This window comes from Sphingosinicella rhizophila, assembly GCF_032378825.1.
Lineage (GTDB): Bacteria > Pseudomonadota > Alphaproteobacteria > Sphingomonadales > Sphingomonadaceae > Allosphingosinicella > Allosphingosinicella rhizophila.
In genome coordinates this window covers 1-57,671 of sequence record NZ_JAVUPU010000001.1, presented here as the reverse complement: position 1 = coordinate 57,671, position 57,671 = coordinate 1, and the positions used below count along the sequence as shown (strand labels likewise).

Below are 57,671 nucleotides of genomic sequence, written 5' to 3'. Positions count from 1 at the left end.
GCACATAGACGATATCCAGCTCCGGATTCCCTTGCCCGAACCGCGCAAAATGCTCCGGGGATGGTGACCAGGTTCCGATCGCCATGTCGGCGCCGACCGCCTTCGAATGATATTCGAACGCTTCGCTGTTGCGCAGCGGCCACGGCGAACCTGTAGTCTTGAAATCGGCGATAGTCATAGCGCGTGCAATCCCTCCGTTGAACCGCGGCATCGTCATCGCAGCCGTCAAGCCGATTCCCGACGCCAGGAATTTTCGTCGACCAAAGGTCCGTTGTCCCATTTGCTCGTGACCCTAGAAATTCGAACTGAGCGAAAGGATGAGGCTGCGCGGCCGGATGAGATAGGCTTGCGATGGCATGTTCGGCGTATAGCTGATGACCCCCCGCTCATTGAAGATATTCTCGGCGCGCAACTGCAATTGATAGCGGCGGTAAGTCAGGCCCGCGCGCAGATCGACGGTGGTGATGCCCGGAAGCTTTATGTTCGGAGAGCTGATGCTGCCGGGAAAGGAGGTGTATTTGGACCCCTGCAGGCGGATCGTGGCACCCACTTGTGCCTGGAGATCCTCGCCGAGCGGAATCAGCTGATCGGCGGTCGCGGACGCGGTCCAGCGCGGAGTCTGAGGAATGGGATCTCCGTCGGCAGCACCGATCACGGCGGTGACACCCGGGTCGACCTCGGTGATGCGCGCATCCGTATGGCCGACATTGGCACCGATGCTGAGCAAGGGCGTTGGCCGCGCATCGACCTGCAACTCGAAACCTCGCACTCGGGCCTTGCCGGCATTGGCGAGCAGCTGCTGCTGTTGAACGATCGTATAGAGCTGGATGTCTCGCCAATCGATGTGGAAGACGGAAGCCTGGATGCTCAATTTCCGATTCAAAAGATCGGCCTTGATGCCGGCCTCGTAATTCCAGACGGTATCGGGGTCGATCTGGGTTTGTGCACCGGGGGGCAGGATCACGGCCGGCTGCGGCCCGCCAGGCCGGAAGCTGCTCGCCGCGCGCAGGAATGTGCTGAGCGTGCTGGTCGGCCGCCAGCGCAACGTCGCCAGATAGGTCAGATGATCATTGCTGCCATCAAACTCCACGGGCGGTGGTGCCCCGCCAAAGAAGGCGTCATAATAGATGCCGCCATAGGCGAGGGTGAAATCCTCCTTATAGTCTGCGTAGCGCAGACCCCCTGTGACATCGAGATCGTCGGTCAAATAGAAAGTCAAATTGCCGAAGGCGGAAATCTCTTCGTAGCGGTCTTTGACCGGGGCGCGGAGGATGAAGCCCAGCGGGCCCGGCAGCTGTGTGTTGGTCGCCATGTCGCGCGCGACGACGTCGGTCGGGATCGTCGCACGCTCCTTGGTGTAGAAACCGCCGGCGATGAATTCGACCGGGCCGAGCCGATTGGACACGAACCGCAGTTCCGCGGTCGTCTTCTTCTGCGGGATGGTGGACGAAACCGCGACGCCGGTGCCTGGTGGGTAGACATAACCGAACAGCCCGAAGGTCGGGAAGAATGGCGCATAGGTCGAGGTCACATCCGTATCGATGTGCAGGCTGCTTTCGAGATAGGCGCCGGTGGCGATCACCTCCCCTATTCCCACATCATATTTGCCGGTGACCGAGGCGAGCCGGTAGCGGATGTTGGTCGGAGCGTCGAAGAAATTGCTGTATTTGCGCGTGCCGTAGAGCGGCGTCAGTGTGCCTGGAACCTGGTCCTCGAGGGCAAGGCCGTCCGTGTCGATATTCTGGATCATCCCGACCACATCGATGGTCAGCCGGTCGGTCGGCGTCCATCCGATCGCGAGGCGTGCGCCCTTGGACACGCTGTCGTTGACGTTCTTCGTACCGGTGCCGAGATTGTCGACATAGCCTGGCGACCGGCGGTAAAAGCCAGTCGCACGCACCGCGAGCCGGTCGGTCACCAGCGGGATGTTGAGGCTGACATTCGCCATATAGCCCGTGCCGCCGCCATCGACCTGAGTCAGCTCTGCCCGCGCACTTCCCGAAAAGGCGGTCGGATCCGGCCGTTTCGAAATCAAGCGGACGACGCCGCCGAGGCTGGATGCACCGTAGAGTGTGCCCTGCGGACCCTTCAACACCTCGATCCGGTCGATGTCGGCGAGTTCGGGTTCCGGAGCGATGAAGGATCCACCACCATTGGCCGAACTCGCGGTGAAGGGCACGTCGTCGAGATAATAAACTGTGGTCGCGGATTGCTGGAGAGATCCGCTGGTCAGGCCTCGGATGAAGACCTTACCATAGCCCGGAGTGCCGGTGTCCTGCACGGTCAAACCCGGCGTCAGGGTGGCATAATCGCGGACCGACTGAACGCCCAGAGTGTCGAGCCGGTCGCCATCATGGACGGTGATCGCCGACGGCACGTCCCGCAACTTCTCGACACGCTTGCTCGCCGTCACCACGATTTCGCCGGAGGAGGAATCATCCGGCTCGATCAGGCTCGCGAGTGCTTGCGGAGCGGCTTCCACCAGCCTGGAAGGCGCGACTTCGGGCGCGCTAGCGCTTTCGGCCAAAGGGAGCACCGTATAGGTTTGCGCCCCCGTCGCGCGGGCGGCGAGACCGGTCCCTTTCAAAAGCTGCGTCAGTGCCTGATCGACGTTCATCTGGCCGCGAACGGCGTTGGTACGCTTGCCGCGCGTATATTTTCGGGCAGCGAAGACCTGGACATTGGCCTGTCTCGCCAAGGCCGGCACTGCGGTGGATGCCGATTGGGCAGGAATGTCGAAAGCCCGCTCCTGCGCCAGAGCGGGCGATGCGGCCGCCATGCAGGTGATCGCGCTGGTCGCGAGAAGCATATTGCCCCGGCTGAAACTCGAATTCATGTCATCCCCCCATCATCCCCTGCGCTTTTGCGCCGATGACTCCAAGGAGACCCGGGCCAATCATTTTCCTTTTCGATTGAGCATTTTTTCGATGTCGCGCCTCTCCTGCGTAAAATGAAAAGGAGAATGATCCGCTCATGTCTCTATATGCTTAGTGACGCATGGCGCGCGCGCAAAAGCGAAGGACAGACGTCGCCGAATGAAAGGATTCTCGACCGGCGCCGCCGGACAGCGAAGTGGGTGGCCGAAGCGGTCATGCCCCACGAACGCTTCGTGCGCGCATGGCTGCGGCGCACCCGCATTCCGCATGAGGATGTCGATGAAGTGATCCAGGATTGTTACTGTCGCTTCGCGATGCTGGACGAGGTCCGGCATATCGAACGGCCCGATGCCTATTTCTTCACCATGGCGCGCAATCTTCTCGGCCGCCGCATGAAGCGGGCCAAGATCGTCCCGATCGAGGCGTTGAGCGAGATCGAGGTTGCCGGCCTGATCGACGAGACCCCCTCGCCCGAACGCCACGTCGCGGCAAGGATGGAGATGAGCAGCCTTCGTGCCTTCGTTGCTTCGCTTCCGGAGCGCCGCCGCCGCATCGTTGAAATGCGCAAGTTCGAGGAATTGCCGCAACGGGAGATCGCGCAGCGCCTCGGGCTGACCGAGAGCATCGTCGAGAACGAATTGTACCAAGGCATGGTCGCGGTCCAGCGGGCCTGGCGCGACTATCGGAGCGAGACGGAACGTCACAGCAACGAAGGACGACGGGCGTGACGGAGCCCAGCATGACCCTGTCACGCGCTGAACTGGACGCGCAGGCGTGGCGCTGGGTCGTCCGCATGGATGCAGAGGATTGGACCTCCGCCGAAGAGGCGGAACTCCAGATCTGGCTCGCTGCCGATCCGAAGCGCCTTGGCGCGCTACTGGAAGCTGAAGCCATGTGGATGGCGCTGGATGGTGCCGACGCAGTGGTCGAGAGCGGCGAGGCACCCGTCCCTCCCCCCAACAGCCGCGGGCCCTGGTTCAGCCGCCGGACCATGCTTGCGGGTGGCGGCGCTGCACTTGCCGCATCCTTTGCCGGTGGCTTGCTGCTCGTTCGCGGCCGTGAGGTCTACGCCACCGGCGTCGGAGAAATCCGCAGGGTGCCGCTGGCGGACGGTTCCACGGCGGCGATCAATACCGCCAGCCGGATCGACATCGAACTGGCCGATACCAGGCGTTCGGTACGGCTCGAACAAGGCGAGGCTTGGTTCCAGGTGGCCAAGGACAGCAACCGGCCCTTCGTCGTCGAGGCGGGACGGATCCGCGCGCAGGCGGTCGGCACCGCCTTTGCCGTGCGCCGGCATAACAATGGCGCCGACATCCTCGTCACCGAAGGCATGGTCGAAGCCTGGGCGGAGGGGGCCGACGGCAACAGGACACGACTGACCGCCGGCCAGCGCGCCTTCGTTGCCGACAATGCGGCGATCACCAGCGCGCCGGCCGAACTCGCGTCGGTCGACCGAACCCTCGCCTGGCGCAGCGGCCGCGTCGATTTCGTCAACGATCCGATCGCGGAGGCAGCGGCGGAGTTCAACCGCTACAATCGCCGCAAGCTCGTCATCCTCGATCCGGCCATCGGCAAGGAGCGGTTCGACGGCGTCTTCCGCACCGACGATCCTGGCGGTTTCGCGGTGGCGGTGCGGGACAGCCTAAGCGTGCCGATCGACCTGTCACGCTCGGAGGAGATCAGGATTGGGAAGCCTTAGCCGCGGCTGATGGGTTATCCTCCGGTGGAAGCCATCCCTTGCTTCGATAATCTGGCCATCGCCTATTCTTAAGATCAGCCCTCGGGGCCTGCAGCGCCATCCGTTGATGCCCCCGTCGCGCGATCGAGCTTATCCGCCCAAACTGCCTGGATGCCTTCTCCGATGATGTCTGGAATTGCAGAGAAATGATCTTTGCCCGGGAAGATGCGCACCTTCAGTTTCAGCGACGGATATGACGTACGAGAGGAACCCACTACTAATCCCTCATGTCAGCTGGCGGGAGCATTGATCTGTGGCTGTGTCGCGCGGAGCGGCCAACAGGATCGGAACGTCGCCCGCTTGTAGCAAATTGTCGAGCATCGGACTAGCTTCGTCCAGGCGTTTGGGATTCAACGGATAATGACGCACTAACCGATCGGCGGACGCTCGCGCCACACGTCGAGCTTTTCCTCTAAAACACGCGCCACCGCTAGCATCTTGCCCTCCTCGAACAAGCGACCGTGCATCGACACGTTGGAGGTGATACGATGCTTGGGTCCAGCCGGATTGGCGGGCACAGCCCCAAGATCGCGCGTCGCGAGCTCGGCAAAACCCGACCTGAATGTGATGCCGGGATGTCCCGTGAAGTTCGCGACCATCAATAGATCGAAGCTGCCATAGGTTGGCGTGAACAGGAGATCGACCCGATCGAACATCTCGTCCATCATCTGCATGACTTGGCGCCGGAACCGTTCGATCTGGTAATAATCGACGGCCGAGAGGAAACGCGACTGCCGCCAGGAATCCGCCCAGGGTGCGATAAGCTGCGCGTCTTTCCCGCTCAGTGTTAATTCTTCGAAGATAGCCGCCGATTCCACGTAGAGACTTTCCAGCAATGCGTAATAAGGCAGCTTGGGAAGCTCGACTTCGACCATCTCGACGCCGGACGCCTGCATTGCGGCCAGACCATTGAGATGGCCACGGCTGGTGGATATCATCCCCGTCAAATCAGTCGTCCCTGCCACATCGCTGCCGAACCCGACTTGGTCGAACCATTTCGGTGAATAGCCAACCTTGATCTTGCTGAGATCGATCTCGGAATCATATTCGAACCCGAAGTCGATAGAGCCAATCGATGTCGGATCGGGTCCATTGATCACCGACAGCACGATTGCTGCATCCTCGATGCGACGGCACAAGGGTCCGATCCGCTCCAGCGAAGGCGTTAATGGCATGCAGCCGTGGACTGGAACGCGCCCGAAGGTGGGGCGGAGGCCGGTGACGCCGCATCGGTCGGCTGGATTGAGAATAGATCCCAGACTGTCGGTGCCGATTGCGAAACTGCACAGGCCTGCGGCGACGCTCGATCCCGAACCTGCGCTGGATCCGCCGGAAGGCTCCTCCAGATTCCAGGGGTTGCGCACCATGCCGCCGAACCAGGTTGCGCCATTCGCCAGTTCCGCCGTTGCGACCTTGCCAAGCAAGACTGCGCCGCTCTCCCGCAGCTCTGTCGCAATCGTAGCATCCTCGGTCGGCACCCTATCCCGATAAAGCGAGGAACCATAAGTGCTGAGAATCCCCGCCGTGTCGACGACGTCCTTGAGCGCATAAGGAATACCGTGCAGCGGCCCGCGCGATTGTCCCGCGGCAAGCTCGGCATCACGTTGCTTCGCCTGCGCGTGGGCGATGCTGTCGGTCACCGTGATGAAGGCATGGAGCTTCGGGTCGATCCGGCGAATGCGATCCAAATAGATGTCAGTCAGACGCGCGCTCGTGAGCTGGCGTGTCCGTAACCAATGCGCCTGCTGAGTCACGGAAGCATAAGCAATGTCGATATCCGCCTTCGGCAATGGCGGAATTTTCTCGTCGTGCAAACGAAGGCGATTTTGTTGCGGCTTATAGCTCCGCCCCGGCATGCGAGGGTCGAAACGCGAGGCAGGTTGCAGATCCAGCGCCTTCGGCAGGCCCCGAACAGCTTTAACCGCCTGCACCTGTCCTGCGATGGACACGGCGATGCGGCCTAACGCATCTTTCGGAAAATCCACCGCGTGCAGCTTTTCCGCTTCGCCGAGTGTCTTCGCGTCGATATCTGTGGCGTTGGAGGCGCGAATGGCTCCGTCCTTTCCCGCTGCCAATGAAACGGCCGGCGCCAATCCCGTGCCTGCCGCAGCAAGCCCTAGAGCAAGAACCTCTCGACGTTCCAACACTTATTCCCTTCTGGTTATCTGACCCCAACAGGCGGATCAGTGGCAATTCCCCCGCGTTGGCACCGTTCAGCCACTCAAAACTCAGTGGAGAGCGACAGGGTAAACGTCCGCGGGCGGATCAATATGGCTTGGGTCGCGACCAGTTGCCCCGGCACAACCTTACCCGTGGTCACGCTGGTGAAGCCGTTGCTGTCGAAGATATTCTCCGCTCGCAACTGCACCATATAGCCGTCAAACCGCACCCCGGCGCGAAGATCGAGGGTCGTGATCGACGGAATCTGCACGTTCGGGTTTAGCGCCGAACCGGGGAAGGAACTGGGCTTGTCGGATTCGTGACGGAGCGTCGCACCGACTGTGCCGTAGATCCCGTCGGAAAGAGCGAAGATTTGGTCAGCATAGGCGGCAGCGGTCCATTCCGGTGTGAGCGGCAGCTTGTCGCCGTTCGCGGCGCCGAGATAAGCGGCCGGGCCGGGATCGATCCGGGTGACGCGCGCATTGGTGTAGCCGAGACTGGCACCCATCGTCAGGTTGCGGTTCGGCTTGGCGGCAAGCTCGAGCTCGAAGCCGTCGACCCTCGCGTCGCCGCCATTGCCCTGCAGGACAAACCCGCCGGCGAGCGAGTTGAGCTGAATGTCGGACCAGTCGATCCGGTATATGGAGGCGGAGAAATCGACCTTGCCCGGGACCAGCGCGCCTTTGATGCCGGCCTCGTAGCTCCATACAGTGTCGGGGTTGATGCTGGTCTGGGCGCCGGGCGGCAGCACCGGATTGGTCTGCGGCCCACCGGGCCGGTAGCCGCTGGCGACACGGAAGAAGGTGCTGAGATTATCGGTCGGCCGCCAGCGCAATGTGCCGAGATAGGTCGTTGCCGAATCTGTAAACGTATAGAGGTTGGTAACTCCAGCCGGATTTGTCGCGAGCAAGCCCGAGTTGAAGTTCAGCACGTCCTCTGTGTTGCGGGCGTAGCGGAGGCCACCGGTGACATCGAGATCGTCGGTGATGTAGAAGGTGACATTGCCGAAGCCGGCGATCTCCTCATAGTCGGACGTTGTCAAAGTGGTGATGAAATTGCCGAGAGGGTCGGAGATCGGCACGCCGGTGGCGATGTCGATGGCGTCGATGTCGATCGGATAGGCGCTCTTCTCGTTGGTGTAAAAAGCACCAAGGACGAATTCGAAACGACCCATCCGCTCGGAGACCAGACGGGATTCGGCAGTGAATTTCTTCGTGCCGGGGCCGCCTGGTGCAACCAGGCCGGTGCCGGGGGGATAGCCGAAGAGCGGCAGGAAGATGCCATAGGCTTCGGTATAGTCGGTATTGAAGGTCAGCTTCGTCTTGGCATAGCTCAATGTCGAGATCAGCGACATCGGCCCAAAATCATAATCCACGGTGGCAGTGGCCAGCCGGTAGCGGATCAGGGTCTTGGAATCGATGAACTGGCTGTACTGACGCTTGCCGTAGAGCGGGATCAACGTGTCGGTAACATTGTCCTGCTGGGCGAGACCGTTGGAGTCGATATCCTGATAGATACCGATCAGGTCGATGGCGAGATTTTCGGTCGGCGTCCAACGGAAGGCGAGCCGGGCGCCGACGCTGTCGCCGTCGTTCACATCGTTGGTGCCGGTACCGACATTGTCGGCCCAGCCCGGCAGCCTCCGATAATAAGCAGTAACGCGGGCGGCCAGCTTGTCTTGCACTAGGGGGAGATTGACCGAACCGCGGACGGCGAAGCCCTCGTTACCGTGACTGACGGTCGTCGCCTCGACCCGCAAATTGCCCGAGAAATCGTTGGGTTCCGGACGCTTGGAAACGATGCGGATCAGACCGCCGAGACTGGAGGCGCCGTAAAGCGTGCCCTGGGGTCCTTTAAGCACTTCGATCCGGTCGATATCGGCAAGCTCAGGTTCCGGCTTCACGAGACCGCCGACGCCGAGGAATCCACTCGAACTGAACGGCGCATCGTCAATGTAGAATGCAGTCGTGTTGGTGATCTGCTGCGGCCCGGTGTTGAGTCCGCGGAGGATGACCGTGCCAAAGCCGGGCGCACCGCTGTCGCGCTGGCTGAGGCCGGGCACGAGGCTTGCATAATCGCGGAACGACGTCACACCCTGGTTTTCGAGTGTCTCGCCGGTGATGGCGGTGATCGCGGCGGGAACGTCCCGCAGCCGCTCCTCTCTGCGCGACGCGGTGACGACGATTTCCTGCGAGGCCGTTTCGCTCGCCTCCTCCGCAATCACCTGGGAAGAGGCTTGCTCGGGTGGGTCCATGGCCACTTGGATAGCCCCTGCGGCGGCCGTCTGAATGAGCTGCGCGCGCGCAGTCTGCCGTGCCGGCAGGATCGACCAGGCCGCCGGCGCCGTCTGGCGTGCGATGAGCCCGGTCCCGCGGAGAAGCTCCTGCAATGCCTGCTCGATGTTCATCTGCCCTTTGACGGCGCGGGTCCGCTTGCCACGGGCGGCATTGCCGGAAATGAGGATCTGGGCGTCGGCCTGCCGCGCCAAAGCGGTGACGCCGCTTGCGGCATCCAGCGCGGGAACGTTGAACACCCGCATTTGCGCTGCTGCAGGCTGCGCGAAGCCGATCGTGGTGACCGCGGCTCCGGCAAGCAATGCGCGACGGATATCCCAGATATTATGCATGATCCGATCCCCCCTCTCAGTTCCGCTCGACGGCGGGCTCATCGCATTGACCAGCGGCGGGAATTTTTCCGTATATATTCGGTCAAAAGTTTCTTTTCGAAGCGATGACAATGCGCTCCGGACCGCGCTGGGTGATCTCGGCGCCGGTGATCGCCTCGACCGTGGCCGCGAAGCCTTCGGGATCGTCAGTGCGGAACATGCCGTGCAGCGGCTCGCGCGCCAGCTCCGGATCGGCGACGACGATCTTGCGCGCATTGTAGCGGTTGATCTCGGCAACAGCCGCGGCGAGGCTTTCGCCGGCGAGATCGATGCGGCCGCTTCGCCAGGCCAGCGCCCGGTCGATCTCGGGCGCGGCATGGCTCTCCTTGCTGATCGCGGCATTGTCGGCGACGAAGGCGCGCTCGCCAGCGGCGATGCGGACACGATGCCCCTCGGCACCTTCCACCCAGCTTTCGACCACGCCGTCGGTCACCAGCACGTCGGCCCCATCGTTGCGGCGGCGTACGGAGAAGGCGGTGCCGACGGCGCGGACGCGGACCCGGCCGGCTTCCACCGTGAAGGGCCTGCGGGCATCCTTGGCCACCTGTAGCCAGGCTTCGCCGCGCGCCAGCTCGACCACGCGGGCGCTTTTCTCAAGCCTGACCGCAAGCTCCGTGTCGGAGTTGATCGATGCCACGGATCCGTCGGCCAGGGGCACGCGGCTGATCTCGCCGATCCTGGTCTCATAGCGTTCGCCGGGCGAGAGAGCGAAAAGGCCAAGAGCGACGGAAGCGGCAAGCAGCCCGCCTCCGCCGGCCAACAGCCCGCGCCGCGAAACCCGGCCCGATGAAGCTTCTTGCGGCGCGGCCTCCTCCGCTTCCCCGGCTTGGCCAACCAGGGCCCATGCGGCTTCCGCCCGAAGGAAGGCCCCGCGGCGGCGGCTGTCGTCGCCGATCCACTGTTCGATCTCCGCTTCCAGCGCAGGCGTCCGTCCTTCATTCTCGACGCGGATGGCGAAGCGCGCGGCTTCCGCCTCGATGTCGCGAGCCGTCAGGGTCATGACCGCCCTCCCCTGCCCGGCCGGCGCGCTTCATAATCTGCGGAGACCCGATCCCCCTGCGCGCGGAGGCCGTCCATGATCAGCCTGAGGCCACGCACGCTTTCATTTTCGACGATGGTTTCCGGCACGCCCATCATTTCGGCGACCTCACGCTGCGAGCGCCCGTCGATCCGACGCAGCTCGACGATCCGGCGACAGCGGTGGGGCAAGGCTGCGATGAGCGCCCGGACACGGCCCAGCTCGCGGCGGTCGCCCGCCATACGCTCAGGGCTCGGCGCCTGATCCGCGCCTGCCATCGCCTCGATCTCTGAAATGGCGTCGATCCTCACCACCCGGGCGCGCGCCCATCGATTGGCGAGGATATTGCGCACGGTCGTGAGGAAGAAGGCGCCGGGATTTTCGACATGCTTGAACGCGTCCAAAGCGGATAAACGGCAATATCCCTCCTGAATAAGGTCATCAATGTCCTCCGCGGGCAGCATCCGGGCAGAGAGCCAGGCACGCACGACGGGTTCGTGGGGCATGACCTTGCCGGCCACCCACGCCACCAGTTCACGACGACGCCAGGATTGCTCCGTCTCCATAACTCCCAAGCGGGCACGATGCCCGTCGCTTCACAATGACAGGCGAAGCCAGACTTTCCGTATAGCGAGTCGGCGAAAAGTCGAAATATTCAGCGGTCCCGTAATCTCAGACTCGGGGTGCACGTCATCGAGGCAAGCTGGCCCGGGGGCAGGTTCGCCATCAATTCTCCCCATCTACCCGCTGCGCGCTTCCGGCAGCCATGACTTCGCGGACGGCATTCACCACATGGGCTGCGTGCTGCTTGTTCATGACGATGCTCATATGATCGGCTTGGGGCAGAATGATCTGGCGGCCGCGCGTGGATAGAGAGGCCGTCCGCTTCTGCAATGCGTTCTTCGTTTCGATGATCTCGACCTCCTTCTGGAGCTCGGGATCGCCTTGCGAGAAGTGGGTGGCGGCCGCGCTGAGCACGATCAGTGGCAAGTCGCCAAGATCCGTCACCTTGCGGGCCTCACTTGCCGAAGTGTGGAAAGCCTTCACTTCACGCGCCATGGTGCTGAACGTGCCGGGCGCGGCAGACAGGCGGGAGAGGCTGATTGCGATTGGGCGCGGTAGGTCCTGGTTCAGCGGCATCAGCTTTCGGACGAGGGGCGCGAGCCCGATGGTTGAGGCGACTTCCATCCCTTTGAGGAAGGCGAAGCCGAGGGGCGGCGTTTCCAGATTCTGATCCGGATGACTGGTATCGATAAAAACCAGTCCTGCCGTCTCGTCGGGATATAGCTTCGCGAAAATGGGCATCATCAACCCGCCTATCGAATGACCGGCAACGATGTAAGGGCCGGCTTCCCCCGCATTTTGAAGAAGAGTGTGAAGTTCCCGAGCGATCGTCACGGCGTCGCGGCTCGCCGAGCTGGGCTCGCTCCAGCCCATGCCGGCGCGATCATAGGCGCAAACCCGAGTGAAGCCCGCTACCCCCTGCTGAACCCAGTAATAGCCCGGCGACGCGACCCCTGCTCCAGCGTCGATCACGACGGTGGGCCGCAAGGATTGATCACCGGAGCAGGCGATGTGAAGGGCATGTCCGCCCACGTCGATCATTCGCCCCGGCGGCGCCCCCTTCCCCGGATCGACCGCGGCGGAAATGGTGAGCCCCAATGCAGCCATACCGACGATACCGGCGGCAATCCACCTCTTCTTCACAATGGCATCCTTTCTTGCATCGATTTCAAGCCTTCAGAAAGGCCAGCCAATCAGGTTCATGTATCGAAGCGGCAGCAGGACGAGGCAAAGCGCGACAGCCAAGAGCGAAAAATGGACCCGTCTGGCAGTGCCGGGCCTGCCGCTGCCCCAAAGTCCGGCTTGCCATCCACGGATCGCCATCAGGATGGCGGCGAGGACGCAAGCGAGCAAAGCGTTGACCATGACGACCAGGAAGACCGCGCCGCGGCGATCGCCATAAGCATAAGCCTCGAACCCGGAAAGGCCGCCCCAGATCGGTGCCACGAAGAGGATGGAGGCGACAATGCCAGCGGTAAGGATCATTGCCGGCGATCGGGTTGCCCAACGTTCGAGCCGCGTCGCATTCGGCCAGCGCAAGGCCAACAAGCCAGTAATGAACAAGGCGAGGCCGGCGAGCCCGAGCGTGCCGACCGTGCCGGGATGGTCAAGGCCCGTAACCCGCTTCAGCGACGAGAAGGGAAAATAAGGCACCATCACCGGATCACCGCTCCGACCCGCGGTGAAGGCGACATAATTGAAGATGCCTTTGTCTGTACCCTCGTAAATGCCGGGAGCCAAAGGCTTCAAAGCCGCAATGCCGACGATTTCCAGATGATCCTTATCCTTGGTTCGAACGGAAATGACAGGATCGAGCATCCTGATGCCCTTGTGGGGCCGCCGCTGGAAGACATAGTCGCCGGCAAGATCTCCCGTGGCTTGCCGCGCGCCGGCGATGTTTGTGTCGAGGCGCAGGGGCCCGAGAAAATGCGCAAGGAAGCGATAGCCCATCTGTCGCGGTGAATGATCCCGGTTCCGCCGAGCGCCGGGAGATGCTGGCTGGGCTTCATTGGACATGCTGATGAAGATGCCGGCGCGCAGGGACGGGATCATCACCAGCATCGTGTGCGCGCCCGGAAGATCGCCCCCATGTTCCGCAATCAAGCGACCATTCCATCGCTGCGTGAAATAGCCAATGCCAATTCCAGTCATGGCCGGATGCGACCAGGCGATGGGCCGAAACATGTTTTCCTGCCCGCTCGCGCGTAGCAGTGGACTGGAAGCGTCGCCGCTGCGGAGCGACGCAGCCGCCATGAATCGGGCCATGTCGACTGCAGTGGAAATCACCGAGCCAGCCGGCGCGGAAAATGGGTGGAGCGCCGTCCAGGGCACCGGCCTGCTTCTCCCGCCCGCAAGCAGAACGCGGCTCTCGACAAGATTCTTGGGTTTATCGACGCTCAGGTCGAGCGCTGTCGCGTTCATCCCGAGTGGCCGTAAGATCCGGCTGTCCAAATATTGCGCATAGGACAGGCCGGTAACGTCTTCGATCAGAAGGGCGAGGATCGAGTAGCCCGCGTTGGAATAATCGATCAAACCGCCCGGAGGCCGCGCAAAGTCCGGCAGGCGTGGCCGAATGTCCTTGGCCGAAAGTGGAACCGCCACCGGCCTGTTGGTAGCAGTGCCGAACATGATATCCTCGAAGCCCGCCGTGTGGGTAAGGAGATGGCGGATGCTGATCGGGATATTGGTATTGGCGGGCAGCTTGAAACGCTTGAGATAGTCATTTGCCGGATCGTCGATGCTCCGGATCAGTCGCCGTTCAAGAAGCTGCGCCACCGCGGTGGCGACGAAGAGTTTGCTGATGGAGGCAATCCTGATCCGGCTTTCGGGGCCGATGGGCTTGGTGCGCCCCGCATCGGACCAGCCATAGCCCTTTGCGAGCAGGACGCGGCCGTCCTGGACCACCGTAATGACGGCCGCATCGGTTTTGCCGGCCAGCATGGCCGCCCCGACATGGGCATCGGCCCACGCGGCGACGGCCTCGGGCGAGAGCGCTGTCTGCGCCCGTGCCGCTTCCCCAAGCAGGCCGAGGAGGCATGCCGCCAGCATCGCAATGCCGGCGAAAAGGCCCGATCGCGTCACGCACTCTCCCCATCTGCGAAAACGGTCCAATTCGTCAGAAATCCGTCTTCACCACAAGCCCGATAGTTCGCGGCTGCAGATACGTCAGACGTTCCCCGGCAAAATTCGTGAAGCGGCCGATGATCGCCTTTTCGTTGAACAGATTCCTGACGAACACCGAAGCATCCCAACCGCCGAAAGCAACGCCGGCGCGCGCGTCGACCTTGTCATACGGATTGAGAGTGATCGGTTGGTTCGCGGAGGCGCCACGTTCACCGACGCGCGAATATTGTCCGAACACATAAAGATCCGCACTGGCCGAGACCGGAAACCGATATTCAGCGTTCACATTGGCGGTGAATTCCGGAATGTTCGGCAGAGGATCGCCGGCTTCGACTTGGAGGGTCGGGAAATCGCTGTCGAATTCGGCATCGATCAAGGTCATGGAGGCGCCAAGGTTCAGACCGCGTACGGGCCTTGCCTGCAATTCGAGTTCCAGTCCTTGGCTATGCGCAGCGCCGGCATTGCCGACGAAAGAATAGCCGCTTCCGGTCAGGATGTTCGTCTGGATGTCGGTCCAATCGATGTGAAAGACGGCGCCGTTAAAGACCAACCGATCGTCGAGCCAGCTCGTTTTCCAGCCCAGTTCATATTGCCAGAGCTTGTCCGATTCATATTGCGGCTGCGGCGTCGGGATTTCCGTTGGCGGCACGAACGAATTCGGTCCCCCGGGTCGGTAGCCGGACGAGGCCTGCGCGTAGAAGAGAAGGTTTCGCGTTGGCTTGTACGAAAGCAGGGCCTTGTAGGTGAAGCCCGATTCCTCGGCTGCGGCGCTGATTTGAGTGCCGTCGATGACCGATTCAAGGGTACCGGCGAAGGCGAACAGGCCGCGCTGGTCATGGCGGAACGACGTCTCCAGATTGTAGCGTCGCAGCCCGATCGTCGCTTCCAGGGTGTCGGAGAGGCGATAAGTCAGTTCCCCAAAGAAGGATATTTCCTCCGTTCGGCTCGACGATTGGAAGTGAGAGAGGGAGTTACCTGGGGCAAGGGGACCAAATATGGCGCCGGCCCCGGGCGCGACCTGAAACTGCGCTCCTTCTGCCTTATCCTTCTGGTAGAAAAAGCCCGCCAACCACAGCAATGTGCCACTGTTATCGCTGACCAGACGCACCTCCTGCGTCAACCGGCGCGTTTCCCCATCCGCGCCGAGTTCGATCGGTGTAATCGAAGAGGTGTCGGCGCCGCCAGCGAAGATGGCGCTGAAGATGGGAAGGAAAGACCCGGCGATATTGGTGACGTCGGCCCGCTGCGCCGTATCCACCGTCGCATAGGAACTGGACGAAACGAGCGAAGCAAAGCCAAAATCGATATTGGCGGTGATATTGAACTGGTTAAGTTCGTCCAGGAAGCGCTCACCCGCAGGCCGGTTTTGGCGGAAGCGGCCCACGCCCAATTCCCCGTCTTCGGAGCCGGAGCCGTTCCGATCCGTCCTCTGGTAATAATATGCAGCGTCGATCGTGACGTCGGTGTCAGGCTGCCATCGCGCCATCAATCTGCCGCCCTCAATATCCTCGCTGCCGATATTCTTCTTGATGAGGCTGCCCAGTTGCGGCGCTTCGGGCGGGACGTGCATGACGTTGTAATTGTCGACGAAACCCGGAACCCGCTCGCGATAGCCCACCGCGCGCAAGGCCAGCCGATCCCGGCTGATCGGGACGTTCAACGCGACATTGGCGTCAAACCCGTCGCCACCCTGGTCGACCGTCGAGATGGCGCCTTCGACCCGCCCCTCGAAATCGCCGAGATGCGGCTTGCGCGTGATCGTGCGGATCGCGCCGCCCATGGCGCTAGAACCGAACAGCGTGCCCTGCGGTCCCCTCAGCACCTCGACGCGCTCGATGTCGAACAGGCGAGGATCCACCGACTGCGGCGTTTCGTCAAGATATCGGGCCGTGGTCGCGGCCGAACCGAGACTCGGAATGCCGCGCACCACGAAAGCCGACCGTCCACCTTCCTGCCGCGTGAAGGACAATCCAGGGACGGTGAGTGCGAAATCCTCGGCATCGCGCGCCCTCAGCCTCTCAAGCTGCTTCGCCGAAACGGCGGAGACGCTCGCCGGCACGTCCTGCGCACTTTGCTCGCGCCGCGTGGCGGTGACGATGATCTCGTCGCCGTCATCGTAGGGCAGATCGTTGGCTGATGCAGATGACGTTGGGACCTGCCCTATAGCCGCCGAAACCTGGAGGCCGGGCTTCACCATGTAGACGCCGCCCCGCCCCAGTTCGACGCTCAACCCCGAATTGATCAGCATGCGGTCGAGCGCTTCTCGAACGCGATAAGTTCCTTTCACCGCCGCGCTGCGCTTGCCTCGTACCGCCGCGCCGCTGAACACGACATTCTGGCGGGTGGCCTTGCCCAGGCTGCGTAGCGCGTCGCCCAGGCTCTGCGCCGGTATGTCGAGCTGATAGGTCTGGCCCTCAGCGACGGCCGGCGCCGGTGCCGCCACTGCGCTAACGCCGACGCCCACAGATGCCAAAAGCAAAGCTCGACGAATATTCCTGATCATGCTCACCCCCCTAGTCGCTCGACCAGTCAAGCTGGCCCTTCTCTTGCGACGCGCCAGAACGGCAAACTCGGAATGGAATGGTGATCTTTTTATTCGCTATCGTCGCTGATCAGCACGATCTTTCCGTCGACGGCAAGGCTGCGGACCGGGAAAACGCCGGTGATGCCGGTCACGAAGCCCGACGTGTCGGCGGCATTGAACACGCCGCTGATTGGGATCCCGCCAACCCTTGGATCGCCAAGGGCGAGGGGCGTGGTCGCATAACGGTTCATGCGCGCCACCGCTTCGCCGAGCGGTTCATCGGAGAAGCTGAGCTGCCCCGCCTCCCAAGCCGCGCTCCGGCCAAGATCGACCTCCGTGAGAGTGCCGACGCCCGATGCAGGCAGGCTGAGCTCGCTTCCGGGCACCATCAGCTGGTCCGCCGCCAGGAGCTGGCGCGCGGTGCGAACCGGCGCCGGTGCCCCCGTTTCGGCGTCGAGCACGGCGACATGCCCTTCGTATAAAACGACATCCACCTTGCCCGCCAGCATCTCAACGCTGAACGAGGTGCCGGTCGCGACGATGAGCTTGCCGCCCGCGGTCACGCTGAACGGCCTGAGCGCGTTCTTCGCGACGTCGAATTTGGCGCGTCCGGACAAAAGGGTAAGCGACCGCCGGTCATCGGAATAAGTGACGCCGACCTTTGAGGCCGCATCGAGTGAGAGGCGCGAGCCGTCGTCGAGCATGACCACGCGGCGCTCGCCGACACCGGTTTCGAAGCTTTGGCCGCGCGGCCAGAGCATCAGCGAACCCACAAGGAAGAGCGCCAGCAGTGAAGCGGCGACGGCCGGCCACCGCCGGCGGTAGTGCTGCGGACCGACATTATCCTGGATCGGCTGGGTGCCCAGAGCCTCCAGCGCGTCGACACGCACGCTGACGAGCTCGGGTGGCGCGGCGCGGCCGTCGAGCGCGCGCCAGATGAAGCTTGCGCGGTCGAAGGCGGCACGGTTTGCGGGATCGGCCTCCATCCATGTTTCGAACGCTTCGACCTGCCCATCCGACATGTCGCCTTCGGCAACGCGGCGGCACCACTCACCCGCTTCCAGCGCCTGCGCGCTCGGTTCCGCTTCGTATCGCTTCGCGGTCATGACCGGTCCCCCAGGCGATCGATCAGGAAGGCCATGGCGCGGCCGACCTGCTTTTCGACCGCGCTCTCGGTAATGCCGAACCGGGCCGCGATGGTTTTCTTGCCGACATTCTCGATACGGTAGAGCGTGAAGATCCGGCGCGTCCGCTCGGGCAGCTCAGCCAGCCCGGCATAGAGCGTCTGGAGCATGTCGTGGCCCGCGGCGACGCGGTGCGGATCGAGCAGATCGACGCCGACATCCTCGCCGCGCTGCACATCCTCACGATATTCGGTGCGCACGCGTTCTCGCCGAGAGCGATCGCGGAGCAGGTTCGACGCGGTCTGGAAGATATAGGCCTCGCGCTTTTCGACCACCGACATATCGACGGTCGCCAGCCGAATGAAAACCTCCTGCGTCAAATCCTCGGCCTCTGCGTGATTGTGGGTACGGCGCATGAAATAGCGGATGAGCGCCGGCCTGTAGGCGACGTTGAGAGCCTTCAATTCCGCACGGTCGGCAGTCATTCCGACGAAGCCATAGCCATTCCTGTCATTAGGCTCGACGCACGAAGGCGCCAAGCCCGGACATGACGCGCATAATTTAATGGATGACGGCCCGGCTTGCCCTCGCGCCGTGTGGCCGGGCAAGCTCCTCCGTGCTTTCTTCCTTTATCTGCCGATCCAGGACATTTCCCGCCTCGACCTGTCCTCTCCCCCGGGAAAGGGCTAGCTGGTCGCTATTGCGGTTTGACCCGGCTGAGATCCTCGGCGGAGGCGCCTTTCGGCGGTGCATCCTTCTCCTGCTTGGCCAACTCCGTGGCCATCATGCCGACGAAGCCGCGGATGGATTCCGCCTGCTCTTCGTTCATCCACCTGGAGAAGCCGATCATGCCGGTGCCGGACATCACGCCGTCGATGACGATGCTTTTCCAGACATCCCGATCGGCGAGCGCGCCCGAGCGGCGGAGGTCGGGCGCCGCCTGGCCTTCGTGGCAGCGGGCGCATTTGTCCACGTAAAGGCCCGCGCCGGCTTCGATCTGGGCGGACGTGAAACTGTCCTTGGGCGGATTGGCGGGGGGCAGCGTCAGATCGAGCTTGGGCAGGCTGGCCTTGCCGCCGAGCTTGAAGACCAGCATGCGGCCGTTGAAGCGGGGGATGCGGGGACGGTTTACGTCGGGCATGCCCATCGCACCGCCGCCCTTGCCGACAAGAACCGCTATATATTGGACGCCGTCGATACTGTAGCTGACCGGTCCGGCCAGGATGCCGGTCGGCTGGCTGAAGCTCCACAATTTCTTGCCGCTCCTGGCGTCGAAGGCGCTGAATTCGCCATGGGCATTGCCGGCGAAGACCAGGTCGCCCGCCGTGGCGACCGTGCCGCCATTGATCATTTCCGGCTGCGGCACGCGCCACACTTCGCGCTGCTTTATCGGATCCCAGGCGATCAGCGCACCGGTTCCGACCGGCTCCTTGGGATTGATGCCAATTTTTGCGCCCTGGTTCATTTCCGGCCCGGGCCTGAACCTGAACGCGGGATCCTGATCAAAGGTCAGGCTCCACCGCACAGTGGGGATGTAGACGAGGCCGGTGCGTGGGCTGTAGGACATGGGCTGCCAATTGTGCCCGCCGACGGAGGACGGGGTGATCATCTTGACCCCCTCCTCATAATAAGCATTGGCGCTCATCACCGGCCGGCCCGTGGCCATGTCGATCCGCTCGACCCAGCTCTGCTCCACGAACGGCTTGGCGGAGAGCAGCTTTCCGTTTGCGCGGTCGATGACGTAGAAGAAGCCGTTCTTCGGAGCCTGCATCAGCACTTTACGCTGCTGGCCGCCGATGGGGAGCGTAGCCAGCATGATCGGCTGGGTCGCCGTATAGTCCCAGCTGTCGCCCGGCGACGTCTGATAATGCCATTTATATTTGCCGGTATCGGCATCGACCGCGACGATCGACGCGAGAAACAGATTGTCGCCCTTGCCGTCGGAACGGACCTTGCGGTTCCACGGCGCACCGTTGCCCACCCCGATATAGACCTGGTCGAATTCAGGATCGTAGACGATCGAATCCCAGACGGTGCCGCCGCCGCCATATTCATACCATTTGCCGGCCCACGTCCTGGCCGCCATCCGCATCGCCGGATCCGAGGCGGCGCCATCCGGGCCCTTGGCCGGATCGCCGGGCACGGTGTAGAAGCGCCAGGCCAGCTTGCCGGTTTCGGTGTCGTAAGCGGTGACATAGCCGCGTACACCGAATTCGGCGCCCGAATTGCCGATGATCACCTTGTCCTTGAATACGCGCGGGGCGCCGGTGATCGTATAGGGCTTCGACTTGTCGACCGTCTGGACCGACCAGAGCTGCTTGCCGGTCGCCGCATCGAGCGCGATCAGCCGCCCATCGATCGCGCCGACGAACACCTTGCCTTTCCAAACCGCAACGCCGCGATTCACGACGTCGCAGCAGGCCTTGTAGGCGTCCTCGCCAGCGACTTCAGGATCGAACTTCCACAATTCCTTCCCGGTACGGCCATCTATCGCATAGACTTTCGACCAGGCAGTCGACGTGTAGAGCACGCCGTCCACGACCAAAGGCGTCGCTTCCTGCCCGCGATTGGTATCGAACTCGAACGACCAGGCGAGGCCGAGCTGGCCGACATTGCCGGTGTTGATCTGATCGAGCGGGCTGAAATGCTGCGCATCGAAACCGCCGCCATAGGTCAGCCAGTTGCCGGGCTCCTGCGCCGCGGCGAGCAGCCTCGCCTGATCGACCGCCGCCGGGCCGTCGGATTTTCCGGAGCCCGGGCCGCAGCCCTGCAGGGCGAGCGCCATCGTTCCCAGAAGGATGGAAAAGCGAGCGAAAAGCCGAACCTGTGACAACAAGATCAAATCCCCCAAAATTCCCCGATTCACATCGGACGCCGACTGCGTTCGCGGAACGGCCGCACCGCATTCGGCCTCACGCCCTCACGGAAACGGCTTCAATTCATATTGCGGCGGCGTCTTTCCCAGCAGTTCGCGCACGAAGAAATCCCAGCTCCGCCGATGAAAATAAGGAATGACGAGCACGGAATGGTGGGCGTTGGGGAAGATCAGGAACTCGAAATCCTTATTGGCCTTCATGAGTGCGTCGACCAGCCGCAGCGAATTGGCGGGCGGAACATTCTCGTCGAGCTCGCCATGGACGATCATCAGCTTGCCGGTCAGTTTCGATGCCCAGTGGATGTTCGAATTGGCATCCCAGACGGGACCCATCTCGCTGCCCATCCACTGTTCGTTCCACCAGGCCTTGTCGAGCCGGTTGTCCTGGACGCCCGCGCCCGTCAGGCCGACCTTGTAGAAATCAGGCCGCTCCGTCATCGCGCGCACCACGTCATAGCCGCCCGCCGAATAACCGTAGACGCCGACCCGATCGGCATCCATCCACGGATATTTCGCGGCCATCGCCCGGATCGCGGCGATATGATCGTCGAGGCCGACGGCGTGGAGATTCTGAAAGGCCGGCTGCTGGAAGGCGCGGGACCGGCCGGCGGTGCCGCGGCCGTCGACCGTGACGCCGATCGCGCCAATCTGGGCATGTTCGTTGATGAAACGCAGGGTCATCGCCGCCTCGAAGGATTTCGGGCTGTTGCCGGCGATGTGCGGGCCGGTGTAGATTTCCTCGATGATCGGATAGGATTTGGCCGGATCGAAACCGGCGGGCTTGAAGATTGCCCCGTAGATCGGCGTCTTGCCGTCCGCCGCCAGCGTTTCGAACGGTTCGGGCAGGATATATCCGGCAGCCAGATAGGCGCTGACATCGGCGCGGCCGAGCTCCATCATGATTCCGCCGTCGCTCGTGCGGCGCAGCACCGATCGGGTCGGCCGATCGATGAGGGACATGTTATCGACGAAATAAAGGCCGTCGGGAGAGACCGAGACGTCGTGATCGAGCGGCTCGGGCGTCAGCAGCTTCGGCGCGCCACCCTTTGGCGAGACCGCATAGAGATGCCGCAGATACGGATCGCGTCCGCGTTCGCGGCCGGTTCCGACGATCAGCGCCCTGCCCGCCTTGTCGGTGCCGGCAACGCCGCGCACGACCCAGTCGCCCGAAGTCAGCGGCCGCCTGGCGCCGGTACGGGGATCGATCGCATAAAGCTGAAAATAGCCGGTCTGGTCGGCGGTCCAATACAGCCTGTCGGCTTTGTCGTCATAGGACCAGAAATGGCTCCAGGTGTCGAGATAGGTGTCCGCCCTGTCTTCGGAAAGCAGAGTGGACACGCCGCTGGCGGCGTCGACGCGAAAGAGTTCGAGCTTCCTGTAGCCGCGCTCCGTGATGCGCGCGAATACCGCCTTGCTGTCGGCGCTCCAGGCATAATGAGGTCCGAAATAATAAAGCACCGGCTCCGGCGCGAGGTCCATGTCGGTGCGTTTCCCGGTCTCCACCTCGAAGAATATGCCCCTGGCGAGCGCCGTCTCCGTGTCACCCGGCAGGGTGTAGACATAGTCGAATACCCTGGGCTGTTCGCCGTTCGGCGGCGTCGACTGGACCAGCGCCAGCCGCCGCGCACCCTCCTGGTTCAGGCGAAAAGTGGCGATGCGCCGGGAATCCGGGGACCAGCTCAGCACCGGCGGCACCGCCGGCCGCTGGGTCCCCTGAGCGATCATGATCTTCGGATCGATCGGCGGCGTGGCATAAGGCGCGTCATAACTGCCGTCGTGGGTGAGCTGTCTTTCGCTGCCGTCCTTCGTCGAAATCACGAACAGATTGCCGTCACGAACCACGGCGCGCCAGGCGCCATCGGGCGATTCCTCGCCTTGGGCGGCGGGATCGAGATCCGGCGTCAGCGCACGTGCATCTGGATCATATCGCCAGTTCTTGTCCCGATAGCGGAAATGCAGCCTGCCCGTCCGTTCGTCGACCCGGAGCGCGGCCAGCTGGAAATCGGCCCGCGCGATCGACTTGTCCGTCGCGCCGGCCAGCGCGCCGATCAGCGCGTCATGATCGAAGAGCGGCCGGGTCTTGCCCGGAACGGCATCGACCAGCACATAGTCGCGGCCGTCACGGGTCTGCTTTTCGTACCAGAATGAAGACGTCTCTCCGATCCAGCGCGGACGGACGCTCATACCGGGGATCAGCTTGCCGATGTGGGGCCGCAGCACTGCCTCGGCGCGGGCATAAGCCGATGCCGGAACCTGTTCTGGCGCTGCGGCTGAGACGGCCGCGTGCGGCGTTGTCGGGGTCGCAGCGCCGGCGACGTTCGAGCCGGCAAAGAACGCCGCGACCGGTATGGCCAGCTGAATGAATGCCCGAACAGAGTGTCGAACCTGCAACAACAGAACCATATCCCCCACGACAAGTTCCGAACGGCCCGCCCGTCGGTTCATCTGCCACCTTCCGATGGCACGTCTCGCGCCTTTATGTTGATGCCGCGGCTTCGGGAGCAAACGAGTTTTATTCGTCGATGGGCTTAGTTATTCTCGTTCAGGAACGAACCGGACTCTTCGCCCCACACCTAGAAACGATAACCCCCGGTGATACCGAAGGTGCGCGGCCGGTACGTGTTCGTCAGCACGCGGTCGGACCCCGGTATCCACTGCAGCCTGCTGAGATCGTCCTGCGAGTTCAGCAGATTGTTGACGAACAGGGAAACGTCCAACGGCCCGCGCCGCACCCCCAATCTTGCCGCGACGAAATGCTGCTCGTCGGTTCGACTGGTAATCGGGTTGAAATCGACATTGTCCGGGTTGGCGCCGAAGCTGCTCCTGTAATCATATTGGATATGGTAATAGCCGGTCAGATCGCCGAAACCGAGCGCGGTCTGATAGTCCGCGGCCAGTGTCACGATCCACGGCACCGCGAACCGATCGCCTTTTTCGACGATCGTATCCTGGCCATTCTGGGTGAGGATCGTCTCCCTGAACGTCGTGTCCATATAGCCGATGCCGATATCGAAGGTCAGACCACGGGCCGGCATGACGATGATCTTCGCATCGAAGCCGCGGCTGCGCGCCTTGCCAAGGTTGTCGATGAAAAGATGCGCGCAATTCTGCAGCGACCGCGGCTGCTGGATGTCCTTCCAGTCGATGTTGAAGACGCTGGCGGCCAGAGTGAGGGTGCGGCCTGCGCGGCCCTTGGCGCCCAGTTCATAGCTCCAGACGCTGTCCGACCTATATTGGCCGGGCACCTGATCTATGCCCAACTCGGCGAGATCCGCGGCGCAGGTCGTCGTATTCGCCAGCGGATTGGCGCCACCCTGGCGGAAACCCTTGGCCGCGCTGGCATAGACCATCCAGTCCGGCGACGGCTCATATTGAAGGGCGAATTTCGGCGTGATCGGCGTTTCGGAGGTGCGGCCGTTGGTGACGAACTCGCCGCCGTAGAAGGCCCCGCTCCGCAACTGGAAGAAATCGAATTTCATGTGGGAGACGCGGACGCCCGCGCTCACGGTCAGCCGATCGGTCAGCTTGTAGGAAAGATCGCCGAAGACCGCATATTGCCGGTCACGGGTCGCATTGTCGTCCAGCGCGATGACGTCGTCGGCATCGGGAGCGCCAAGCAGGGGAAAGCCGTAGGCCGCGGTCTGCCAAGCGACGAATTCCGGAAAATAATCGATCCCGAGCGAAGTCTGACGCGCATTCTGGTAGAAGAGGCCAAATACATAGCTCAGCCTGTCGGCATCCGAATTGGACTGCAGTCGCAACTCCTGGGTGAAGGTGCGCTGGGTCCAGAAATTGGTGATAGTCGAATTTTCGAGGCCGCCGAACGGCGTGTCAAAATAGACGGGCGGCGCGCCGAACAGAACCGCCAGGGATCCCAGCACTTCCTGATAGGCCGAGGTCGAATCCAGGATTTCGTCAGTATTGCGATCGAGATAGGAGGTGTTGCTGATGATGCTTGCGCCTCCGAGATCATATTCGGTTTTCAGCGAATAGATGGCAGCCTCGTCATTGCCGGACGATGGCCGGCCCTCGCCATTGACGAAGCGCCCAATCTGCGGACGGGGAACCAGGGGATTGTCCAGCAGCTGCCAGAATTGTTCCGTGTCGTCCCGCCTGAGCTTCTGGTAGAAGACCGAGGGCGTGATCGTCAGACGATCGGTCGGCGCGAAGGTCAGCGCCGCATTGAGGACGGTCGTCTCGCGCGCGTTGGAATTCTCCTCGGGCGTGCCGCGATCGGCGACATAAGGGATGCGGTCGACGAAGCCGCCGTCGCGGCGATGATAGCCGCTGATCCGGAAGCCCAATTTGTCCTGGATGATCGGGCCGCCGACGGCGATGCCGGCTTCATAGCTCGGATCGCCGCCTTCGGTGAGGGCCAGCTCGGCCCGCGCCGAACCGGAATATTCGGTCAGGCCGGGCTTCGCCGTGATGAAGCGCACCGCGCCGCCCATCGCGCCGGCCCCGAACAATGTGCCCTGCGGCCCGCGCAGGACCTCGACCCGCTCGAGATCGAACATGGCCGGATAAAAATTGGTCGCCAGAACCAGCGTACGAACCTGGACCGGAGTATCGTCGATATAGACGCCGGTCATGGTCGCGCCGGTCGCCGAGAAGAGGCCGCGGATCGCGATGAACTTGGAGTTGAACGCGCTGGTCTCGATCGTCACGCCCGGCGTCATGCGGACGAGATCCTCGACATTCCGAACGCCCTTCTGGTCCAGCGTCTCCTGGCTATAGGCCTCGACACTGATCGGAACGTCGAGGATGGATTGTTCGCGGCGGGTGGCGGTGACCACGATCTCCGGATCGGCGGCATCATCAGCAGTGTTCGCGCGTGCGGGCGCGCCTTCATCCTGCGCAGCGGCCGGGGTCGCGACGACCGACGACGTCGCGGATGTTTCGACAAGCGAGGCCGTGCGCAGGGGCGAGACGATCCACGATCCGCCGCTGGTCTGACGGGCGGAGAGACCGGAGCCGGTCAGGAGCCGCTCGACCGCCTGGGCGGCGGAATAGCCGCCCTTGAGCGCCGGCGCCTTCCGTCCGCGGGTCGCGACGGGTTCGAAGACGATGTTGGATCCGGTCTTGCGGGCGACGGCGCGAAGCGACTTGCCAAGTTCCTGCGCCGGCAGGTTGAAGCTGTAGGTGGCCTGCGCATAAGCGGCGGGCGCCGCGGCGAGCGTCCAGACGACGGCCGTTCCGACGGCCAACGATCGGCTATAGATCAACCTCATGATCATTCATCCCCCCATTTCAAGCGCTGCATTGAACAGCTCCCTGTTGGGGTAGACGACGATCGGTCACGAAACGGACATGGGCCGGCAAAAAAATATCGGAAACAGCATATGCGGTCGCATCGTGAAAAGCCGAAAGCCGGTACCCACTTTTCAGCACGATGCTACAGTATGGGTATCGCATCGTGAGAAGCCGAAAACCGGTACCCACTTTTCAGCACGATGCTACAGGATGGGTATCGCATCGTGAAAAGCCGAAAGCCGGTACCCACGTTTCAGCACGATGCTACAGGATGGGTATCGCATCGTGAAAAGCCGAAAGCCGGTACCCACGTTTCAGCACGATGCTACAGTATGGGTATCGCATCGGGAGAAGCCGAAAACCGGTACCCACTTTTCAGCACGATGCTACAGTATGTGTATCGCATCGTGAGAAGCCGAAAACCGGTACCCACTTTTCAGCACGATGCTCCGTCCTCATCCACGGGTGAAGCGGAGTGCGCGGCCCTCGCGGCTGACGCGGAGGCCGTGCAGCTCGGCAATCGCCCGGGCGACCTCGGCCAAGTCCTTGGTCGCGAAGACGCCGGAGATGCGCAAGGAGGCAAGCGAGGGATCGGCGACGACGAGATGGTCGGCGCTGTAGCGGTTCAACTCCTCCGCGGCCTGCAGCAGGCTGATATCCTCAAACATGACCTCGCCGCGCCGCCAGGCACTGACAGCCTCGACCGACGGGCGGTCCAGCGCCGCGCCGGCCGACGGCGTCACCGTCACGCGTTCGCCGGGAGCGAGGGTGGCGATAAGCGGGCCTTTCGACGCAGCCGGTCCGGAGACCTGGACCTTGCCTTCCAGCAGGGTCACGGCCGTCTTACCGTCATCGCGGCGCACGATGAAGGTCGTGCCCAAAGCGCGTACATGCTCGCTGTCCGTATCGACGATGAAGGGCCGCGACGGATCCCTCATCACCTCGAACATGGCCTCGCCACGGTCGAGCCGGATGCGCCGTTCCTCTTCGGAATAGAGGATGGCGAGCCTGCTATTGGTGTTCAGCGACACGCGGGTGCCGTCGTCGAGCATCACAACCTGCTGCTCGCCGACCCTCGTCTCATGGACGGACGGACGGGTCAGCAAGGCATAGCCGCCGCCGAATGTAAGCATCGCGGCGACGCCGGCCACCATCGCCAAGACGCCGCGGCGCGATTTTCGTTCGCTTTCCGACGAGGAACTCTCGGCCGGCAAGCCGATACCCGGAAGCATGTCCCATATTCCGGTCGCCCGCTCGAAGGCGTCCTCATGCGCGGGATCTTTTTTCAGCCAGGCGCGAAAAGCCGCCTCGCTGCTTTCGCTGCGATAGGGGCCCTGGAGCCGCGCCAGCCAGGCGGCGGCTTCGGCCTCCACGCCCTCAGGCGATCTGTCGCCGCCCTTCACCATCCGTCCATCCACTTCATCAAATTCAGGGTCGCACGCGCGACCTGTTTTTCCACGGCCGAGACGGAGGACCCTTCCCTGTCGGCGATCGCGCGATAGTTCAGACCCTCGATCCGGCGGGCGATCAGCATCCGGCGCGTTTTCTCCGGCAGGCGCGCGACGCCCTCCTGGAGGCGTTCGAGCCTTGCCCGTCCCGACAATATCTCGTCCGGGCCGGCCAGATCCGAGGGAATATTTTCCAGATCGAACACCGACGCATCGAACGGCGCCCGCCCGGCGCGACGGGCGCGGTCGACGCTGAGGTTGACGGCCGCCGAGACGAGAAAAGCCTCTTTCGAGCGCACCGCATGTTCGCGCTCATAGCCTTCCAGGCGGAGAAAGGCCTCCTGGACGAGATCCTCCGCATCATCGGCGGGCACACCGCGGCGCAGCACGGCGGTGCGTGCCTTGCGCAGCATGTCCGTAAATGCCGTCATTCGTGCGCGCGCGCCTCCCGATCCTAGATGGTAGACGATGGATGAGGTGAAAGCGGACATTTAATTTACGGCAACGACATCCTCAGCAGAAGAAGATAGCCAGAGCCCGACGTTGGATCCCGGGAGATCGGGAATTTTCTCCATGTCATGAGCTGGAGGACAAGCCGGCTCTCATCCTCCATCTTGCCTACCCCTCAATCTTGAATGCGATCGCCTGCATTCGGCACCTTCGGCCGCTCAGAAGCTGAAACGAGCGGTCACCCGAATATCGCGACCTGCCATCGGCACGAATTCCTTGGTGAAGGAGGCATGGCGGCGCGCATCGACATCGAAAATGTTGTTCGCCGAGAGGATGAGCGTCGTTTCCCTGCGCTTCCCCCAGGGCCGCCAAGCCAAAGATGCATTGACCAAAGTATATCCGTCGGTCGGCGTTTCGAACGTGGCGATCCGCTCCTGATCGTCGGCCCATTCCACTTCGACACGGCCGGTCAGATCGTCCGAGACAGCTTCGAGCCCGCCCAGCACCCGCAGCGGCGGGATGCGCGGCACCGGGCCACGTTCGTCGATGGTCGCCCGCACATAATCGGCCACCAGGTCACCGTCGATCTTGAACCCGCCGAGGCGGAACAGAGTGGCGGAGGCTTCCGCCTCGAACCCATAATAGCGCGCATCGCGCTGGAAATATTGGAAAACAGGCAGCTCGTCCTCCTCATCCCCGGTCGCGGCCTGGAAAATATAATCGTCGAACCAGTTCGCGTAGATGCTGGCGCGGAGCCGCACGGGACCGGTCTGGGCGCGGACATAGACTTCGGCGCCCCAGCTCTTTTCCTTGTCCAGCGTGGGATCGCCAATCTCGAACGCCTGGGTTGCGATGTGCGGCCCGTTGGAGAGCAGCTCCTCGGCGGATGGAGCACGTTCGGCCCGTGACAGATTGAGCCCGACGCGAAGCCGATTCGAAGGTTCATAGGCGACACCGAGCGCGGCCGAGAAAGCGTCGAAGCTGCGATCGACGCCGACCGCTTTGGAGGTGACTCCGCTGCGTTCGTAACGGCCGGCGGCCTCAAGCTCGATCCCGCCAAGCTCGATCTCCTGCAGCGAGAAGATGCCGAACTGGCTGGTTTCGTTGGGCGGCACAAAAGCCTCGGCGCCGATCGCCTCGAAATCGCGCAGGAAGAATTGCGCACCGCTCGCGCCGCTCCATCCGCCGCGATCGGTCTGGACCAGCTCGAACCTGCCCTCCAGTCCCTGCGTGCGGAAGATGGTGCCGACCTCGTCTCCTTCATACTCGGTATGCTCGTAATCCGCCGCTCCCACACGAATGCGGATTTCGTCGAGGAGCGGACCGCGGACGTTCACCTGACCGCGAAGGTCGGCGCGAATCTGTTCGAGGCCGATCGTGACGGCTTCCTCGCCATGCCCTTCTTCTTCCCCCTCCTCGTCGCTCTCATCATGTTCGTCCTCGTGATGATGGTGACCTGCACCTGGGGCGGTTGGCACGCCATAGTTGCTGTCGAACCAGCTCACGGAGAAGCCGAGACTTCCGCCGTCGCGGATCAAAGCGAGGCCGGCTCCCAATGTCTTCTGCTCCGTGGCGCTGTTCGGAAGGCGACCGCGGCGATTGGCGCCTTCCAGCGCTTCCTCCGATTCCTCGACATGGCCTTCCTCCAGTTCCTCCGCCGCCATCTCGAGCTGTTCCGCACGCAGCGTCGGGGACAATATGTAGCCGCCAACGCCCAGGTCGTCGGTCTTTCGGTAGCTGCCGTCGATATGCAGCACGAAGCCACTCTTACCGAGCGCGACGTCTGCGGCACCGCCGATGCTCCGCTCATCCGCCGCCGAGCCATAGGCCCCGATCGCGTCGAGATGAACGCCGTTTTCCGGAACGGCGCGCGGAATGCGCCGGTCGAGCACGTTGACCGCTCCGCCGATCGCCTGGCTTCCGAAGAGCAACACGGCCGGGCCATGCAGGACTTCGATGCGCTCGGCAGTGAGTGGGTCGATCGTGACCGCATGGTCGGCCGACGTGTTTGACACGTCGATCGACCCGATGCCGTCGGTGAGCACCCTGATCCTCTCCCCTTGGAAGCCTCGAAGAACGGGGCGGGAGGCTCCGGGGCTGAACGAGGTCGACGAAACCCCCGGGAGCCGGCCCAGCGTGTCGCCGAGCTGGGGCCGGATGTCGCGCAGCAATTCGGAACCGGCGAGCACGGCGGAGCCCGAGAGAAAGTCCAGCGTCCGCCCGTAATTGCCGGTGATGATGATCTCCTGAGATTCATCATGGTGGACGACGCTCGTTTCCTGGCCGCTTTGGCGGGCGGGCGCCGTGCGCTCCGCCGGAGCCGCTGGCGAAGGAACCTGCTCAACGGTCTGCGCGAAGGCGATCTGCGGGATGAGAGACGCGGCGGTGCCGCCGAGAAGAATGATACGAAGCATAAGGATATTCCAATGATCGGCTGCCGCGCGGGCAGCGGTTTCGCGTAGGATTGCGACAAATGATGGTGATGCGGGCGTGTCCGGAAGCTGGGCTGTTCCCGCACCCTGGTATGGCGGATCGGACCAGCTTTTTAGGAAACGCGCCCTGACTTGCCCCTTGAAGGCAAAGTCAGATCAAGCGAGCGGCGGCTCGAGCAGTGGTGGCACGGTCCGACTTCCCAACACAGGCGGATCTGCAGAGCCGGTGCATGCGGCGCCGATGTCGGGGCGCGGAAGTTCCGGAGCGTGCGGCAGCATGCATCCGGCCAGCAACGTGGCCGCGGCGTCGCCGAGCGCTCCCTGGGTCGAAGCGGCTTTGGCAGCGGATTCCTCGTCCAGGGCTTCGGCCGCGACGCCCGCATCGCCGCTTTGCAGCGCGGCCGCATGGACCCGGACATCCTGGTGCTGGCAGATCGCGGCCGCAACGGCAGGTCCGTTCGCAACCACAAGTACGAGCATCATCAGAAGGGTCATCCAGCGCGCCATAGTCATGAGATAACATTCCCGATGGCGCACTTGCAAACGTTTTGGTCCCGAACGCGAATTCCTTTGTCCGCCCCGCTGGCTTGCGCCATCATATGCTTGAAACGGCTTCTCCCCGGCCGAGACGGAGGCAGCGTTCTTGCGGGAGATTGTCCAACCTCCCGCCTCGGCTCATATTTGCGGCCTCAGCGCGGCTTCGGCGCCGCGCCAGGCCAATTCGGAGCGATCAACCGGCAACCCCGGCTGCGAAGGCTTCGAACGGCGGGAAGATCGAAAGCGCGAAGATGATCAGGTGAATGGCGCTGACGACGGCCATCAGGCCGATGGTCGCCGGGTGAACGCTGCCGAGCACCTTCCGATCGTGACGGGCGAGGACCGCCAAGGCGACAAGCTGGATCGCGAGGATGACCCATTCGCCCCAGCCGATCATGAAGGGCATCGGCAGGGTTCGGCCGAGGGCCGGTTCCAGGATGAGGATCAGCGCGCCAAGCATGAGGCGGCGGTGCCACTGGGTCCTGCGCCGCAAGGCGATCGCCCAGGCGACGATCGCGGCGAAGGCAATCGGCTCGACGATGGTGAGGGCCAGGAAATATGGATCGGTGAAGAAGGGCGGCACACGGTGACCGGAGACGGCGCTGAAGCCGACGGCGACGCCGAGCAAGGCGATGGCGACGACCAGCGCCGCCCCGATCCAGCCGAGCTTACGGTGGATGACGAGCTGGTCCCGGCCGACGAGCAGGTTCTGGGCCGTGGCGACCGCCAGCCAGGCGACCATGACCGCGCCGTGAAGGTGGGTGAGCAACGACGCCTGGCGGATATCGACCATGCCGCGGAGCGAGAATTGCGCGAAGCCGAAGACGATGAAGAAAGCGAGCGCCATGGTGTAGCGGGTGAAGAAGGACTGGTCGGACTTGAAGACGCTCATCGGCACGGCTGCAGCCGGACCGAAATCCCCGAATTTCGTCGCCATGGTTTCCCCTCCGCCCCGATCGATCCGAACATATCATGATGAGAGGAAGGAGGAAACGCCGTCGGCAAGACCGGCGGGCCTCACTGGGTCCCATGACTGACCCAGATCAGCCAGTTTTCCCGACATGCATAACAAAGGTGAATGCGAGCCGGCCATTTCCATGGAACACAGACCCAAGTCCATGGAGGGGTTAGACAATATCATGAAACGAGACGATCTGGCCTATCATTCCGACCGCGCGAGGCACGAATTGCACCTGGGGCTGGTTTCGAAATGCATGCGCGCGGCGCGGGCCCATCTCCAGCTTTCTTCGCTGCACATGAAGAAAGTGCTCGATCTGCAAACGGAGGAGCGAAAGGCGCGGCCGCTTTGCATAGTGGACTGAGCGATGAAATGCGTGCCCAGAACCCCCTGCCCGTCGCCGGGAACGCGCGCTCGTAACCCCGACATGAGAGCGCCATCTCCCCGAAGGCGAACGACCTCATAGCTGGTGGTGAGCGAGGAAAATCATTGCCCGTTCGAAACTTTCTTATTGCGAAATTCACACATTCCTGCCTTTAAGTCGCCCTGACCGGCGCGGCGTTCGCGGCGGTCAAGCATCAAGAGTGGGTCCTTGGGCCCACGCCAACCTGCCTACCCGGGCAAGGTGGAAGTTTCTCTTGAGGAGAAGCGATGCGGCCGACCGGCAACCAAGCGGGATCGTGCAACGTCGTGACTCCTGATCGAAGGAAGGACGACGAATTGCCGGTTTCGAGACCCCAGGATCTGGCCCAGGCCGCGAACGGCGAGGACCCGGCCGGAGGATGCCGCGGCACGCTGACGTGTTTCAAGGTCCCGCTGCGAAGCCTTGCCGGCGAGGCCGCAGCGCGACTGCCCAGCGAGGTGAATGCCTGCGTGACCGGACCGGCGGGGGCGCCATTGCTGGTGGTGCTGGGCGGGATTTCGGGCACGGCTGCGGTCGCCTATCGGCCTGACGGCACGCCCGGATGGTGGCACTGCATCTTCCGCGACGGCGGGCCGGTGGACGCGGGGCGCTACCGTATCATGGGGATCGATTTCGCCGCCGACGAAAGCGGCGGCTTCGCCCCCGACACCTACGAACAGAGCGCGATCATCGCCGATGCACTGGCCGCCCTGGGCGAGGAGGAGGCGTTCGCGATCATCGGCGCGTCCTATGGCGGGATGGTCGCCCTGGCCTATGCCGAAAGGTTCAAACCGCGTTCGACCCGGCTCGCCATCATTTCCGCCGGCGCCTGCCCGCATCCGATGGCGACCGCGGCGCGGAGCCTGCAGCGCCAGGTGGTGGCATTGGGCATGCGCCAGGGGGTGGGCGGCGAAGCGCTGGCGATCGCGCGCGGCATGGGCATGCTCACCTATCGCACCGCCCGGGAATTCGGCGAGCGGTTCGAAGGCGGGATCGAAAGCTGCGAGCCCGTCTCCGCTTCGGCGCCGCGCCGCTACCTGGACGCACGCGGCCGCGCCTTCGCGGAGGTGACGGCACCGGGGCGATTCCTGAGCCTGTCGGCATCGATCGACCGGCATCGGGTGGATCCGAGGGCGATCCGGGCCCCTGCCCTGGTGATCGGCGTGGAAGAGGACCAGGTGGTGCCGCCCGCGCAAATGGAGGCATTGGCCGGAACGCTGGGCGGCGAGACGCAGCTACACATCATCAAATCGCTTTACGGGCACGATGCTTTCCTCAAGGAGCCGGAAATCATCGGAGGCCTGATCGCCTCCTGGCTGGAGACGGGGGCGTGACGGACGAGGTGAAACACAACAAGCGCGACATCGGCACGATCGCCGCATCGGTGGGCGTGGCCGAGGACGCCGCGCATCACGGGATCGCGCCGCCTTTGTGGACGGCCGACACGTCGGAATGGGCGAGCCCCACCGACAAGCCTGATTATGATTATTCGCGGACGGTGAACCCGAACCGGACCCTGCTGGTGCGGGCGCTGGCAGCGCTGGAGGGGGCACAAGGCGGGGTTGTCACCAATAGCGGCCAATCGGCAGCGCTGCTTGCCCTGCTGCTGCTGAAGCAGGGGGCCAGGGTGGTGGCGCCGCATGATTGCTATGGCGGCACCTATCGGCTGCTGCAGGGCATGGAGGAACGCGGCGTGCTGCGGGCCGTGTTCGTCGACCAGGGGGACAGTGCGGCGCTGGCCGCGGCGCTGGCTGACGGGGCGGACATGCTGTGGCTGGAATCCCCAAGTAACCCCCTGCTCCGCATCGTCGACATCGCCGCCTGCGCCAAAGCGGGGAAGCAGGCCGGCGCCCTGGTGCTGGCGGACAATACGCTGCCGACGCCGTGCCGGCAGAAGCCCCTGGCGCTGGGCTGCGACATCGTCCTCCATTCCACGACCAAGGCGATCAACGGCCATAATGATCTGTTCGGCGGCGCCCTGCTCGCCGGCGATCCTTCTATCGTCGAGCGGATCGAATGGTGGGCCAATGCAGCCGGGCTGTCGGGATCCGCGCATGATGCGTGGCAGATCTTGCGGGGCCTCAGGACCCTGCCGCTCCGGGTCGACCGGCAGGAGAAGACGGCGCGTGCCGTGGCAGCCTGGCTGGCCGATCACGAACAGGTGCTGGAGGTCCATTATCCAGGTCTGTCCAGTCATCCCGATTACGAACTGGCGGCGCGGCAGCAGAGCGGGCCGGGTTTCATGCTGAGCTTTCGGATCAAGGGCGGCGAGGCCGGGACACGCAAGTTCGTGCAGGCGCTGGAGCTGGTGACGCTCGCATCCTCGCTGGGTGGGTTCGCGACGCTCATCTGCACGCCCGCATCGATGACGCATCGCGGGATGCCACCCGAGGCGCAGGCCGAGGCCGGGATATTGCCGGATCTGCTGCGGGTTTCGATCGGACTCGAGGGCGCCGAAGATCTGATCGCCGATTTCGAGCGGGGGTTCGCGGCGACCTAAGCCCTCCGGGTTCGCCCTCGGCCCTCCAACGAGATTGACGCCGGCTTTGCGATCGGTCAGAAGACGGCCCGATGAACATGCAATTGGCCACCACGGACGACAGGAACCCGCTTCACGCGGCTGTTGCCTTGCGTGCGCCTGTCGTGGCGAATTGGTGGCGCTGGCTCGATTCCGATGCCGAAGGCGCGCCATGTCCTCAGTGAATTAGACCCTCTTTTCCAAGAGGTCCGATCTTGAAGCAGGCCCGCCCCCCGGCGGGCCTTTTTTATTGTCTCCAACGAAAGCGAACACGAACATGATCATCGTCCTGAAACCCGGCGTGGCGCAGGAGAGCGTCGACGAGATACTCGGCCTGATCGCCAGCAAGGATCTGAAGCCGCTGCACATGCCCGGCGCCGAACGGGTGGTGCTGGGGGCGCTCGGCGACGAGCGGGTGCTGGCGGAGCTGAGCCTGGAAGGCCATCCCGACGTCGAATCGGTGAAGCCGATCCTGCAGCCCTACAAATTGGTCAGCCGCGAAATCCATCCACACGATACGGTGGTGAAGATCGGCAATGTCGCCGTGGGCGGGAAGGAATTCTGCGTCGTGGCCGGGCCCTGCGCAGTCGAGACGCCGGAGCAGGTGCGGGCGAGCGCCGACGCGGTCAAGGCGGGCGGCGCCCATGCGATACGAGCGGGCGCCTACAAGCCCCGGTCCAGCCCCTACAGCTTCCAGGGACACGGACCGGACGGCCTGCGCCTGCTCGCCGAAGTGGGCCGCGAAATGGGGCTGCCGATCGTCACCGAAGTGATGGACGTGGCCGATGTCGAGCTGGTCGCCGAGGAAGCCGACTGCCTGCAGATCGGCGCGCGCAACATGCAGAATTTCGGGCTGCTGAAAGCAGTGGGACGGACCAGGCGCCCGATCCTGCTGAAACGCGGCATGGCCGCCAAGGTCGAGGATCTGCTGCTCGCCGCCGAATATATCCTCGCGGAAGGCAATGAGCAGGTGATATTGTGCGAACGCGGCATCCGCACCTTCGAGACCGCCACGCGCAACACGCTCGACCTCAATGCCATCCCCTATATCAAGCAGAAGACGCATCTACCGGTGATGGTCGATCCATCGCATGGCACCGGGGTACGCGACCTCGTCATCCCGATGGCGCTGGCGGCGGCGGCCTGCGGCGCGGACGGCATATTGGTGGAGGTACATGAAAATCCCGCCAAGGCCTGGTCGGACGGGGCGCAGTCTCTCTACCCCGAACAATTCGAGCAATTGATGACGCGGCTGAAGCCGGTGGTGAAGGCGGTGGGGCGCACCCTCGGGCCGGCGTCCGCCGCATGACGACGCAAATGGCAAGAGCGGGCCAGGCGGCGGCGGTGCAGCGCCGCCTGCAGGGCGTCCACCAGCCGCTGGATCTCTATGCGGCGCTGACCGACGGCGGGCGGAAGGCCGACACTTTGCTGTTCGAAAAGGCGAACGGGCGCGCGATCATCATGACGCAGGCGGCGGTGCGCGCAGAATGCCGGGGCCGTGAGGCCGAACTGACAGCGCTCGGCTTCGAAGGCCGGCTTGTGCTCAAACATGCGGCGCGGCTGCTGGAAAAGCATGTGGTGGAGAAGGAAAGGGATCGGCTGCTGTTCCGCTTCCCGTCCTGCGACGACGAGGATGCGGAAAAAAGGCTGCTCGCCCCCTCCCCTTATGACGCGCTCCGGGCGCTGACGCTGAATATCGAGTCGCTGACCAAGGAAGAGCAGCTGACCCTGTTCGCGGGCGGCGTGATCGCCTTCGACCATGTCGACATGTTCGAGGCACTGCCGACCCAGGCAGCCGATCCGATCGATTTCCCGGACTATCTGTTCTGGCTGGCGCAATCGATCATCGTCATCGAGCCGGGTGGCGACGCGCGGATCGTCTGCACGGCATTCGGCGCCGATCTGGAGAAGGACCAGAAGCGTTCCCATCATGGCGCGGTCGAGCGTCTGTCGACCCTGGTCGCGGCGTGCGGGACGATCACGCCGCGCCCGCCCGTCCCCACCCCAAGGCCCCGGGCCGATTTCGAGGCCGAAGTCGATCTCGAGGACGAGGATTATGCGGCGGTGGTGTCGCGGCTGAAACGGAACATCGTCGCCGGAGACGTCTACCAGATCGTGCCGTCGCGGACGTTCAGCACCGCCTGCGGCAACCCGCTGGACGCCTTCGCCCGGCAGCGGCAGCTCGATCCAAGCCCTTATATGTTCTTCGTAGCGGGGCCGCGGCACATATTGTTCGGCGCATCGCCGGAAACGTCGGTCAAGGTGAGCTTCGAGGACGGCGCCCCGATCGTCGAGATAAAGCCGATCGCAGGGACGCGGCCGCGCGGTGAAACGCCGGATGCCGATGATCGGATGGAGGCGGACCTCAGGCTCGACGCCAAGGAAACGGCCGAACATATGATGCTGGTCGATCTCGCGCGGAACGACGTCGCGCGGGTGAGCGCTTCGGGCACGCGGCGGGTGGCGAAATTGCTGACAGTGGAACGCTATGCGCGCGTGATGCACCTCGTATCCGCAGTGACCGGACGGCTGGCGGCGGGGCTGGACCCGTTCCACGCGCTCCAGGCCTGCCTCAACATGGGCACGCTGAGCGGTGCGCCGAAACTGCGCGCGGTCGAATTGTTGCGGGAGACCGAGGCGACCAAGCGCGGCCCCTATGGCGGCGCGGTCGGATGGGTGTCGGGCAATGGCGAGATGGACAGTGCGGTGGTGATCCGGTCGGCCCTGGTCAAGGACGGCCGGGCCTATGTGCGGGCCGGCGCCGGCGTCGTCCATGACAGCGTGCCGATGGCGGAGGCGGCGGAAACGCGCAGCAAGGCATCGGCTGTGCTTTCGGCGCTGGCGGAATCGGAAGCGGCGGCATGACGGCGAATATCCTCCTGATCGACAATCGCGACAGCTTCACCTTCAACCTGGTCGAGACGTTCGAACGGCTCGGGTGCAAGGTGCGGGTGATGCGCAATGGGATTTCGGCGCAGGCCGCCTATGACATGGCCGAAGCGGAGGGGGCGCTGATCCTGCTCTCACCCGGTCCGGGACGACCCGAGGATGCCGGCTGCAGCGTCGAACTGATCGGACTGGCGAAAGGCCGTTTGCCGTTGCTCGGCGTGTGCCTGGGCCATCAGGCGATCGTCCATCAGGCCGGCGGCACCGTCGCGTCGGCCCCGGACATCGTCCATGGCAAATCGTCGGTCCTCGAGCATGACGGCGAAGGCATGTTCGCGGGGATCGAGAATCCGGTTCGGGTCGGCCGCTACCATTCGCTCTGCACCCCTGCCCCACCGGCGCGGTTCCGCGTCCATACCGAACTGGACGGCATGGCGATGGCGATCAGCGACGTCGAAGCCCGGCAATGGGGATTGCAGTTTCATCCGGAGTCCGTGCTGACGCCGGGCGGAGACAAGATGCTGGCGAATATATTGGAGGCGGCGGGGCGTTAGAACTCCCCTTATTCCACCGCCTTCGCCTTCGCCTTCGCCTGCCCTGCCGCGAAGCTGTCGCCGAAATAGCTGCCTTGGTACCAGAGCGGCGCCTTCGGGGCGTCGGCCATTTCGCGCAGGACCAGATAGTTGAGCTTCGAGAAGCGTGCGGCTGCGTCCCAATCGAAGGGCAGGTTCAGATCGTCTTCGGGGGTATGATAGGTCTTGGCGAGATAGGATTTGAACTTCTCGCCGCCGCCATTGCCGAAGCCGGTCAGCAGGAAGACGGACGGCACGCCTTCGCGCACGAATTCATAATGGTCGGAGCGGGTGAAGATGCCTTCCTCCGGCAACGGATCCGGGATCAAGGCGACGCCCATCTTCTCCGCCGCCGCCTGGACGACGGGGCCCAGGGTCGTGTGCTCGGCACCGAAGGCGATCACGTCCACGAAATCGTACAGGAAGATCGGCGTGTCGAGATTGACGAGGCCGACCATGCGGCCGCCGCGGACCGGGTTGCGGGCGAGATATTGGGCGCCGAGCAGGCCCTTTTCCTCGCCGGTCAGCGCAACGAACAGGACGCCGCGCCGCGGCCGATCGGGCGATACGGCCAAGGCCCGCGCCGCTTCCAGCATCGCGGCCACGCCGCTGGCATTGTCGACCGCGCCGGCACGGACCCTGCCATCCTTTTCCATGCCGACGCCGTCGACATGGGCAGTGAAGGCGACATATTCGTCGGCCAGGTCCGGATCGGAGCCGGGGATGAAAGCGACGACGTTCCGGCTCGTCACATTCTTGCTGGTGCCCTCCCGGGTCACCTGGATTTTCGCCTGGAGCGGAAAGCCCCGGGGACGGCGCTTCGCAGCCACCTCGTCGAGGACGGCCTCGAGCGACGTGGGCGCACCGGCGAACAAAGCCGCGGCGGCGGCCTCGTTCAGGGTCGCCATGAAGCGGAGGCCCGGCGCCCCGACATGAGGCTGGCCGTCCGGGCCGACCCAGGTCATGCCGAGCCTGCCGGCATTGGCCGCGAACCGCTCCCAGGGCCAGCGCTCCGCCTCCGCGCGGGTGCGGATGGCGATCATGCCTACGGCCCCCGCCCGGGCCGCCATGCTGCGCCGTTCCCGGCCGAGATGCGCGGCGACGTCGCTCGGCAGGCCTTCGGGCAGGTCGCCGATGACGGCGACGATCTTGCCGCGGACGTCGAGGCCGGCATAATCGTCGAGGCCATATTTCGGCTCGGTCAGACCATAGCCGACGAAGACGACGGGCGCTTCCATGTCCATCTTGCCCGATTGGGGATCGGGAGCGATCGCCACGCCCTTGCCATGGGCGAAACGGGTCCCGCCGATCGCGATCGAACCGGAGGTGACGCCATATTCGACGAGCGGCACCTGCTGGTACCAGCCCCCGTTCGCGGCGGGCGTCAGCCCGAGTTCCATGAACTGACTCGCCACATATCCGGCGGCGATGTCATGGCCGCGCGAGCCAGTGTCCCGGCCCTCCAGAAGGTCGTCGGCCAGGAACATCAAGTGGGCGCGGAACTTCTGCGGATCGAAATCCTGCGCAATGGCAGGCTGGCAAAGGCCCAGACATGCGGCGGCGGCCGCGACAAGCATCTTCTTCATCTTGGCAACTCTCGATCGGGAATGGACTGGCGCACCGATGCGCCGGCCGGATTCATTTCGCGCCGCGGCGATTCCTGGTGGCATAGGCTTCGGCCTGACGAAGGAGGCGGAGCGTGTTGCCGCCATAGATCTTCCTGAGATCCGCCTCGCTATAGCCTTCCTGCCTGAGCCGCGCGGTGATCTTCGGCAGCGCGGCGATATCCTCCATGCCGATGGTGCCGCCGCCGCCGTCCCAATCCGCACCGAGGCCGACATGATCGACCCCCATGACGCGGAGCGCGTGCAGGAGACTGTTCATGAACTGATCGAAGGTGGCGGTGAGCGACGGCGCCGTCGCATCCAGCTTCGCCTTGTCGGCGAGCAATTGCTGCCGTTCTCGGGCATTCAGCATTTCCCAGCGCCTCTGCCGATCCTCGATCGCGCTGCGTTCGGGGGTCGGATTGTGGGGAACCAGGAAGACGCTGTTCAATTGCATCACGCCGCCCGAGCGGGCGAGCTTGCGCATCCGATCGTCGTCGAGGTTGCGAGGATGGTTGAAGATCGAGCGCGGCCCGGAATGGGAAAGGATGATCGGCGTCTTCGACAGGGCGACGAGCTGATCGAAGGTGGCGTCGGAGCTGTGGCTGCCGTCCACGATCATGCCGAGCCGGTTCATCTCCGCCACCCACTGGCGGCCGAGCGGGCTCAGGCCGTTCCAGCGTGGCTTGTCGGTGGTGCTGTCGGCGAATTGATTGTTCTTCGAATGGACGGGGCCGGCCATGCGCACGCCCAATTTGTAGAAGCTTTCGAGCATGGAAAGATCGGTACCCAGCGGATAGCTGTTCTCGATGCTCTGGAAAGCGACCAGCTTTCCGGCGGCCTGGAGGCGTTCGACGTCATCGGCTTCGTAGGCGAGGCCGATCTTCTCGCGATTCTCCGTCATCACGCGCAGGATGGCGGCGGCGCGGCCCAGGGCGCTGTCGCGGGCGGCGGCATAGCCTTGCGGCGTCAGATCGCCCTGCGGCGTGTAGATGACGAAGAAGCCGCCATCGAGGCCGCCCTGCTGCATGCGGGGAATGTCCACCTGGCTGTTGTCGACGCGCTGATCGTGCCAGTCGCTGAAATCCCAACCCTCGCGTTCGAACAGGGCCGGCGTATCGAGGTGGGTGTCGAGGATCAGCAGCCGGTCGTGCAGTCCGAGATCGGCCAGGCCGACTTCCTGCGCGACCGCGGGCGCGGCACAGACCGCCCCCAGAAACACCAAAGCCGCAAAACGCATCACATTCTCCCTATGACGGACCGGATCTGTGTCCGGAAGTGCGCCATCCGTATCGGACAATGCGCGCCTGCTCAACGCCGGTGGCGGCTCAGGCGGACACGCGATCGAACCTGAGCTTCCGGCTGCGGCCCATTTCCAGGAAAATGGCGGCGACCTTGCCGTCGCTGCCCGGCGCGGCCGCCATGCTGAAAGGGAACAAGGCATCGAACGTGTCGAAGCGACCGCTTATGCTGGGCCGCCATTTGAGCGGCGCGCCGCCGCGCAGCGTCCAGCTGGTCAGCACGCCATCGGCGACGGCGAAGACATAGGTCGTATCGAGTTCCGCGCTGCGATAGCTGCCGGCGATCGCGGCAAGCTCCTTCGCATCCGGCACGTGGACCGTCGCCGGTTCGTAGAAGGCGATCGGGGACACGATCGGAGAATCGTCGGTCGGCTCGATCTTCACCGGCCTTCCCCCGGGATCCCGATGGACGCGATAATAGCCGCCGCGATACTGGCCGGCATCGAACGTATCGTCATCATAGACGGTCAGCGGCTGCCCGGGCCCCTGGGGCGACTGGAGGACGATTCCCGCGGTCCCCTGGGCAATCGTCATCAACGTGCCGCCATCGATATACCAGCTACCGACCAGGGAGGTGACGCGGGGATCGGTCGCGGCAAGCGGCTTGGGGGACGGCTTCCTGCCGGCCGGGGCGGGCAGATAGATGTCGACGAGCTTTCCCGTCACCTGGAGCGGGTTGCCGGCATCGTTGCGGAGGATGACGATGGCGGCATCATGTTCCGGAAAGCGGCCGGCCCAGGTGCGGAAGGCAGCATCGCCGCCGCTGTGGTGGACGGCGGGCCGCCCCGAAATGGTGCCGTTCATCATGCCGAAGCCATATTGGAGGACGCGGCCATCGGTCAGCCTGTAAGGCGCAGCGGCACGATCCACGAGCGCCTGCGGCAGGACCTTCGGGTGGAGCAGTTCCACCTCCCACGCGAGCAGATCCTCGATATTGGTCGACAGGCTGGTGGCGCCCCAGGTTTCATAATTGAGCGGCACGCGCTGCCAGCCGGGCCGGCCCGGATAATCCTTCGCATAGGATTGGGCGCGGTTGGGAATGAGCGCCCCGGCCTGCTGGATGAAGTGGGAATATTTCATGCCGAGGGGATCGAACATCCGGGCCTTGGCGAACAGCTGAAGATCCTGGCCTGCGACGGCGGTCACGATCTCCGCGAGCAGGGTGAAACCGCTATTGCAATAGCTGAAGTCGCTGCCCGGCGCGAAGTTCAGCATGCGCTGATTGCGCAGCAGATTCTTCATCCGGTCCTGGGTGAGCAGGTCGCGAATGTCGAGCCCCTGGGCCAAGGCCAGCGTCCATTGATCGCGAAGGCCGCTGACATGGTGGATCAGATGTTCGACCCGGATGGTGGCGCCGAAATCGGGCATCCAGGGCAGATAATTGCGGATGTCCGCATCGAGATCGACCTTGCCCTCATGGGCGAGCAGGCCGACCGCCATGGCCGCGAATTGTTTGGAGACGCTGGCGACGTGGAAGGGCGTGGGCACCGTCAGCGCCCTCCCCGTTTCCATGTCGGCGATGCCGTAAGCGCGCGTCAGCAATGTCTTGCCTCCCTGCCAGACGCCCACAGTCATGCCGGGTCCGCCCGCCGCGACCTGCGCTCGGGCCCAGGCATCGAACTCGGCCGCCAGAGCATCCGCACTTGCCCCCTGCGCGATCGCGCGGAACGGCATCATGGCGCCGGCCGCAGCAGCGGCGCCCAGCAGATGACGGCGACTGATGTTCATGCTCTTCCCCCTCGACCCTCATGTCCCGAACGGAACGTAACCGACCCGAGCCGACACCTCAACGCCCATTCCGGCCTGAACCGGGAGACGCCGGATCCCCTTTCGTTCAGGGGCGAAAAGCCCTTGCCACTAATTCAACCATATGGGTTGCCAAACCCGCCGGGCGCTGCTAGTTGTTCCATCGTAGTAATACATGGTAACGACGATGACGGATGAAAAACCGGGCAGCACCTGGCCTGCGCTGCGCAACGACCTGCTCGACGCTTTCCTCGTCCTCGAGACGCGGGAGGAGCTGGAGGCATTCCTGGCCGATCTGTGCACGCCGGGCGAGATTCGTGCCTTCGTCGAGCGCCTGCATGTGGCGTCCCTGCTGGAGCAGGACAAGCTTTCCTATCGCGAAATCGCCGAACTTGCCGGCGCTTCCACCACCACCGTCGTCCGCATCGCCCGTTTCCTGCGGGAAATGCCCTATCAGGGTTACCGCCTGGTGCTCGACCGATTGAAGAAGAAGAAAGAATCATGATTGGAACGTCCGACCGCCTGCACCTGGCGATCCAGAAATCCGGCCGCCTTTCCGACAGCAGCCGCGCGCTGCTGCGCGAATCCGGACTGCGCATACAGCATGGCAAGAACGACCTCACCGCACGGGTCGACAATTTCCCGATCGACCTGATGCTGGTGCGGGACGACGATATCCCGACCTTCGTCCGCGACGGCGTCTGCGAATTCGGCATCGTCGGCCGCAACGTGCTGGAGGAATTCGCCTTGGGCGAGGCGGAGCCCGCTTATGAGGTGATCGCGGAGCTGGGCTTCGGAACCTGCGCCCTTCGGGTCGCGGCGCCGGAGGGCAAGGCCTATGACAGCCCCGCTTCGCTGGCCGGGGAGCGGATCGCCACTTCCTATCCGCGCCTGCTGAAGCGCTTTCTGGAGGAGAATGGAGTCGAGGCGACGGTGATCGAGATGTCGGGGGCGGTCGAACTGGCGCCGCGGCTGCACATCGCCAGCTATATCTGCGACCTCGTCTCGACCGGCGCCACGCTGGAGGCGAACGGCCTTCATGTCGTCGACACGGTGCTGGAGAGCGAGGCTTTGCTGGTGCGCACCCTGAAACCGCTGACGCCGGAAAAGGAGGAAGCGGCCGAAATGCTGCTGATGCGCATCCGCGGCGTGCTTGCGACCCAGGACAGCAAATATATCATGATGAACGCCCCGGAGGAGGCGCTGGCGACGATCGGCGAGATCCTGCCCGGCGTCGAAGCGCCGACGGTGATCCCGCTGGCTGGACGCCCGGGCCATTTCGCGGTCCATGCCGTGTGCCAGGAATCCGTCTTCTGGGAGACATTGCAGAAATTGAAGGCCGCGGGCGCATCGGCGATCCTGGTCCTTCCAATCGAAAAGATGATGATGTGAAACGGCTGATCTGGACCAAGGCGAGCGACGCGGAGCGCGCGGCCGCGGTGGCGCGCCCCGAGCAGCGCAGCGAAAAGGCGGTGCAGGACGCCGTCCGGGCCATCGTCGACGACGTGCGGACGCGCGGCTGGGACGGCGTGGCCGAACAGGCGCTGCGGCTCGACGGCGAGACACCCGGACTGGTCGACGTGGCCGGTCCCGCCGCCGAAGCGCGAAGGATCCTGACCCGCGAACAGGTCGACGCGATCGAAACCGCGTGCCGAAACATCAAGACGTTCCATGAGGGCAGCCTCCCCGCCGAACATGCGGTGGAGACGATGCCCGGCCTCCGGGTACGCAAGATCTGGCGGCCGCTCGACCGGGTCGGTCTCTATATTCCCGGCGGCAAGACGCCGCTTTTCTCGACCCTGCTGATGCTGGCGATCCCGGCGCAGGCGGCAGGCGTCGGCGAAATCGTGGTGACGACGCCGCCGCGGCCGGAGGGCGGGCTCGATCCGGTCATCGCGCTGGCCGCCGAGATGTGCGGGATCGAGGCGGTCTGGACCGTCGGGGGGGCGCAGGCGATCGCCGCCCTGGGCTTCGGCGCGGGCGGGATTCCGCGGGTCGACAAGATTTGCGGGCCCGGCAATGCCTATGTCGCCGAAGCGAAGAACCAGGTGGCGGCGCTTGCCGGCGGCGCGGCGATCGACATGCCCGCCGGCCCGAGCGAATTGATGGTGATCGCCGACGACAGCGCCGATGCGGCCATGGTCGCCGCCGATCTGCTGAGCCAGGCCGAACATGATCCGTCCGCCCAGGTGCTGTTCGTCACCACCTCGCCGGCTTTGGCCGACGCAGTGGAGACGCTGGTCCCGCAACTGGCGAGCGGCCTTCCCCGCCGCGCGATTGCGGAACAGTCGCTCGCTTTCGCGCGGACGATCATCGCCGACGACCTGGAGCAGGCGGTGGACATCGCCAATCGCTATGCCCCCGAACATCTGTCGCTGGCAGTGGCCGAGCCCGAGCCGCTGGTCGCGCGCGTCCGCAATGCCGGCGCCGTCTTTGCCGGCCACGAGGCGGCGGAGACGTTCGGCGATTATCTCGCTGGTTCGAGCCATGTCCTGCCGACGGACGGCGCCGCGCGTGCATGGAGCGGCATTTCGGTCTATTCCTTCCTGAAATCGATCAGCGTGCAGCAGGTGACGCAGGAGGCCTCGCAGCGTATCGCCGCGCCCGCCGCTGCCCTTGCCCGCCTGGAGGGGCTGGAGGCGCATGCGCTGGCCGCGGATGCACGTATGCGGAAGGTGCCGGCATGACCAATCTCGCAACGCGGCTCGCCCGCCCGGAAGTGCTGGCGCTTCCTCCCGTCGACATCGTCCCGGTCGAAGAGGTGTTCGGCGCGGACACGATCAAGCTCGACGCCAACGAAAATCCGTTCGCGCCCCTGCTGGAAGGATCGCTTTCCGCCGGCATCAACCGCTATCCCGAACCGCAGCCGGCGCGCCTGAAGCGGATGATGGCGGCCCTTTACGGCGTATCGCCCGAACAATTGATCATCACCCGGGGCGGCGACGACGGCATCGACCTCCTGGTCCGCACCTTCTGTCGTCCCGGGATCGATGCGATTTCGGTCTGCAGCCCGACCTTCTCGGTCTACGAACATGCGGCCCGGCTGCAGGGGGCGCGCGTGCTGGATGTGCCGCTCAGTGCGGATTTCGACCTGGACGTGGACGCATTTCTGGCCGCCGTGCGGGAAGAAGCGTCGCTTAAGCTCGCCTTTCTGTGCTCGCCGAACAATCCGACGGGCAATCCGCTTCCGCGCGAAGACGTGCTTCGGATCGCGGACGCGCTCACGGACACGATCGTCCTGCTCGACGAAGCCTATCTGGAGTTTTCGGAGCTGGAGAGCCTTGCCGCCGAAGCGGTCAAGCGCGACAATCTCGTCATCCTGCGCACCCTGTCCAAGGCCTATGGTCTGGCCGGGGCGCGGATCGGCGCGCTGGTCGGCAATCGCGAGCTGATCGCGCTCGTCACCCGCGTGCTGCCAGCTTATCCGCTGCCGACGCTATCGATCGCGGCGGCGGAGACCAGCCTGGCGCCGGCCCGGCGGCCGCTGCACGAGGAAAGGATCCGCAAGCTCAAGGCGGACCGTGACAGGATGGCCGGCCTACTCGAAGCCTCGCCGATCGTCCGCAAGGTCCGGAACGGCGGCGGCAATTTCCTGTTCCTCGAAGTGGACGAACCGGATGCCCTGGCCAGGAAATTGCAGGCGCTCGGTATCCGCGTCCGCTTCCGCGCCAATGCGGCGCCCGGCGGCTTGCGGCTCACGATCGGCACCGATCGCGAGAACAAGGCGGCCCTGTCGGCCTTCGGCGTCGCGATCCCGGATGAAGGCCGAAGGCGTGCCGAGCTCGTCCGCGATACGAAGGAAACCAGGATCGCGGTCGCGGTCGACCTCGACAGCGAAGGGCAAAGGCGGATCGAGACCGGGATCCCCTTCTACGACCATATGCTAGACCAGGTCGCGGCCCATGGCGGCTTTTCGCTGACCCTGATGTGCGAAGGCGATCTGGAGATCGATGCGCATCACAGCATCGAGGATTGCGCGATCGCCTTCGGCGGAGCGCTTTCCAAGGCGCTCGGCGACCGGCGCGGCATTGGCCGCTTCGGCTTCTCGCTGCCGATGGACGAGGCCGAGGCGCATGTGCTGATCGACCTTTCCGGGCGTCCGCACAGCGTCTTCGAGGGCGATTTCAAAGCCAGCCATATCGGGGCCTATCCGACCGAGATGACGGAGCATGTGTTCACGTCGATCGCCACCAGCCTCGGTGCGGCGATCCATGTCCGCGTCGCCGGCGACAATGATCATCACAAGACCGAAGCCTGTTTCAAGGCATTCGGCCGCGCGCTTCGCCAGGGCGTCGTCCGCGACGCCAGCGGCGTGCTGCCGAGCACGAAGGGCGTGCTGTGAGGCTGGCGCTCGTCGATTATGGCGCCGGCAATATCGGATCGGTGGCCATCGCCTTCGAGCGGCTCGGCCTGGAGCCGCTACTCACTGCGGACGTATCAGAGATTGCGGCGGCTGATCGGGTGATCATCCCGGGCGTCGGCGCGGCCGGCGAAGCCATGGCCGAGATGCGCAAGCGCGAGCTGGTCCAACCCCTGCGGGCGCTGAAACAGCCGGTGCTCGGCATCTGCCTCGGCATGCAATTGCTGTTCGAGCGTTCCGAGGAGAACCGGACCGAGTGCCTGGGCATCATCCCGGGCGCCGTGCGCAGGCTGACGCCGGCGCCGGACAGGCCGGTGCCGCACATGGGCTGGAGCAGCCTTTCGGTCCGCGATCCGGCGATCGGCCTGGTCCAGGGCGACTATGTCTATTTCGCGCACGGCTTCGCCTGCGACGACGGACCGTATAGCGTGGCGACCGCCGATTACGGCCGTCCCATCCCGGCGGTCGTGCGCAGGGACAATTATATCGGCGCCCAATTCCACCCGGAGAAATCCGGCGTGGCCGGCGCACGTTTCCTGGAGGCATTTCTTGTGGGAGGTTCCAACCCTTTATGATCGTCCTTCCCGCCATGGATCTGATCGGGGGGCGTTGCGTACGCCTTGCCCAGGGACGGTTCGACGACGCCACCATCTATAGTGGCGAGCCGATCGAAGCGGTCCTCTCCTTCCAGGAGAAAGGCGCCGAATGGGTTCATATCGTCGACCTGGACGGCGCCCGCGAAGGGCGACCCGTCCAGCACGAGCTGATCGCCCGGATCGCCGGCGCCGCCGACGTGAACCTGCAGGTGGCGGGCGGCATCAGGGAGGAAGCGCAATTGACGCGGCTGTTCGAGGCCGGCGTGGCGCGTGTCGTTATCGGAAGTCTTGCGGTCAAGCAGCCCGAGCTCGTCCGCAGCTTCCTCGATCGGTTCGGGCCGGACCGCATCACCCTGGCGCTGGACGTCAATATCGTCGACGGCGAACCGATGGTGGCGGTGTCCGGCTGGACGGAAACGTCGCGGCAAAGCCTGTGGGACGTCGCCGCTTTCTATCCCGACGCGCGGCATCTGCTCGCCACCGATATCGGCCGCGACGGCATGATGAGCGGCCCCAATATCACGCTGCTGGCCGAAACGGTGCGGCGCCTGCCGCATCTGGCGGTGCAGGTTTCCGGTGGCGTTTCCTCGCTCGACGATCTCGACAGGTCCGCGAAGGCCGGCGCCGCCGGCGCGATCGTCGGCAAGGCCTTGTGGGAAGGCAAGATCGATCTCGGGGAGGCGCTGGCCCGTGCCCGCGCGTAGGATCATCCCCTGCCTGGACGTCAAGGACGGCCGGGTCGTCAAGGGCATCCAGTTCCGCGACCATCGCGATGTGGGCGACATCGTCGAACATGCGCTGCGCTACCGCGAGGAAGGGGCCGACGAACTGGTCTTCTACGATATCAGCGCCAGCGCCGAGGGACGCAGCCTGGACCCCTTATGGGTACGCCGGGTCGCCGAGGTGATCGACATTCCCTTTTCCGTGGCCGGCGGCGTGCGGACGCGCGAGCAGGCCGCGGCGTGCCTGGACAATGGCGCCGACAAGGTGTCGATCAACTCCCCTGCCCTCGAACGGCCCGAACTGATCGAGGAGCTGGCGAAGAGCTTCGGCAGCCAGTGCATCGTCCTGGGCGTCGACAGTTTCGAGCAGGACGGCGACTATTATGTCCACCAATATACGGGCAGCCTGGAAAAGACGCGCGACACCGGCCGCCGCACGCTCGACTGGACGAAGGAAGCGGTCGATCGCGGGGCCGGCGAGATCGTGCTCAACTGCATGCGCCGCGACGGCGTGCGCACGGGTTATGACATTCCCCATGTCGCGGCCCTCGTCGGAGCGACTTCGGTCCCGGTCATCGCCTCGGGCGGCGCCGGCGCGCCAGAGCATTTCCGCGATGCCTTCGAAGTCGGCGCCAGCGGCGCGCTCGCCGCGACCGTCTTCCACGATCGCCTGATCGCCATTCCGGAATTGAAGGAGTATCTCGTCACATGCGGGATCGAAATGCGCCGCTGAACGCGGCCGACCTGGACACGCTCGACTGGGCGAAGATGGATGGGCTGGTGCCCGCAATGGTGCAGGACGCCGCGTCCGGCCAATTGCTGATGCTCGGCTATATGAACCGGGAGGCCCTGGAGGCGACGCTCGCCTCCGGCTTCGCGACCTTCTTCAGCCGTTCCAAGGATCGGTTGTGGCAGAAAGGCGAGACCAGTGGCAACCGGCTCGCCGTCCAGCACGTCTATGCCGATTGCGACAATGACGCCTTGCTGGTCCAGGCCGAGCCCGAAGGCCCGACCTGCCATCTCGGCACGACCAGCTGCTTCTCCGACGATGCCGCGGCCGGCGCGGGATTCCTGGGACGGCTCGGGCGCATCGTGAAGGCGCGCGCAGCGGCCGACCCGAGCGAAAGCTACACCGCGCGATTGATTGAAAAAGGCGTCAACCGCATCGCCCAGAAGGTCGGCGAAGAAGGCGTGGAGACGGCATTGGCCGGTGTCGCCGGTTCGGAGAAAGAATTGGTGGGCGAGGTGGCGGACCTTGCCTATCATCTTACCGTGCTGATGGAGGCGCGCGGGCTGGGCTGGGGCGATGTGGTGGCGAAGCTGCAGGAGCGGCACAAGGGCTGAGCCCACGAGCATCCGTCATGCTGAACCGGATTCAGCATCCAATTCCGAGGCTCGGTGCGAATGGAGATCTGAACCTTGAATCGCGTTCAGGGTGACGCGGAGGTTCCGGTCGTAGGCTATTATTATTTCGAAATATTATCGCTTCAGCAGGTCCAGTGCTTCGTCGAATAATTGCTGCGTCGCGGCCGCAATGACCCGGCCGCCTTCATAGGCTTCGCCGCCCTGCCAGTCCCCGAACACGCCCCCTGCCCCGCGGATGACCGGGATCAGGGCGTTATAATCATAGGTCTTGAGGCCCGATTCCACGACCAGGTCGAGCGCGCCGGCCGCGAGCCGGGCATAAGCATAGCCGTCATGGCCGAAGCGGGTGACGCGGGCCTTGCCGCGGATCCGTTCGACCTTGTCGGCATCTTCGCCGTGAAACATGAAGGGATCGGTGGCGGCGAAGCGGGCTTCGGCCACGGTACGGCAGCCGCTCACCGACAATAGAGTCTCCCGGCCACCGGAATGAAGAAAGCTCGTGTCGCCGCAGCCGATATAGAATTCATCCAGCCGGGGGACGTCGATCGCGCCGAGGCTCGGTCTCCCCTCGTCCAGCAAGCCGATCAGGGTCACCCAGGTCGGCAGTCCGCAAATATAGGAGCGGGTGCCGTCGATCGGGTCGAGGCTCCAGAGGAGGCCGTTCTGCGACGGCCTGTCGGGCAATTCCTCCCCGGAGACGCCATGGTCCGGATATCGCGCTTCGATAAGGCGGCGCATCGCCTGTTCGGCGGCGACGTCCGCATCGGTGACGGGATCGTAAGCCGCGCCGCCTTTGTTGCGGGCGGCCATGTCACCGGACGATCCCGGCAGCGTTTCGAGGCGGGCGGCTTCGGCAAGCTCGCGGGCGAAGGTCAGAAACTGGCTGGATCGGCTCATGCCGGCCTTGAGGATGAAAAAGCGGCCCCGGTCAAGCGCCGACACAGCGGCAATCCCCGAGAGACTGGTCGTTCGACGTTGAAGCGCTTCGCGCCGCCGGCGATGACGTGAATCATGGTCTAGCCCGCGCCGCCATGCGACATTAGGGGACTTCAAAGACGCTGCAGGGGTGAAAGAGACATGTCGGCCGACAAGACCAACAGCATGTGGGGCGGGCGCTTCGCCGAAGGCGCCTCTGCCATCATGACCGAGATGAATGCCTCCATCCCCTTCGACAAGAGATTGTGGCGCGAGGATATCACCGCTTCGAAGGCGCATGTCGCTATGCTCGGCAAGCAGGGCATCGTCGAGCAGGCGGATGCCGACGCCATCGCCCGCGGGCTCGACCAGATCATGGCGGAATATGAGGCCGGGGGCGTGCAGGAGGATCTCGCGCTGGAAGACATCCACATGCATGTCGAGCATCGGCTGACCGAGATTATCGGGCCGGTCGCGGGGCGGCTGCATACGGCGCGTTCGCGCAACGACCAGGTGGCGACCGATTTCCGCCTGTGGGTGCGCAACGCCTGCGACGAGATCGACCGCGCGCTGGCGGATTTCCAGGCCATATTGGTGGCCAAGGGCGAACGCCATGCCAAAGACGTGATGCCGGGTTTCACCCACCTGCAGAGCGCACAGCCGGTCACGCTCGGCCATCATTTCATGGCTTATTACGAGATGATCCGCCGCGACCGGTCGCGCTTCGCGGACGCGCGCAAGCGGATGAACGAATCGCCGCTCGGCGCCGCCGCGCTGGCCGGGACGAGCTTCCCGACCGATCGGCATGCGACGGCGAAGGCGCTGGGCTTCGACCGGCCCGCCGCCAATTCGCTGGACGCGGTGTCGGACCGGGATTTCGCACTCGATTTCCTGATGGCGGCCGCGCAATGTTCGCTCCACCTTTCGCGCCTGGCCGAAGAGGTGGTCCTGTGGGCGAGCCAGCCTTTCGCCTTCATCAAGCTTCCCGACCAATATTCGACCGGATCGTCGATCATGCCGCAGAAGCGCAATCCGGATGCGGCCGAGCTGGTGCGCGGCCATAGCGGCCGGATCATGGGCACGATGACGGCGCTGATGGTGGTGATGAAGGGCCTGCCGCTCGCTTATTCGAAGGATCTCCAGAACGACAAGATCCCGGTGTTCGAGGCCTATGACCTGCTGGCCATCTCGATCCTCGCTTTGGGCGGAACGATCGAACATGCCGGCTTCAATACGGACCGGATGCGGGCGGCCTCGGAAGCCGGCTTCTCGACCGCGACGGATTTCGCCGACTGGCTGGTGCGGGTCGGCAAGATCCCGTTCCGCGAGGCCCATCACATCACCGGCCGCGCCGTGAAACTGGCCGAGGACGAAGGCGTGGCGCTGAGCGAATTGCCGCTGGAAGTCCTGCAGCAGATCGACAACCGGATCGACGCAAGCGTGTTCGACGTGCTGACGGTCGATTCCTCGGTGGCAAGCCGGACCTCCTATGGCGGAACAGCGCCCGTCAACGTGCTCGCGCAGGTTGCCGAGGCGAAGAAGGCGCTTGGGCTCTAGGATCCCCAAGGGCCGATGATCCAGCTCTATCATTGCGCGCGGGCGCGGTCGTTCCGGCCCTTGTGGATGCTGGAGGAAATGGGGCTTCCCTACCAGTTGCACCTGCTCCCCTTCCCGCCGCGCGCGCTGCGGAAGGATTATCTCGGCATCAATCCGCTCGGCACCGTGCCCTATATGGTCGACGGGGCGGTGCGGATGAGCGAATCCACGGGCATCTGCCATTATCTGGCCGAGACTCATGGACCGACGGACTTACGGATCGCGCCGGGCGAGCCAGATTATGCTTCCTATGTGAACTGGTTGTTCTTCAGCGATGCGACGCTCACCTTCCCGCAGGCGATCGTGCTTCGCTACGGGCAGTTCGAGGCGCCGGAGCGCAAGAGCGCGCAGGTGACGGAGGACTACGCACAATTTTTCCGTGGACGGATGCGGACGGTGACTGCCGCCCTTGCGGAACGCGACTTTCTGTGCGGCGGACGGTTCACGACGGCGGATGTGGCCATCGGCTATGCCCTGCATCTGGCGGAGGTGTGGAGCGGCCTGAGCGGCGATTTCGCGCCGGAAGTGGCGGCTTATCTGGAGCGGCTGCGGGCGCGGCCTGCTTTCCAGCGAGCGATTGCGGCTGAGACGAAGTCCTAGCTTGGTGACCAGACATGATGGCCTGTCGGCATTCGACCGTTTGACGCCATTCAGCTTGTTGCTGCCATTGCCCCAAGGCTGCCGTCATCTGAGGGCTGGAACGACATCGGAAATCGAGGTCTATCGCCTCTTGACCAACGATCCCTACGAACGGTGAAACGATCAGCGCACGTCAAGTTCGACCTCAAAGCCCCCGGCGATCAGCCTCCGTCCGTCGAATACCGGTTCTTCGTCCATCGTGGCTTGTATACGCGGATCGACCGCAACTGCCTTTACGCCAAGGTCTCGCACTTCGCGACTTGGCCATTCGGTGAAAGAGACGACGACGGTTTCGCCTTCACGTGCACCGGCGAGCTTTCTCATTTTTGGCAGGTCGCCAGCCGCGTAATTGGCCAACGCATCTGCCGCGTGGAAATCCTCATCGTCGCTTGCATCCTCCTTTTGCCAGCAGTCGACAACACGGACAGCACCATATTCGCGGTAAATCGCGGCGATCCGGGCGGAGAATTCCAGATAGGCCGCCTTTTTATCTGTACGCACGGGCACGATGGTTATGTCGTTGAAAGCCATGATTTCAACTCCAGCTTAGACTCCACACGAGGATGGTCTGGTGAAGCCGCCCCGACAAGGCAGCAACAGCTTCCGCCCTCGCTTCACCATTAGCTACCCGACCGCTTCCCACCCTTTTCGGACATTCAGCTACGTCCAAGCCAACTCCAAAACCCCCTCCTCGGCTTCGGTTTCGCTTGAACCTGCCTGATCGACATCCAGTCGGTGGTGTAACGCTCGACGAACTCTCCGAAGCTGTCCGCGACATAGCCGTCCGGTAAACCCCCGATAACGGCCACTCTGCCCCTAGTTTCGTCGTCGGCGCACGAAATGGCCCAAGCCCAAGACCATATGCTGTAATCAAGGAAGATCAGGTGTTTCGGAGCGTTACGCATTATAGCTTCACTCACCGGATGGTCATACTCGTCCGGGATGTTCTTTATGCGCCCCACCGGCCACCAGTTTCCGTCCTCGGCGTCCCAGTTCTCCTCCTTCGGAGCGCCGAGTTTCAAATACTCGCGAAAGTCGTGGGGAAGCGAGACACGGTAGCGATTCTCGAGGACCCCAATTTCCGCTTCTGGCGTTTCCCGCGTGTCTATCCCGGCTCCCGTTTCGGACCACCACGTTCTCAAGGTTAGATGCGGGACCACGCTCTTTGGATCGGTGATTTTCCAGATGGGGTCAATGTCCGCCACCCCTTGCGGACATTGGAAAGGGGTGCCAATTTGGGGAATACTCAGACTGAGTTAGGGTCGGGTGATTGAGGCTAATTCTCAAAATAACTGCACTGGTAGACAAGGATGTCGCGGCAAACTCCAAGCCGCTTTCACTGATCGGTGTGATCATTCCCTTCGTGCCGTTCATGATCTTTGTCGACGGTCCGCCGACAGACACATTCCCCGTGCTCGGCGAAGTGGCATTTGCGGTCAGCATAAGTTGGGGACTATTCGTCATGTGGCGAGTGCTGCGTCACATGCAGGCAGAATTCGAGGTTTATGAGAAGGCGCTTGGCTCAGGACGCGCATGGATGATCCTCGGAGGCACCCTTGTCGCCCTTCTCGTCCTATCTGCATTCTTCTTATCGCTGCCCGATTAGCGATGTCTGCGTCCCACCCGTTGCGGACGCGTGTGCCAATCCGGATCAATCGTCCAAGATGCCAGTTCGGCATTCGTTTTCGTTCACACTGTCCGCGTTGCCGAGAAGAAATCGCTGGGCCGAGGCCCGATGCCTCCTCCTCTCTTTAATCTCCGCTCAGTGCTGATAGCATCGCGCGACCGAGTCGGTTCGGGGGATTTGGAATGACGTACGCAAGGGCGTTGATCCGCCCGCCCATCCGCCTGCCCGCCTTATCCGACCGCTGGGCAACAGTGCTGCGCGCGATCTGGATATTGTTCTTTGGACTCTCCGTCCTCACGGTCGTCGTCAGCACGATCTACGCGGTGCGTGCCAGCTACTGGACGCAGCCGGTGATGCAGCAGTTCGGCCTGGACTTCCAGGTGACGACCGGCTCGAAGCTGATCGTCGGCACCTTGCCGGGTAGAGACCCTGCCCTGCCGATCTCCGCCGAGGTCATAGCGATCGATGGCAAGCCGGTGCCGCCGGATCTCCAGATCCTGGGCTTGGCGGAACGCCTAGACAGCGCCCCGGGCCCCACGGTCGATGTCACCGTTCGGCACCCTGGCGGGGGAACGCACCTGCTCAGCCTCAGCCGGACCAGGATCACATCCACGCCGGCCGAGGAACGAGAGCGCAACCTGCGAATACTCGCCCGGCTCGTCACGGGCGTCCTGGCCTGCGCCGCGTTGCTCGTCTGCAGCCTCCTGCTCGCCCTGCGCAGACCCGACGATCCTGTCGCCATGCTGCTCGCATTCGCCTTCGTCGGCATGGCCGCGACGATCGACCCACCCCTGCAGTTCTGGCTCTGGACCGACCGCGGGATCGTTTCCGATACGCTCGGAGCGGTCTTCTTCTACCTCTTGCTGATCGCCCTCGCCTCCTTTCCCGACGGCCTGTTCTTCCCTCGCTTTTCGCGCTGGCTCATCCCGCTCGGAATACCGCTTGCCATCTTCGTGTCCTTTCCCCACGCGGACGAGGATCTGCGGGGGATCGCGGCCGTGGTCGCCTTGCTGGCGGTGCTCGCCAGCCAGATCTTCCGCTTTCGCAGAGAAGCCACGGGAATTGTCCGGCAGCAGATCAAGTGGGCGGGGTTCGGATTCGCCGCGGGACTGCTGCTCCTCCTGGCGGCGGTGGTCCTGGCCGCGGCGCTCGGCGACGATCCGAACGCATATACGCCGCTCACGAGCCTGGCGGTGCTGCTCCTGTTCAGTTCCGGCATGGCGGCCATAGCCTTGGGATTGCTGGTTGCCCTTCTCCGTTTCCGCCTGTGGGAAGCGGACACCGTCATCACCCGCTCGGCAGCCTATGCCGTCGTGACGCTGATCGTCGGTGTGGTCTGGGCAGCAAGTTCCGACCTGGTGAAAATGGTCATCGAGGAGCTGATAGGCCGGGAGAGCGAGATCGGCGCGACGACCGTCGGAGCAATGATCGCTGCGGGCGTCTTCGCACCGACCCAATCGGCCGTCCTGGGCTGGACCCGCGCCCGCTTCGGAGGACCGCTGGATCAGATCCGGGACGCGTCGAAGCGGCTCAAGACCTGGGGGCTGACAGAGGCGCCGGAGGAGGTCGCGACACGCGCCTTGGCGATTATCGACCGGGCCGTTCATCCGGACGCATCGGCCATCCTGCTTCACATGCCGACGGGCCAGGAACTCATCGCCGCACGCGAAGCAAGCGCGGTCGACGATCCGCGGCTTGTCGAAAGGCTGGCCCTTGTGGATGATGAGATTCCGATCGGCACCTTGCTTATCGGCCGGCGATCCGACGGCAATCGCTACAATCGGCAGGAGCTGGAAGCGATCCGCAAGATCCTGCCCACCCTGGCCGAAGCGCTGCAGGTTTCCCGTGGCCGTTACTCGCGCGACATCATGATGCAGCAGCGCCTGGAAGAAATGGCGGCGCGGCTCGCCCAGCTCGAAGGGGGAGCGCCGAAGCCCGCCAGTTCCTGAGGCTCCCGATATGCGCCCTCGACACTAGCATCTTCAGCGCAAATCTCTTTCGATCGGGCCGTTATCAGGCTCATGATGGTCCGCTTCAGCGGCTGATAGACGCTACGTCGAGCTGAGCTCCGCAAATCGCTACTCAGACGTCGGAGAGTGGCCGACGCCGCTCTCGATCGTCTTCTGAGACCAGACCGGGAGCGGAATCTGGATGCGTCCACAGGGCGAAGAAGCGGCTCAAGCTCACCCTGCCCCCTAACTGTGCCATGCTGGACATCAGAAAGAGCGAATGTTCACTTTCCACCCATCGCGGACATGAGTTAGGCGATCGTAAGATCGTGCTGACAGTCTCGGCAGCAACGGTTCGGCCAAGGCGTCGCAAGTGGGAGCCAATTCGGCCCCTTCCGATAAACTGACGTTCCACATTCAGGGCATCGAAGTGAAAAAAATTGCGATCGCCCAAGCCGAAACCCACAGGGCGCCTGCCGCAGCCAAGAACCCCTCGTGTAGGTTTAGAAGCGCACTTCCCCAAAGCGGGATGGTGACGATAACTGCCAACGCAGAAAGTGAAAAACGCCGGGCCTGTTGATAGACGGTCATTCAAGCTGCCTCTACTGCGGTGAGCTAAAGTATGGCATGTCCGCTTCCGACCGATTGTGTTGAAAAAGTCTGCTTTTGTCATGAGCGGACATTGCCGCTGAGTGGAGAGCGCTTGAGTTTTCTCCCTCTCATGCGGGTGCCGGCTGCGGCATCGGGATCAGCTTGGCGAGCTTGCGAAGGTTCTGGGCGGTGGCGGCGAGGAGGAACTCGTCTTTTGCTCCGTTGGGGCCCCTGAGACGCAGGCGATCCAGCTTCAGGATGCGCTTGAGATGCGCGAACAGCATCTCGACCTTCTTCCGCTCGCGGCGTGACGTGAGATAAGCGTTGGTCAGCGACAGGTCGCGTGCGAGATCGCGCGCGCCTTCGTGGATCGAACGCAGGATTTTGCGAGCGGGCATGTTGGGCGTGCAGCGGGCCTTGAGGCCGCAGGCGTCGCAGTCGAGCTTGCTTGCGCGGTAGCGCATCAGGCCGTTTTCATCGACGAACGGGCGCGCTTCCCGATAGACCTTCTGCCGTTGCCTTAACCGCTTGCC

49 protein-coding genes and 1 riboswitch (1 of these 50 running past the window's edge) are annotated in these 57,671 nt (G+C 63.8%); of the genes, 22 read left to right on the top strand and 27 right to left on the bottom strand.

The features are described 5' to 3' along the window. Both RQX22_RS00245 and RQX22_RS00240 read right to left on the bottom strand, forming a co-directional pair. On the bottom strand, window positions 1–178 hold the 5' portion of the coding sequence (locus tag RQX22_RS00245) for an alpha/beta hydrolase (protein ID WP_315722557.1). The gene continues 671 nt to the left of window position 1, outside the view; the window shows 178 of its 849 coding nt (coding positions 1–178); it begins with the start codon at window positions 176–178; its stop codon lies beyond the left edge, outside the window. A gap of 114 nt (window positions 179–292) precedes the next feature. Beyond that, entirely contained in the window at window positions 293–2,836 is a 2,544-nt protein-coding gene (locus RQX22_RS00240; protein WP_315722555.1) for a TonB-dependent receptor, read from the bottom strand. 126 nt (window positions 2,837–2,962) lie between these two features. On the opposite strand from RQX22_RS00240, the gene RQX22_RS00235 reads away from it, so the two are divergent. Together RQX22_RS00235 and RQX22_RS00230 are read left to right on the top strand one after the other, a co-directional pair. After that, on the top strand, window positions 2,963–3,604 hold the full coding sequence (locus tag RQX22_RS00235; RefSeq protein WP_315722553.1) for an RNA polymerase sigma factor: 642 nt from the start codon (window positions 2,963–2,965) through the stop codon (window positions 3,602–3,604). Next, window positions 3,601–4,578 (top strand): FecR family protein, encoded by a 978-nt coding sequence (locus RQX22_RS00230; RefSeq protein ID WP_315722551.1) that lies wholly within the window; start codon window positions 3,601–3,603, stop codon window positions 4,576–4,578. The genes RQX22_RS00235 and RQX22_RS00230 overlap by 4 nt, the downstream gene beginning before the upstream one ends. Before the next feature lie 407 nt (window positions 4,579–4,985). On the opposite strand, the gene RQX22_RS00225 is transcribed toward RQX22_RS00230, so the two are convergent. From RQX22_RS00225 to RQX22_RS00145, 17 genes are all read right to left on the bottom strand, one after another. Beyond that, window positions 4,986–6,473, bottom strand: a complete 1,488-nt coding sequence (locus RQX22_RS00225; protein ID WP_315723492.1) for an amidase — start codon at window positions 6,471–6,473, stop codon at window positions 4,986–4,988. Window positions 6,474–6,838: 365 nt separating this feature from the next. After that, a complete protein-coding gene (locus RQX22_RS00220; RefSeq protein ID WP_315722549.1) occupies window positions 6,839–9,403 on the bottom strand; it encodes a TonB-dependent receptor in 2,565 nt (854 codons plus the stop codon). An 82-nt stretch (window positions 9,404–9,485) separates the two neighbouring features. Further along, entirely contained in the window at window positions 9,486–10,442 is a 957-nt protein-coding gene (locus RQX22_RS00215) for a FecR family protein (RefSeq protein ID WP_315722547.1), read from the bottom strand. Further along, complete coding sequence (locus RQX22_RS00210; protein WP_315722545.1) at window positions 10,439–11,026, bottom strand: RNA polymerase sigma factor; 588 nt, start codon at window positions 11,024–11,026, stop codon at window positions 10,439–10,441. Before RQX22_RS00210 ends, RQX22_RS00215 begins: the two co-directional genes overlap by 4 nt. A gap of 160 nt (window positions 11,027–11,186) precedes the next feature. Beyond that, complete coding sequence (locus RQX22_RS00205; protein ID WP_315722543.1) at window positions 11,187–12,167, bottom strand: alpha/beta fold hydrolase; 981 nt, start codon at window positions 12,165–12,167, stop codon at window positions 11,187–11,189. Between the two features lie 33 nt (window positions 12,168–12,200). Continuing rightward, on the bottom strand, window positions 12,201–14,105 hold the full coding sequence (locus tag RQX22_RS00200) for a serine hydrolase domain-containing protein (RefSeq protein ID WP_315722541.1): 1,905 nt from the start codon (window positions 14,103–14,105) through the stop codon (window positions 12,201–12,203). A 34-nt stretch (window positions 14,106–14,139) separates the two neighbouring features. Continuing rightward, window positions 14,140–16,611 carry a TonB-dependent receptor gene (locus RQX22_RS00195; RefSeq protein ID WP_315722539.1) on the bottom strand — a complete coding sequence of 824 codons (2,472 nt, stop codon included), beginning with the start codon at window positions 16,609–16,611 and terminating at the stop codon, window positions 14,140–14,142. A gap of 128 nt (window positions 16,612–16,739) precedes the next feature. After that, window positions 16,740–17,777 carry a FecR family protein gene (locus tag RQX22_RS00190; protein WP_315722537.1) on the bottom strand — a complete coding sequence of 346 codons (1,038 nt, stop codon included), beginning with the start codon at window positions 17,775–17,777 and terminating at the stop codon, window positions 16,740–16,742. Further along, window positions 17,774–18,280, bottom strand: coding sequence for an RNA polymerase sigma factor (locus tag RQX22_RS00185; RefSeq protein WP_315722535.1), 507 nt, complete (start codon window positions 18,278–18,280; stop codon window positions 17,774–17,776). The genes RQX22_RS00190 and RQX22_RS00185 overlap by 4 nt, the downstream gene beginning before the upstream one ends. Window positions 18,281–18,492: 212 nt before the next feature. Then, entirely contained in the window at window positions 18,493–20,580 is a 2,088-nt protein-coding gene (locus RQX22_RS00180; protein WP_315722534.1) for a PQQ-dependent dehydrogenase, methanol/ethanol family, read from the bottom strand. 135 nt (window positions 20,581–20,715) lie between these two features. After that, window positions 20,716–23,115, bottom strand: coding sequence for a S9 family peptidase (locus tag RQX22_RS00175; RefSeq protein ID WP_315722532.1), 2,400 nt, complete (start codon window positions 23,113–23,115; stop codon window positions 20,716–20,718). 128 nt (window positions 23,116–23,243) lie between these two features. After that, window positions 23,244–25,907 carry a TonB-dependent receptor gene (locus RQX22_RS00170; RefSeq protein WP_315722530.1) on the bottom strand — a complete coding sequence of 888 codons (2,664 nt, stop codon included), beginning with the start codon at window positions 25,905–25,907 and terminating at the stop codon, window positions 23,244–23,246. A 471-nt stretch (window positions 25,908–26,378) separates the two neighbouring features. Continuing rightward, window positions 26,379–27,329 carry a FecR family protein gene (locus tag RQX22_RS00165; RefSeq protein ID WP_315722528.1) on the bottom strand — a complete coding sequence of 317 codons (951 nt, stop codon included), beginning with the start codon at window positions 27,327–27,329 and terminating at the stop codon, window positions 26,379–26,381. Further along, the gene (locus tag RQX22_RS00160; protein WP_315722526.1) at window positions 27,323–27,802 is read right to left on the bottom strand and encodes an RNA polymerase sigma factor; all 480 of its coding nucleotides are present in this window, start codon (window positions 27,800–27,802) and stop codon (window positions 27,323–27,325) included. Before RQX22_RS00160 ends, RQX22_RS00165 begins: the two co-directional genes overlap by 7 nt. A gap of 237 nt (window positions 27,803–28,039) precedes the next feature. Beyond that, window positions 28,040–30,235: a TonB-dependent receptor gene (locus RQX22_RS00155; RefSeq protein ID WP_315722524.1), complete on the bottom strand. Its 2,196-nt coding sequence runs from the start codon at window positions 30,233–30,235 to the stop codon at window positions 28,040–28,042. A gap of 174 nt (window positions 30,236–30,409) precedes the next feature. Continuing rightward, window positions 30,410–30,736 (bottom strand): hypothetical protein, encoded by a 327-nt coding sequence (locus RQX22_RS00150; RefSeq protein WP_315722522.1) that lies wholly within the window; start codon window positions 30,734–30,736, stop codon window positions 30,410–30,412. Between the two features lie 247 nt (window positions 30,737–30,983). Then, window positions 30,984–31,727, bottom strand: coding sequence for a hypothetical protein (locus RQX22_RS00145; protein WP_315722520.1), 744 nt, complete (start codon window positions 31,725–31,727; stop codon window positions 30,984–30,986). 202 nt (window positions 31,728–31,929) lie between these two features. Between RQX22_RS00145 and RQX22_RS00140 the strand changes: the two genes are divergently transcribed. The 7 genes from RQX22_RS00140 (at window position 31,930) to RQX22_RS00110 (ending at window position 38,109) form a co-directional block, all read left to right on the top strand. After that, window positions 31,930–32,112 carry a hypothetical protein gene (locus RQX22_RS00140; protein ID WP_315722518.1) on the top strand — a complete coding sequence of 61 codons (183 nt, stop codon included), beginning with the start codon at window positions 31,930–31,932 and terminating at the stop codon, window positions 32,110–32,112. 206 nt (window positions 32,113–32,318) lie between these two features. Next, a riboswitch (SAM-I-IV-variant riboswitch) is annotated at window positions 32,319–32,430 on the top strand. Next, complete coding sequence (locus tag RQX22_RS00135; protein ID WP_315722515.1) at window positions 32,400–33,485, top strand: alpha/beta fold hydrolase; 1,086 nt, start codon at window positions 32,400–32,402, stop codon at window positions 33,483–33,485. It overlaps the preceding riboswitch by 31 nt. Further along, on the top strand, window positions 33,482–34,651 hold the full coding sequence (locus tag RQX22_RS00130) for a trans-sulfuration enzyme family protein (RefSeq protein WP_315722513.1): 1,170 nt from the start codon (window positions 33,482–33,484) through the stop codon (window positions 34,649–34,651). Before RQX22_RS00135 ends, RQX22_RS00130 begins: the two co-directional genes overlap by 4 nt. Window positions 34,652–34,722: 71 nt before the next feature. After that, window positions 34,723–34,854 (top strand): hypothetical protein, encoded by a 132-nt coding sequence (locus RQX22_RS00125; protein WP_315722511.1) that lies wholly within the window; start codon window positions 34,723–34,725, stop codon window positions 34,852–34,854. Window positions 34,855–34,946: 92 nt separating this feature from the next. Then, window positions 34,947–35,978 (top strand): 3-deoxy-7-phosphoheptulonate synthase, encoded by a 1,032-nt coding sequence (gene aroF / locus RQX22_RS00120; RefSeq protein ID WP_315722509.1) that lies wholly within the window; start codon window positions 34,947–34,949, stop codon window positions 35,976–35,978. A gap of 8 nt (window positions 35,979–35,986) precedes the next feature. Next, on the top strand, window positions 35,987–37,534 hold the full coding sequence (locus tag RQX22_RS00115; protein ID WP_315722507.1) for an anthranilate synthase component 1: 1,548 nt from the start codon (window positions 35,987–35,989) through the stop codon (window positions 37,532–37,534). Beyond that, window positions 37,531–38,109, top strand: a complete 579-nt coding sequence (locus RQX22_RS00110) for an anthranilate synthase component II (RefSeq protein WP_315722505.1) — start codon at window positions 37,531–37,533, stop codon at window positions 38,107–38,109. Before RQX22_RS00115 ends, RQX22_RS00110 begins: the two co-directional genes overlap by 4 nt. A gap of 8 nt (window positions 38,110–38,117) precedes the next feature. Here RQX22_RS00110 and RQX22_RS00105 read toward each other — a convergent pair whose 3' ends face one another. From RQX22_RS00105 to RQX22_RS00095, 3 genes are all read right to left on the bottom strand, one after another. Continuing rightward, the gene (locus tag RQX22_RS00105) at window positions 38,118–39,713 is read right to left on the bottom strand and encodes a M28 family metallopeptidase (protein ID WP_315722503.1); all 1,596 of its coding nucleotides are present in this window, start codon (window positions 39,711–39,713) and stop codon (window positions 38,118–38,120) included. A gap of 52 nt (window positions 39,714–39,765) precedes the next feature. Next, window positions 39,766–40,971, bottom strand: a complete 1,206-nt coding sequence (locus RQX22_RS00100) for a dipeptidase (protein WP_315722501.1) — start codon at window positions 40,969–40,971, stop codon at window positions 39,766–39,768. An 88-nt stretch (window positions 40,972–41,059) separates the two neighbouring features. After that, window positions 41,060–42,760 carry a serine hydrolase domain-containing protein gene (locus tag RQX22_RS00095; protein ID WP_315722499.1) on the bottom strand — a complete coding sequence of 567 codons (1,701 nt, stop codon included), beginning with the start codon at window positions 42,758–42,760 and terminating at the stop codon, window positions 41,060–41,062. A gap of 205 nt (window positions 42,761–42,965) precedes the next feature. Between RQX22_RS00095 and RQX22_RS00090 the strand changes: the two genes are divergently transcribed. From RQX22_RS00090 to hisIE, 8 genes are read left to right on the top strand one after another with little or no spacing between them, the layout of a single operon-like run. Then, window positions 42,966–43,283 carry a YerC/YecD family TrpR-related protein gene (locus tag RQX22_RS00090; RefSeq protein ID WP_315722497.1) on the top strand — a complete coding sequence of 106 codons (318 nt, stop codon included), beginning with the start codon at window positions 42,966–42,968 and terminating at the stop codon, window positions 43,281–43,283. Further along, window positions 43,280–44,170 (top strand): ATP phosphoribosyltransferase, encoded by an 891-nt coding sequence (gene hisG / locus RQX22_RS00085; protein ID WP_315722494.1) that lies wholly within the window; start codon window positions 43,280–43,282, stop codon window positions 44,168–44,170. The genes RQX22_RS00090 and hisG overlap by 4 nt, the downstream gene beginning before the upstream one ends. Further along, the gene (gene hisD / locus RQX22_RS00080) at window positions 44,167–45,465 is read left to right on the top strand and encodes a histidinol dehydrogenase (protein ID WP_315722492.1); all 1,299 of its coding nucleotides are present in this window, start codon (window positions 44,167–44,169) and stop codon (window positions 45,463–45,465) included. Before hisG ends, hisD begins: the two co-directional genes overlap by 4 nt. Beyond that, a complete protein-coding gene (gene hisC / locus RQX22_RS00075) occupies window positions 45,462–47,120 on the top strand; it encodes a histidinol-phosphate transaminase (RefSeq protein WP_315722490.1) in 1,659 nt (552 codons plus the stop codon). Before hisD ends, hisC begins: the two co-directional genes overlap by 4 nt. Continuing rightward, the gene (gene hisH / locus RQX22_RS00070) at window positions 47,117–47,713 is read left to right on the top strand and encodes an imidazole glycerol phosphate synthase subunit HisH (RefSeq protein WP_315722488.1); all 597 of its coding nucleotides are present in this window, start codon (window positions 47,117–47,119) and stop codon (window positions 47,711–47,713) included. The genes hisC and hisH overlap by 4 nt, the downstream gene beginning before the upstream one ends. Further along, entirely contained in the window at window positions 47,710–48,438 is a 729-nt protein-coding gene (gene hisA, locus RQX22_RS00065) for a 1-(5-phosphoribosyl)-5-[(5-phosphoribosylamino)methylideneamino]imidazole-4-carboxamide isomerase (protein ID WP_315722486.1), read from the top strand. The genes hisH and hisA overlap by 4 nt, the downstream gene beginning before the upstream one ends. After that, window positions 48,425–49,189: an imidazole glycerol phosphate synthase subunit HisF gene (gene hisF, locus RQX22_RS00060; protein ID WP_315722484.1), complete on the top strand. Its 765-nt coding sequence runs from the start codon at window positions 48,425–48,427 to the stop codon at window positions 49,187–49,189. Before hisA ends, hisF begins: the two co-directional genes overlap by 14 nt. Continuing rightward, the gene (hisIE, locus tag RQX22_RS00055; RefSeq protein ID WP_315722483.1) at window positions 49,165–49,800 is read left to right on the top strand and encodes a bifunctional phosphoribosyl-AMP cyclohydrolase/phosphoribosyl-ATP diphosphatase HisIE; all 636 of its coding nucleotides are present in this window, start codon (window positions 49,165–49,167) and stop codon (window positions 49,798–49,800) included. Before hisF ends, hisIE begins: the two co-directional genes overlap by 25 nt. A 135-nt stretch (window positions 49,801–49,935) precedes the next feature. On the opposite strand, the gene RQX22_RS00050 is transcribed toward hisIE, so the two are convergent. Further along, window positions 49,936–50,718, bottom strand: coding sequence for an inositol monophosphatase family protein (locus RQX22_RS00050; protein WP_315722481.1), 783 nt, complete (start codon window positions 50,716–50,718; stop codon window positions 49,936–49,938). Between the two features lie 204 nt (window positions 50,719–50,922). On the opposite strand from RQX22_RS00050, the gene argH reads away from it, so the two are divergent. The 3 genes from argH to RQX22_RS00035 are packed head-to-tail and all read left to right on the top strand — an operon-like array spanning window position 50,923 to window position 53,089. Further along, entirely contained in the window at window positions 50,923–52,293 is a 1,371-nt protein-coding gene (gene argH, locus RQX22_RS00045) for an argininosuccinate lyase (RefSeq protein ID WP_315723491.1), read from the top strand. A gap of 15 nt (window positions 52,294–52,308) precedes the next feature. Next, window positions 52,309–52,932 (top strand): glutathione S-transferase family protein, encoded by a 624-nt coding sequence (locus RQX22_RS00040; RefSeq protein ID WP_315722479.1) that lies wholly within the window; start codon window positions 52,309–52,311, stop codon window positions 52,930–52,932. A gap of 4 nt (window positions 52,933–52,936) precedes the next feature. Then, a complete protein-coding gene (locus RQX22_RS00035; RefSeq protein ID WP_315722477.1) occupies window positions 52,937–53,089 on the top strand; it encodes a hypothetical protein in 153 nt (50 codons plus the stop codon). A gap of 5 nt (window positions 53,090–53,094) precedes the next feature. Here the strand turns inward: RQX22_RS00035 and RQX22_RS00030 are convergent, their stop codons facing one another. Beyond that, a complete protein-coding gene (locus RQX22_RS00030; protein WP_315722475.1) occupies window positions 53,095–53,502 on the bottom strand; it encodes a DUF1428 domain-containing protein in 408 nt (135 codons plus the stop codon). Window positions 53,503–53,627: 125 nt separating this feature from the next. Then, window positions 53,628–54,176: an SMI1/KNR4 family protein gene (locus tag RQX22_RS00025; protein ID WP_315722473.1), complete on the bottom strand. Its 549-nt coding sequence runs from the start codon at window positions 54,174–54,176 to the stop codon at window positions 53,628–53,630. A gap of 65 nt (window positions 54,177–54,241) precedes the next feature. Here RQX22_RS00025 and RQX22_RS00020 point away from each other — a divergent pair, with 65 nt between their 5' ends. After that, complete coding sequence (locus RQX22_RS00020; RefSeq protein ID WP_315722471.1) at window positions 54,242–54,577, top strand: hypothetical protein; 336 nt, start codon at window positions 54,242–54,244, stop codon at window positions 54,575–54,577. A 203-nt stretch (window positions 54,578–54,780) separates the two neighbouring features. After that, complete coding sequence (locus RQX22_RS00015) at window positions 54,781–56,547, top strand: hypothetical protein (protein WP_315722469.1); 1,767 nt, start codon at window positions 54,781–54,783, stop codon at window positions 56,545–56,547. Between the two features lie 417 nt (window positions 56,548–56,964). On the opposite strand, the gene RQX22_RS00010 is transcribed toward RQX22_RS00015, so the two are convergent. Continuing rightward, the gene (locus RQX22_RS00010; RefSeq protein ID WP_315722467.1) at window positions 56,965–57,138 is read right to left on the bottom strand and encodes a hypothetical protein; all 174 of its coding nucleotides are present in this window, start codon (window positions 57,136–57,138) and stop codon (window positions 56,965–56,967) included. A 128-nt stretch (window positions 57,139–57,266) separates the two neighbouring features. Continuing rightward, on the bottom strand, window positions 57,267–57,671 hold a 405-nt coding region (locus RQX22_RS00005), incomplete at its 5' end, for a transposase (RefSeq protein WP_315722465.1).

Bases quoted from the DNA above. Each gene is read 5' to 3' on its own strand.
- RQX22_RS00240 (WP_315722555.1), bottom strand. From the start codon at position 2,836: ATGAATTCGAGTTTCAGCCGGGGCAATATGCTTCTCGCGACCAGCGCG.
- RQX22_RS00235 (WP_315722553.1), top strand. From the start codon at position 2,963: ATGATCCGCTCATGTCTCTATATGCTTAGTGACGCATGGCGCGCGCGC.
- RQX22_RS00225 (WP_315723492.1), bottom strand. From the start codon at position 6,473: ATGCCGGGGCGGAGCTATAAGCCGCAACAAAATCGCCTTCGTTTGCAC.
- RQX22_RS00220 (WP_315722549.1), bottom strand. From the start codon at position 9,403: ATGCATAATATCTGGGATATCCGTCGCGCATTGCTTGCCGGAGCCGCG.
- RQX22_RS00215 (WP_315722547.1), bottom strand. From the start codon at position 10,442: ATGACCCTGACGGCTCGCGACATCGAGGCGGAAGCCGCGCGCTTCGCC.
- RQX22_RS00210 (WP_315722545.1), bottom strand. From the start codon at position 11,026: ATGGAGACGGAGCAATCCTGGCGTCGTCGTGAACTGGTGGCGTGGGTG.
- RQX22_RS00190 (WP_315722537.1), bottom strand. From the start codon at position 17,777: ATGACCGCGAAGCGATACGAAGCGGAACCGAGCGCGCAGGCGCTGGAA.
- RQX22_RS00185 (WP_315722535.1), bottom strand. From the start codon at position 18,280: ATGACTGCCGACCGTGCGGAATTGAAGGCTCTCAACGTCGCCTACAGG.
- RQX22_RS00180 (WP_315722534.1), bottom strand. From the start codon at position 20,580: ATGGCGCTCGCCCTGCAGGGCTGCGGCCCGGGCTCCGGAAAATCCGAC.
- RQX22_RS00175 (WP_315722532.1), bottom strand. From the start codon at position 23,115: ATGAACCGACGGGCGGGCCGTTCGGAACTTGTCGTGGGGGATATGGTT.
- RQX22_RS00170 (WP_315722530.1), bottom strand. From the start codon at position 25,907: ATGATCATGAGGTTGATCTATAGCCGATCGTTGGCCGTCGGAACGGCC.
- RQX22_RS00165 (WP_315722528.1), bottom strand. From the start codon at position 27,329: ATGGTGAAGGGCGGCGACAGATCGCCTGAGGGCGTGGAGGCCGAAGCC.
- RQX22_RS00160 (WP_315722526.1), bottom strand. From the start codon at position 27,802: ATGACGGCATTTACGGACATGCTGCGCAAGGCACGCACCGCCGTGCTG.
- RQX22_RS00155 (WP_315722524.1), bottom strand. From the start codon at position 30,235: ATGCTTCGTATCATTCTTCTCGGCGGCACCGCCGCGTCTCTCATCCCG.
- RQX22_RS00150 (WP_315722522.1), bottom strand. From the start codon at position 30,736: ATGATGCTCGTACTTGTGGTTGCGAACGGACCTGCCGTTGCGGCCGCG.
- RQX22_RS00145 (WP_315722520.1), bottom strand. From the start codon at position 31,727: ATGGCGACGAAATTCGGGGATTTCGGTCCGGCTGCAGCCGTGCCGATG.
- RQX22_RS00140 (WP_315722518.1), top strand. From the start codon at position 31,930: ATGAAACGAGACGATCTGGCCTATCATTCCGACCGCGCGAGGCACGAA.
- RQX22_RS00135 (WP_315722515.1), top strand. From the start codon at position 32,400: ATGCGGCCGACCGGCAACCAAGCGGGATCGTGCAACGTCGTGACTCCT.
- RQX22_RS00125 (WP_315722511.1), top strand. From the start codon at position 34,723: ATGAACATGCAATTGGCCACCACGGACGACAGGAACCCGCTTCACGCG.
- aroF (WP_315722509.1), top strand. From the start codon at position 34,947: ATGATCATCGTCCTGAAACCCGGCGTGGCGCAGGAGAGCGTCGACGAG.
- RQX22_RS00115 (WP_315722507.1), top strand. From the start codon at position 35,987: ATGGCAAGAGCGGGCCAGGCGGCGGCGGTGCAGCGCCGCCTGCAGGGC.
- RQX22_RS00110 (WP_315722505.1), top strand. From the start codon at position 37,531: ATGACGGCGAATATCCTCCTGATCGACAATCGCGACAGCTTCACCTTC.
- RQX22_RS00105 (WP_315722503.1), bottom strand. From the start codon at position 39,713: ATGAAGAAGATGCTTGTCGCGGCCGCCGCCGCATGTCTGGGCCTTTGC.
- RQX22_RS00100 (WP_315722501.1), bottom strand. From the start codon at position 40,971: ATGCGTTTTGCGGCTTTGGTGTTTCTGGGGGCGGTCTGTGCCGCGCCC.
- RQX22_RS00095 (WP_315722499.1), bottom strand. From the start codon at position 42,760: ATGAACATCAGTCGCCGTCATCTGCTGGGCGCCGCTGCTGCGGCCGGC.
- RQX22_RS00090 (WP_315722497.1), top strand. From the start codon at position 42,966: ATGACGGATGAAAAACCGGGCAGCACCTGGCCTGCGCTGCGCAACGAC.
- hisG (WP_315722494.1), top strand. From the start codon at position 43,280: ATGATTGGAACGTCCGACCGCCTGCACCTGGCGATCCAGAAATCCGGC.
- hisC (WP_315722490.1), top strand. From the start codon at position 45,462: ATGACCAATCTCGCAACGCGGCTCGCCCGCCCGGAAGTGCTGGCGCTT.
- hisA (WP_315722486.1), top strand. From the start codon at position 47,710: ATGATCGTCCTTCCCGCCATGGATCTGATCGGGGGGCGTTGCGTACGC.
- hisIE (WP_315722483.1), top strand. From the start codon at position 49,165: ATGCGGGATCGAAATGCGCCGCTGAACGCGGCCGACCTGGACACGCTC.
- RQX22_RS00050 (WP_315722481.1), bottom strand. From the start codon at position 50,718: ATGAGCCGATCCAGCCAGTTTCTGACCTTCGCCCGCGAGCTTGCCGAA.
- argH (WP_315723491.1), top strand. From the start codon at position 50,923: ATGTGGGGCGGGCGCTTCGCCGAAGGCGCCTCTGCCATCATGACCGAG.
- RQX22_RS00040 (WP_315722479.1), top strand. From the start codon at position 52,309: ATGATCCAGCTCTATCATTGCGCGCGGGCGCGGTCGTTCCGGCCCTTG.
- RQX22_RS00030 (WP_315722475.1), bottom strand. From the start codon at position 53,502: ATGGCTTTCAACGACATAACCATCGTGCCCGTGCGTACAGATAAAAAG.
- RQX22_RS00015 (WP_315722469.1), top strand. From the start codon at position 54,781: ATGACGTACGCAAGGGCGTTGATCCGCCCGCCCATCCGCCTGCCCGCC.
- RQX22_RS00010 (WP_315722467.1), bottom strand. From the start codon at position 57,138: ATGACCGTCTATCAACAGGCCCGGCGTTTTTCACTTTCTGCGTTGGCA.